Annotated in this window: 60 protein-coding genes (1 of these 60 cut by a window edge); 23 read left to right on the forward strand and 37 right to left on the reverse strand. The window is 46.6% G+C overall.

Annotated elements, in window-relative coordinates; all coding sequences use genetic code 11:
- The first annotated feature begins 84 nt into the window (after positions 1-84).
- Positions 85-633 carry a gamma carbonic anhydrase family protein gene (locus R7Z77_RS12320; protein ID WP_005379096.1) on the forward strand — a complete coding sequence of 183 codons (549 nt, stop codon included), beginning with the start codon at positions 85-87 and terminating at the stop codon, positions 631-633.
- A gap of 7 nt (positions 634-640) precedes the next feature.
- Here the strand turns inward: R7Z77_RS12320 and R7Z77_RS12325 are convergent, their stop codons facing one another.
- The 4 genes from R7Z77_RS12325 to R7Z77_RS12340 all read right to left on the reverse strand — a co-directional run bounded on the left by R7Z77_RS12325 (position 641) and on the right by R7Z77_RS12340 (position 3,365).
- The gene (locus R7Z77_RS12325) at positions 641-904 is read right to left on the reverse strand and encodes a DUF1488 domain-containing protein (protein WP_064354420.1); all 264 of its coding nucleotides are present in this window, start codon (positions 902-904) and stop codon (positions 641-643) included.
- Positions 905-907: 3 nt separating this feature from the next.
- Complete coding sequence (gene aroE, locus R7Z77_RS12330; protein ID WP_033906569.1) at positions 908-1,741, reverse strand: shikimate dehydrogenase; 834 nt, start codon at positions 1,739-1,741, stop codon at positions 908-910.
- 101 nt (positions 1,742-1,842) lie between these two features.
- Positions 1,843-2,760, reverse strand: a complete 918-nt coding sequence (gene hemF / locus R7Z77_RS12335) for an oxygen-dependent coproporphyrinogen oxidase (RefSeq protein WP_054579451.1) — start codon at positions 2,758-2,760, stop codon at positions 1,843-1,845.
- Between the two features lie 47 nt (positions 2,761-2,807).
- Positions 2,808-3,365 carry an L-threonylcarbamoyladenylate synthase gene (locus R7Z77_RS12340; RefSeq protein ID WP_005379084.1) on the reverse strand — a complete coding sequence of 186 codons (558 nt, stop codon included), beginning with the start codon at positions 3,363-3,365 and terminating at the stop codon, positions 2,808-2,810.
- A 199-nt stretch (positions 3,366-3,564) separates the two neighbouring features.
- Here R7Z77_RS12340 and purE point away from each other — a divergent pair, with 199 nt between their 5' ends.
- Complete coding sequence (gene purE / locus R7Z77_RS12345; RefSeq protein WP_064354421.1) at positions 3,565-4,050, forward strand: 5-(carboxyamino)imidazole ribonucleotide mutase; 486 nt, start codon at positions 3,565-3,567, stop codon at positions 4,048-4,050.
- A 4-nt stretch (positions 4,051-4,054) separates the two neighbouring features.
- The gene (locus R7Z77_RS12350; protein ID WP_213967860.1) at positions 4,055-5,188 is read left to right on the forward strand and encodes a 5-(carboxyamino)imidazole ribonucleotide synthase; all 1,134 of its coding nucleotides are present in this window, start codon (positions 4,055-4,057) and stop codon (positions 5,186-5,188) included.
- Positions 5,189-5,251: 63 nt separating this feature from the next.
- Here the strand turns inward: R7Z77_RS12350 and R7Z77_RS12355 are convergent, their stop codons facing one another.
- The 4 genes from R7Z77_RS12355 to R7Z77_RS12370 all read right to left on the reverse strand — a co-directional run bounded on the left by R7Z77_RS12355 (position 5,252) and on the right by R7Z77_RS12370 (position 8,569).
- Complete coding sequence (locus tag R7Z77_RS12355) at positions 5,252-5,821, reverse strand: type I DNA topoisomerase (RefSeq protein ID WP_213967861.1); 570 nt, start codon at positions 5,819-5,821, stop codon at positions 5,252-5,254.
- A gap of 78 nt (positions 5,822-5,899) precedes the next feature.
- Positions 5,900-6,379 (reverse strand): DUF494 family protein, encoded by a 480-nt coding sequence (locus R7Z77_RS12360; RefSeq protein WP_031823674.1) that lies wholly within the window; start codon positions 6,377-6,379, stop codon positions 5,900-5,902.
- Between the two features lie 2 nt (positions 6,380-6,381).
- Complete coding sequence (gene dprA, locus R7Z77_RS12365; RefSeq protein ID WP_149192458.1) at positions 6,382-7,491, reverse strand: DNA-processing protein DprA; 1,110 nt, start codon at positions 7,489-7,491, stop codon at positions 6,382-6,384.
- Complete coding sequence (locus R7Z77_RS12370; RefSeq protein WP_017821578.1) at positions 7,475-8,569, reverse strand: LysM peptidoglycan-binding domain-containing protein; 1,095 nt, start codon at positions 8,567-8,569, stop codon at positions 7,475-7,477. The genes dprA and R7Z77_RS12370 overlap by 17 nt, the downstream gene beginning before the upstream one ends.
- A gap of 138 nt (positions 8,570-8,707) precedes the next feature.
- On the opposite strand from R7Z77_RS12370, the gene def reads away from it, so the two are divergent.
- The 6 genes from def to R7Z77_RS12400 all read left to right on the forward strand — a co-directional run bounded on the left by def (position 8,708) and on the right by R7Z77_RS12400 (position 15,079).
- The gene (gene def, locus R7Z77_RS12375; RefSeq protein WP_064354423.1) at positions 8,708-9,226 is read left to right on the forward strand and encodes a peptide deformylase; all 519 of its coding nucleotides are present in this window, start codon (positions 8,708-8,710) and stop codon (positions 9,224-9,226) included.
- Between the two features lie 33 nt (positions 9,227-9,259).
- A complete protein-coding gene (gene fmt, locus R7Z77_RS12380; protein WP_064354424.1) occupies positions 9,260-10,207 on the forward strand; it encodes a methionyl-tRNA formyltransferase in 948 nt (315 codons plus the stop codon).
- An 82-nt stretch (positions 10,208-10,289) separates the two neighbouring features.
- Positions 10,290-11,573: a 16S rRNA (cytosine(967)-C(5))-methyltransferase RsmB gene (rsmB, locus tag R7Z77_RS12385; RefSeq protein WP_064354425.1), complete on the forward strand. Its 1,284-nt coding sequence runs from the start codon at positions 10,290-10,292 to the stop codon at positions 11,571-11,573.
- Between the two features lie 63 nt (positions 11,574-11,636).
- Positions 11,637-13,013, forward strand: coding sequence for a Trk system potassium transporter TrkA (gene trkA / locus R7Z77_RS12390; RefSeq protein ID WP_005379062.1), 1,377 nt, complete (start codon positions 11,637-11,639; stop codon positions 13,011-13,013).
- Positions 13,014-13,022: 9 nt separating this feature from the next.
- Positions 13,023-14,468: a TrkH family potassium uptake protein gene (locus tag R7Z77_RS12395; protein WP_017821575.1), complete on the forward strand. Its 1,446-nt coding sequence runs from the start codon at positions 13,023-13,025 to the stop codon at positions 14,466-14,468.
- 26 nt (positions 14,469-14,494) lie between these two features.
- Positions 14,495-15,079: a DUF3157 family protein gene (locus R7Z77_RS12400; protein ID WP_213967862.1), complete on the forward strand. Its 585-nt coding sequence runs from the start codon at positions 14,495-14,497 to the stop codon at positions 15,077-15,079.
- 33 nt (positions 15,080-15,112) lie between these two features.
- Here the strand turns inward: R7Z77_RS12400 and trhA are convergent, their stop codons facing one another.
- On the reverse strand, positions 15,113-15,766 hold the full coding sequence (gene trhA, locus R7Z77_RS12405) for a PAQR family membrane homeostasis protein TrhA (protein WP_025768918.1): 654 nt from the start codon (positions 15,764-15,766) through the stop codon (positions 15,113-15,115).
- Between the two features lie 70 nt (positions 15,767-15,836).
- Entirely contained in the window at positions 15,837-16,643 is an 807-nt protein-coding gene (locus R7Z77_RS12410) for a sporulation protein (RefSeq protein WP_025768919.1), read from the reverse strand.
- A 296-nt stretch (positions 16,644-16,939) separates the two neighbouring features.
- Here R7Z77_RS12410 and R7Z77_RS12415 point away from each other — a divergent pair, with 296 nt between their 5' ends.
- The 5 genes from R7Z77_RS12415 to R7Z77_RS12435 all read left to right on the forward strand — a co-directional run bounded on the left by R7Z77_RS12415 (position 16,940) and on the right by R7Z77_RS12435 (position 20,942).
- Positions 16,940-17,107, forward strand: coding sequence for a hypothetical protein (locus R7Z77_RS12415; protein ID WP_005379043.1), 168 nt, complete (start codon positions 16,940-16,942; stop codon positions 17,105-17,107).
- Positions 17,108-17,273: 166 nt separating this feature from the next.
- Complete coding sequence (locus R7Z77_RS12420) at positions 17,274-17,540, forward strand: YihD family protein (RefSeq protein WP_017821571.1); 267 nt, start codon at positions 17,274-17,276, stop codon at positions 17,538-17,540.
- A gap of 308 nt (positions 17,541-17,848) precedes the next feature.
- The gene (ccoG, locus tag R7Z77_RS12425) at positions 17,849-19,270 is read left to right on the forward strand and encodes a cytochrome c oxidase accessory protein CcoG (protein WP_064354426.1); all 1,422 of its coding nucleotides are present in this window, start codon (positions 17,849-17,851) and stop codon (positions 19,268-19,270) included.
- 48 nt (positions 19,271-19,318) lie between these two features.
- On the forward strand, positions 19,319-20,305 hold the full coding sequence (locus R7Z77_RS12430) for a serine/threonine protein kinase (protein ID WP_005379037.1): 987 nt from the start codon (positions 19,319-19,321) through the stop codon (positions 20,303-20,305).
- Positions 20,306-20,339: 34 nt separating this feature from the next.
- The gene (locus R7Z77_RS12435; RefSeq protein WP_005379036.1) at positions 20,340-20,942 is read left to right on the forward strand and encodes a thiol:disulfide interchange protein DsbA/DsbL; all 603 of its coding nucleotides are present in this window, start codon (positions 20,340-20,342) and stop codon (positions 20,940-20,942) included.
- A gap of 46 nt (positions 20,943-20,988) precedes the next feature.
- Here the strand turns inward: R7Z77_RS12435 and R7Z77_RS12440 are convergent, their stop codons facing one another.
- Positions 20,989-21,867: an acyltransferase gene (locus tag R7Z77_RS12440; RefSeq protein ID WP_005379035.1), complete on the reverse strand. Its 879-nt coding sequence runs from the start codon at positions 21,865-21,867 to the stop codon at positions 20,989-20,991.
- Between the two features lie 149 nt (positions 21,868-22,016).
- Here R7Z77_RS12440 and R7Z77_RS12445 point away from each other — a divergent pair, with 149 nt between their 5' ends.
- A complete protein-coding gene (locus tag R7Z77_RS12445; protein ID WP_005379034.1) occupies positions 22,017-22,973 on the forward strand; it encodes a DUF2860 domain-containing protein in 957 nt (318 codons plus the stop codon).
- 55 nt (positions 22,974-23,028) lie between these two features.
- On the opposite strand, the gene R7Z77_RS12450 is transcribed toward R7Z77_RS12445, so the two are convergent.
- On the reverse strand, positions 23,029-24,552 hold the full coding sequence (locus R7Z77_RS12450) for a YifB family Mg chelatase-like AAA ATPase (protein WP_005383862.1): 1,524 nt from the start codon (positions 24,550-24,552) through the stop codon (positions 23,029-23,031).
- A 465-nt stretch (positions 24,553-25,017) separates the two neighbouring features.
- On the opposite strand from R7Z77_RS12450, the gene ilvG reads away from it, so the two are divergent.
- The 5 genes from ilvG to ilvA are packed head-to-tail and all read left to right on the forward strand — an operon-like array spanning position 25,018 to position 31,316.
- Complete coding sequence (ilvG, locus tag R7Z77_RS12455) at positions 25,018-26,664, forward strand: acetolactate synthase 2 catalytic subunit (protein ID WP_053350673.1); 1,647 nt, start codon at positions 25,018-25,020, stop codon at positions 26,662-26,664.
- Positions 26,665-26,675: 11 nt separating this feature from the next.
- Positions 26,676-26,960, forward strand: coding sequence for an acetolactate synthase 2 small subunit (ilvM, locus tag R7Z77_RS12460; protein ID WP_005378958.1), 285 nt, complete (start codon positions 26,676-26,678; stop codon positions 26,958-26,960).
- Positions 26,961-26,972: 12 nt separating this feature from the next.
- A complete protein-coding gene (ilvE, locus tag R7Z77_RS12465; protein WP_005378953.1) occupies positions 26,973-27,911 on the forward strand; it encodes a branched-chain-amino-acid transaminase in 939 nt (312 codons plus the stop codon).
- 13 nt (positions 27,912-27,924) lie between these two features.
- Complete coding sequence (gene ilvD, locus R7Z77_RS12470) at positions 27,925-29,766, forward strand: dihydroxy-acid dehydratase (protein ID WP_005383859.1); 1,842 nt, start codon at positions 27,925-27,927, stop codon at positions 29,764-29,766.
- 2 nt (positions 29,767-29,768) lie between these two features.
- Positions 29,769-31,316: a threonine ammonia-lyase, biosynthetic gene (gene ilvA / locus R7Z77_RS12475; protein WP_017635600.1), complete on the forward strand. Its 1,548-nt coding sequence runs from the start codon at positions 29,769-29,771 to the stop codon at positions 31,314-31,316.
- Positions 31,317-31,370: 54 nt separating this feature from the next.
- Here ilvA and punR read toward each other — a convergent pair whose 3' ends face one another.
- The gene (gene punR / locus R7Z77_RS12480) at positions 31,371-32,273 is read right to left on the reverse strand and encodes a DNA-binding transcriptional activator PunR (RefSeq protein ID WP_017821565.1); all 903 of its coding nucleotides are present in this window, start codon (positions 32,271-32,273) and stop codon (positions 31,371-31,373) included.
- Positions 32,274-32,425: 152 nt separating this feature from the next.
- Between punR and punC the strand changes: the two genes are divergently transcribed.
- A complete protein-coding gene (gene punC, locus R7Z77_RS12485) occupies positions 32,426-33,631 on the forward strand; it encodes a purine nucleoside transporter PunC (RefSeq protein ID WP_005378946.1) in 1,206 nt (401 codons plus the stop codon).
- Between the two features lie 44 nt (positions 33,632-33,675).
- Here the strand turns inward: punC and R7Z77_RS12490 are convergent, their stop codons facing one another.
- On the reverse strand, positions 33,676-34,452 hold the full coding sequence (locus R7Z77_RS12490) for a transporter substrate-binding domain-containing protein (protein ID WP_005378944.1): 777 nt from the start codon (positions 34,450-34,452) through the stop codon (positions 33,676-33,678).
- Positions 34,453-34,567: 115 nt separating this feature from the next.
- Between R7Z77_RS12490 and R7Z77_RS12495 the strand changes: the two genes are divergently transcribed.
- Positions 34,568-35,308, forward strand: a complete 741-nt coding sequence (locus R7Z77_RS12495) for an amino acid ABC transporter permease (protein WP_005383852.1) — start codon at positions 34,568-34,570, stop codon at positions 35,306-35,308.
- An 80-nt stretch (positions 35,309-35,388) separates the two neighbouring features.
- Here the strand turns inward: R7Z77_RS12495 and glmU are convergent, their stop codons facing one another.
- The 23 genes from glmU to R7Z77_RS12610 form a co-directional block, all read right to left on the reverse strand.
- A complete protein-coding gene (glmU, locus tag R7Z77_RS12500) occupies positions 35,389-36,750 on the reverse strand; it encodes a bifunctional UDP-N-acetylglucosamine diphosphorylase/glucosamine-1-phosphate N-acetyltransferase GlmU (RefSeq protein WP_053308107.1) in 1,362 nt (453 codons plus the stop codon).
- A gap of 149 nt (positions 36,751-36,899) precedes the next feature.
- Positions 36,900-37,322, reverse strand: coding sequence for a F0F1 ATP synthase subunit epsilon (locus R7Z77_RS12505; RefSeq protein WP_005378937.1), 423 nt, complete (start codon positions 37,320-37,322; stop codon positions 36,900-36,902).
- Between the two features lie 18 nt (positions 37,323-37,340).
- Entirely contained in the window at positions 37,341-38,744 is a 1,404-nt protein-coding gene (gene atpD / locus R7Z77_RS12510; protein ID WP_005383849.1) for a F0F1 ATP synthase subunit beta, read from the reverse strand.
- 35 nt (positions 38,745-38,779) lie between these two features.
- Positions 38,780-39,646 carry a F0F1 ATP synthase subunit gamma gene (atpG, locus tag R7Z77_RS12515; protein ID WP_005378932.1) on the reverse strand — a complete coding sequence of 289 codons (867 nt, stop codon included), beginning with the start codon at positions 39,644-39,646 and terminating at the stop codon, positions 38,780-38,782.
- A gap of 44 nt (positions 39,647-39,690) precedes the next feature.
- The gene (gene atpA / locus R7Z77_RS12520; protein WP_005378931.1) at positions 39,691-41,232 is read right to left on the reverse strand and encodes a F0F1 ATP synthase subunit alpha; all 1,542 of its coding nucleotides are present in this window, start codon (positions 41,230-41,232) and stop codon (positions 39,691-39,693) included.
- 13 nt (positions 41,233-41,245) lie between these two features.
- Positions 41,246-41,779 (reverse strand): F0F1 ATP synthase subunit delta, encoded by a 534-nt coding sequence (gene atpH, locus R7Z77_RS12525; protein ID WP_017635596.1) that lies wholly within the window; start codon positions 41,777-41,779, stop codon positions 41,246-41,248.
- A gap of 14 nt (positions 41,780-41,793) precedes the next feature.
- On the reverse strand, positions 41,794-42,264 hold the full coding sequence (gene atpF / locus R7Z77_RS12530) for a F0F1 ATP synthase subunit B (protein WP_005378929.1): 471 nt from the start codon (positions 42,262-42,264) through the stop codon (positions 41,794-41,796).
- 74 nt (positions 42,265-42,338) lie between these two features.
- Complete coding sequence (atpE, locus tag R7Z77_RS12535) at positions 42,339-42,593, reverse strand: F0F1 ATP synthase subunit C (RefSeq protein WP_002540812.1); 255 nt, start codon at positions 42,591-42,593, stop codon at positions 42,339-42,341.
- Between the two features lie 57 nt (positions 42,594-42,650).
- Entirely contained in the window at positions 42,651-43,463 is an 813-nt protein-coding gene (atpB, locus tag R7Z77_RS12540) for a F0F1 ATP synthase subunit A (protein ID WP_005378922.1), read from the reverse strand.
- An 8-nt stretch (positions 43,464-43,471) separates the two neighbouring features.
- Positions 43,472-43,861 (reverse strand): F0F1 ATP synthase subunit I, encoded by a 390-nt coding sequence (locus R7Z77_RS12545; RefSeq protein WP_005378921.1) that lies wholly within the window; start codon positions 43,859-43,861, stop codon positions 43,472-43,474.
- Between the two features lie 189 nt (positions 43,862-44,050).
- Complete coding sequence (locus tag R7Z77_RS12550; RefSeq protein WP_017821562.1) at positions 44,051-44,932, reverse strand: ParB/RepB/Spo0J family partition protein; 882 nt, start codon at positions 44,930-44,932, stop codon at positions 44,051-44,053.
- A gap of 24 nt (positions 44,933-44,956) precedes the next feature.
- Positions 44,957-45,730, reverse strand: a complete 774-nt coding sequence (locus R7Z77_RS12555; protein WP_005383838.1) for a ParA family protein — start codon at positions 45,728-45,730, stop codon at positions 44,957-44,959.
- Positions 45,731-45,740: 10 nt separating this feature from the next.
- The gene (rsmG, locus tag R7Z77_RS12560; RefSeq protein WP_005378902.1) at positions 45,741-46,376 is read right to left on the reverse strand and encodes a 16S rRNA (guanine(527)-N(7))-methyltransferase RsmG; all 636 of its coding nucleotides are present in this window, start codon (positions 46,374-46,376) and stop codon (positions 45,741-45,743) included.
- The gene (gene mnmG / locus R7Z77_RS12565) at positions 46,376-48,271 is read right to left on the reverse strand and encodes a tRNA uridine-5-carboxymethylaminomethyl(34) synthesis enzyme MnmG (protein WP_005378901.1); all 1,896 of its coding nucleotides are present in this window, start codon (positions 48,269-48,271) and stop codon (positions 46,376-46,378) included. The genes rsmG and mnmG overlap by 1 nt, the downstream gene beginning before the upstream one ends.
- A gap of 477 nt (positions 48,272-48,748) precedes the next feature.
- The gene (gene mioC / locus R7Z77_RS12570; RefSeq protein WP_005378900.1) at positions 48,749-49,183 is read right to left on the reverse strand and encodes an FMN-binding protein MioC; all 435 of its coding nucleotides are present in this window, start codon (positions 49,181-49,183) and stop codon (positions 48,749-48,751) included.
- 100 nt (positions 49,184-49,283) lie between these two features.
- Positions 49,284-50,645 (reverse strand): tRNA uridine-5-carboxymethylaminomethyl(34) synthesis GTPase MnmE, encoded by a 1,362-nt coding sequence (gene mnmE / locus R7Z77_RS12575; protein ID WP_005383836.1) that lies wholly within the window; start codon positions 50,643-50,645, stop codon positions 49,284-49,286.
- 130 nt (positions 50,646-50,775) lie between these two features.
- Positions 50,776-52,398 (reverse strand): membrane protein insertase YidC, encoded by a 1,623-nt coding sequence (gene yidC, locus R7Z77_RS12580; protein ID WP_005383834.1) that lies wholly within the window; start codon positions 52,396-52,398, stop codon positions 50,776-50,778.
- Positions 52,399-52,400: 2 nt separating this feature from the next.
- Positions 52,401-52,658 carry a membrane protein insertion efficiency factor YidD gene (gene yidD, locus R7Z77_RS12585; RefSeq protein WP_005378822.1) on the reverse strand — a complete coding sequence of 86 codons (258 nt, stop codon included), beginning with the start codon at positions 52,656-52,658 and terminating at the stop codon, positions 52,401-52,403.
- Entirely contained in the window at positions 52,625-52,948 is a 324-nt protein-coding gene (gene rnpA, locus R7Z77_RS12590) for a ribonuclease P protein component (protein ID WP_005394102.1), read from the reverse strand. The genes yidD and rnpA overlap by 34 nt, the downstream gene beginning before the upstream one ends.
- Positions 52,949-52,994: 46 nt before the next feature.
- Entirely contained in the window at positions 52,995-53,129 is a 135-nt protein-coding gene (gene rpmH, locus R7Z77_RS12595; protein WP_005378825.1) for a 50S ribosomal protein L34, read from the reverse strand.
- A gap of 242 nt (positions 53,130-53,371) precedes the next feature.
- Positions 53,372-54,109, reverse strand: a complete 738-nt coding sequence (locus R7Z77_RS12600; protein WP_005378827.1) for an amino acid ABC transporter ATP-binding protein — start codon at positions 54,107-54,109, stop codon at positions 53,372-53,374.
- Complete coding sequence (locus R7Z77_RS12605) at positions 54,106-54,777, reverse strand: amino acid ABC transporter permease (protein WP_005378829.1); 672 nt, start codon at positions 54,775-54,777, stop codon at positions 54,106-54,108. Before R7Z77_RS12605 ends, R7Z77_RS12600 begins: the two co-directional genes overlap by 4 nt.
- A gap of 114 nt (positions 54,778-54,891) precedes the next feature.
- A complete protein-coding gene (locus R7Z77_RS12610; RefSeq protein WP_005378831.1) occupies positions 54,892-55,638 on the reverse strand; it encodes an amino acid ABC transporter substrate-binding protein in 747 nt (248 codons plus the stop codon).
- Positions 55,639-56,050: 412 nt separating this feature from the next.
- Here R7Z77_RS12610 and dnaA point away from each other — a divergent pair, with 412 nt between their 5' ends.
- Positions 56,051-56,725, forward strand: partial view of a chromosomal replication initiator protein DnaA gene (gene dnaA / locus R7Z77_RS12615; protein ID WP_005378835.1) — the beginning only. The gene runs 732 nt beyond the window's last position; only the first 675 of its 1,407 coding nucleotides appear in the window; it begins with the start codon at positions 56,051-56,053; the stop codon falls past the right edge of the window.

Consider the following 56,725-nt stretch of genomic DNA (forward strand, 5'->3'; position numbering starts at 1 on the left):
TGGGTGTTTTTTATTCTAAAAGGCGAGTTTTCACTACTATTCTACCTCCATACACCCTGTAATCGCCCTGAATAAGGAAAAAAGATGAGCTCAATGAGAAGCTACAAAGGTATAAAGCCTGAACTTGGTGAGCGTGTTTACGTTGACCCAACCTCTGTTTTAGTCGGTGATATCCGAATTGGCGATGATTCTAGCATTTGGCCACTGGTAGCAGCGCGAGGTGATGTAAACCACATTCACATTGGTGATCGAACGAATATTCAAGATGGCAGTGTTTTGCATGTCACCCATAAGAACGCCGAAAACCCAAACGGCTACCCATTGATTATTGGTAATGACGTTACGATTGGCCACAAAGTGATGCTGCACGGTTGTGAGATCCACGATCGTGTTTTGGTTGGTATGGGAGCTATTGTTTTAGATGCTGTTGTAATTGAGTCAGAGGTGATGATCGGAGCAGGCAGTTTAGTGCCACCTGGGAAAGTATTAGAAAGTGGCTACTTATATGTTGGAAGCCCAGTAAAACAAGCTCGCCCTCTATCAGAAAAAGAACGAGCTTTCTTGCAAAAGTCTGCCAATAACTATGTGCAGAACAAAAACGACTACTTAAATGAAGTAAAAGACTTGAACTAAAGCCCTGTTAACCGATGATGATATGGCCTTCTTCGTTGAAGGCTTCATCTTCTATTAGCTCTTCAGCCATTTCTTCTAGGTCGAATCGGTAATCAGTAAACACTTTAATTGCCGCTTGCTCAGTTTCAATCAGTGAACCACTGAGCTTTTCTAACTTTTGTTTCGTCACAAAGCACACTATTTGTGCGCCTGATTGTTGCGCCGAAAAGTTTATCGATTGTGATACTTCATCCCATGATTGAATATCTGGGAATAAGATGGATTGATTCATCGCTTATTGACCTTCAAGGTTCTTTCTTAGTTCTCTGAGAATTTGTTTGGCACCAGGACGTAAGCCACGCCAGAGCATAAAGCTTTCCGCAGCCTGCCCAACTAACATTCCAAGACCATCATACGCATGAGCGGCGCCATTATCTTTTGCCCATAAGTTAAAGCTCGTCACCCCTTTGCCATAAATCATGTCATAGCTTGTACTGTTAGCGGCAAAGATGGAGGATGAAATAGTCGGCAGTTCACCACTTAGAGAAGCGGATGTGGAGTTAATGATGACATCATACTCTTCATCAATACTTGCCATCTCTTTGGCGAGGATAGGACCGTGAGAGACAAACAGCTCTGCAAGCTCCTGTGCTTTACTAAAGGTACGGTTGGTAATGGTTAAAGAGGTCGGCTTTTGATCAAGTAGTGGCTTAATAACACCACGAGCGGCACCACCAGCGCCAATAATTAGGATTCGCGCGCCTTCCAATACAACCTGATGCTGAAGCAGATCTTGCACTAAACCTGCACCATCAGTGTTGTCACCGATGATTTCACCATCGTCTAACTTCTTGAGGGTATTTACCGCGCCTGCTAACTGAGCCCGTTCTGTCAATCGACTAGCAAATTGATAAGCATCTTCTTTAAATGGCATAGTGATGTTGCACCCCTTGCCACCTTCAGCAAAAAACACCTTCGCCGCGTCAATAAAACCATCAACAGGTGCACTTTCTGCGGTATACACCAAAGATTGATTAGTTTGACGAGCAAACAAGGTGTGAATGAATGGCGACTTACTGTGTCCGATAGGATTACCAAACACGGCATAGCGATCGATTTGCTGGGTCATTTCCTTACCTTTGTTCCTTACTTAGATATAGAGAAAACAGGGCCACCTGATTACAGATGACCCTATCACTATCTATCTATATAGAAAAGGAGATTCCGTGCTTACCACTCTCGGGCCGTTAGGTATCGCTCGTAAAGTTCAGCTTCTGGCGATCCCGCTTCTGGCTCGTAGCAGTACTCCCAGCGAGCGAGCGGCGGCATTGACATCAGAATCGACTCAGTACGCCCACCACTTTGTAAACCAAATAAGGTGCCACGGTCATACACTAAGTTGAACTCTACGTAACGGCCGCGACGATATAGTTGGAATTCACGCTCACGCTCACCATACTTGATCTCTTTACGACGAGAAACGATCGGCAAGTAAGCCTGGCAATAGCCTTCACCCACTGCTTTGATGTAAGCAAAACACTTATCAAATTCCCACTGGTTTAGATCATCAAAGAACAAACCGCCAACACCGCGAGTTTCATTACGATGTGGTAGGAAGAAGTATTTGTCACACCATGCTTTATGCTCTTGGTAAACATCGTCACCAAATGGCGCACAAAGCAGTTTTGCAGTGTCGTGCCATGATTGGCAATCTTCTTCAAATGGATAGAACGGCGTTAGGTCAAAACCACCACCAAACCACCAAATTGGGTCTTCGCCATCTTTTTCTGCAATAAAGAAGCGGACATTGGCGTGTGAAGTCGGTACGTAAGGGTTTTTAGGGTGAATAACCAAAGAAACACCCATCGCTTCAAAACGACGACCCGCTAGCTCTGGGCGATGCGCTGTCGCAGATGCTGGCATTTCTTTCCCTTCCACATGCGAGAAGTTCACGCCTCCCTGCTCGAAAACAAGGCCATCACGCAAAACACGTGAGCGACCACCGCCACCCAGACGCTCTCCTTTTTCACGTTGCCATGCATCTTCGACAAAGACGGCCTTTCCATCTTCTTGTTCTAACTGCTGACAAATGGAGTCCTGAAGTGACATCAAGAACTGCTTTACGGCGTGCTTATCGATCGCTGACATACGTTATTACCTATTACGTGAAACCTAATGATGGCTGGCTAGCAGGGTTAACCCTGTCTTAATATTTGTGAAGTTTTGGCGTCACGAATCTCGCTGGGTTTATCACGACCGCTGGTCTCGCCACGAAGAATGGCGACCAGCTTATCACCCAACTGTTCTTCGACTTCTTCCGTGGTCATACACGGTGGTAAGCCGGAAAGATTCGCGCTGGTAGAGGTTAACGGCTTTCCGAATGCATTACACATTTTTTGCACCAAAGGATGATCAGTCACACGAACCGCAATTGAATCAAACTGCCCTGAAACCCAGTTGGATACTTTATCGCTCGCTGGCATGATCCAAGTGTATGGGCCTGGCCAAGTGGCATGAACAGTCTGTAATTGTTCTTCAGTCAACTGAGATTCATCAATATAAGGCAAGAGCTGATCGTAACTTGCAGCGATGAGAATCAGCCCTTTTTCTACCGGACGCTGCTTGAGCTCTAATAGCTTTTGAATTGCTTCTGGGTTATCTGGATCACATCCGACACCAAAAACCCCTTCTGTTGGATAGGCAATCACTTCGCCTTGCTTGAGTGCGTTGAGCACTTGTTCAAAGTTATCCACCGATTACTTCCTATTTGTTTGACTGTGTTGTTTTCACTAAGTGTACAAATATTCATTCTCAGACACTAAAGCAATTTTTTTATAAAATGTATCAATAGCGCCAACAACAAGACGCAAACGTTTGCTTGAGATAAAAATCCCCGTATAATGCGCACAAATTTATAGCTCACCTAATTTTTGCAGCTTAAAGGAGTTTGAGATGAAAGTCGGTATCATCATGGGTTCTAAATCCGATTGGCCAACCATGAAACTAGCAGCGGACATGCTAGATCAATTTGGCGTGCCTTACGAAACAAAAGTCGTGTCAGCACACCGAACTCCTCAATTACTGGCTGACTACGCCAGTGGCGCAAAAGAACGCGGCATCAAAGTTATCATCGCAGGCGCAGGTGGTGCAGCCCACCTACCTGGTATGGCGGCGGCGTTTACTAGTTTGCCAGTGCTTGGGGTTCCCGTTCAGTCTCGTGCACTGAAAGGTATGGATTCACTGCTTTCTATTGTACAGATGCCAAAGGGAATTGCGGTTGGTACATTGGCGATTGGCGAAGCGGGCGCAGCAAACGCCGGTATCCTAGCTGCGCAAATCCTAGGCACTCATGATGAAAACATCATGGCGAAGGTAGAAGCATTCCGTAATGAGCAAACGGAAACAGTTCTCGCAAATGCAAACCCTGCAGAGGATTAATCAGATGCATGTACTGGTTCTTGGTGCGGGTCAGTTGGCTCGTATGATGTCTCTGGCTGGTGCGCCACTGAATATTCAAATTTCAGCTTACGATGTCAGCAGCGGTGATGTCGTTCACCCTTTAACTCAACAGGTACTTAGCCATGGCTTGGAAAATGCGATTACGCAAGTTGATGTGATTACTGCCGAGTTCGAGCATATTCCACATGACGTGCTCAAGGTTTGCGAAGCGAGCGGCAAGTTCCTACCAAGTACGCAAGCCATCAAAGCAGGTGGTGATCGCCGTATTGAAAAAGCACTGCTTGATGATGCTGGCGTGCGCAACGCGAAATACTACGTCATTGAAACTCGTGAAGACTTTGAGCGCGCAATTGAACACGTTGGTATGCCAATGGTTCTGAAAAGTGCATTGGGTGGCTACGATGGTAAAGGCCAATGGCGCTTAAAAGAAGCTTCTCAAGTCGACGACATTTGGACTGAGATGGCAGAGTGCATTGCCGCAACACCAACTCAAGCGATTGTTGCTGAGGAATTTGTCCCTTTTAACCGCGAAGTTTCACTGGTTGGTGCTCGCGGTAAAGATGGCAGCGTTGAAGTGTACCCTCTGGCAGAGAACGTCCACACCAATGGTGTATTGAGCCTTTCTACTGCGATTGATGCACCAGAGTTGCAAGAGCAAGCAAAACAGATGTTCACGGCCGTTGCCAACAGCTTGAATTACGTTGGTGTGCTAACGCTGGAGTTCTTCGATGTTGACGGTACTTTGCTAGTCAATGAAATCGCACCACGCGTACACAACTCTGGTCATTGGACTCAACAGGGTGCAGAAACCTGTCAATTTGAGAATCATCTACGCGCCGTGTGCGGCATGCCTTTGGGTAGCACGAAGTTGGTTCGTGAAACCTCGATGATTAATATTCTTGGTGAAGACACACTACCAGAAGCATTGCTAGCGATGGATGGTTGCCACATTCATTGGTACGGCAAAGAAAAACGTGCGGGTCGCAAGATGGGCCACATCAACGTATGTGGTGACTACACTGGCGAACTTAATCGTAAACTTTGTGCATTAGCAGACGTATTGGATGAACAGGCTTTCCCAGCCGTGCACGAGTTTGCGAAACAAGCACAACGCTAAAATCTAGCCCCAAAAACCACAAAGGGTCGCACGATGCGACCCTTTTTAATTCCTTTGATGTATTTACCCTTGTTGAGTGTGCTGGCACTTACGGTTGGCACATTGCAATTTCACACCACTGGCGAGTTTCTTCTCCACCAACAACGTAAAACCACATTCTTCGCATCGCCCCTTGACCGGAGCAAGGTTCACAGCAAATTTGCATTTAGGGTAGTTATCACATGCGTAGAAAGTTTTACCAAAACGCGTCTTACGTTCAACTAAATGACCTTTACCGCATTCAGGGCACGCGTGGTGCTCTTGCGACTGCTTTTCTGGCTCAGGTTGATTAATCGACTCAATATGATGGCACGCCGGATAGTTACTGCAACCAACAAACATGCCATAACGCCCTTGGCGTAATACCAACTCGTTACCACAATCTGGACAAGGAACGCCAAGCTCTTTGACGATGTGTCCATCATTGTTGTGCAGGGCTTTGATGTAATCACAGCTTGGGTAGTGGCTACAGCCAAGAAAGGGACCGTGTTTGCCATGTTTGAGGGTCAACTCGCTGCCACATTTAGGACACGGCTCGTGTTCCAATGAGTGTTCATGGGCAGAGAAAAGGGTGTTGTCGATTTTACTACTCATACTTACCGTTTCGTGAAAAACACACCAAAAGACAAGCTCGCGTTCTTGCTAGCTAAACTCGAACTTGCCTAGATTGGGTTAGTGAAGAATCCCTTGTTCTTTGGTGTACAACAGCTCTTCCATTAGCGTATAAGCGTTTTCATTACCAGGCACATTAAACAGCACCATCAAAATGATCCATTTGAGGTCTTCAAGCTCAAACTCGCTCGTTTCTAGCCCCATCACTCGGTCAATCACCATTTCACGAGTTTCTGTCGTCAATACATTGATTTGCTCAAGGAACAATAAAAAACCTCGGCACTCCAAATCCAAACGCTGTATCTCTTTCGCAGTGTAGATACGAGTCGATGATGACGCGATACAAGCCGAAATCGCAGAAGATGTATCACTTTGCTGCAGCGCTGCGAGCTCTTCTAACCAGACAAGGGCTTTATAGATATCTTTTTGTTGGAAGCCAGCGCGAAGCAATTCTTCTTCCAACTCGTCTTGTTCGACCTGTAACTCTGCATCGCTATGGATGTAGGTTTCGAATAGATACATCAGTATATCCATCATCATAGCTAGCCCCTCCCCTTTCGAATATAGCCACCTGAAACCGCAACGACATGCCCAGAGAGTTCTAACTCTAAGAGCTGCATCATGACTTCTTGGACAGGTATATTGGTCCTGTTTGCAAGAATATCAACCGGTGTAGCTTCACTTCCTACGTTAGCTAACAGCTGAGGAAATGGCAATTCTTCTTCATCATTTAACGTAGAAAATAAATCGGTACTCTGATTAATAGACCAATCAAGCAAGGACTGTATTTCATCTAAGACATCTTTCGTCTTTTCTACGAGGCAAGCGCCATGACGTATCAACTGGTTTCCACCGCAGGCATTGGGGGCATTGATTGACGCTGGCAGCGCAAATACTTCTCGACCTTGCTCAAGCGCGTAACGAGCTGTAATTAACGAGCCGCTCTTTTTCGCCGCCTCGACGACCAGCACACCAAGCGATAATCCACTAATAATACGATTACGACGCGGGAAGTTTTCTGGGCGCGGCTTGGCATTAGGCCGAAACTCAGACACCAAAGCCCCATGTTCAATAACACGTTGCGCTAAACCACGATGACGTGCCGGATAAATATTTTCTAAGCCAGATCCTAGCACCGCAATCGTCTTACCACCCGCTTGCAACGCACCATCATGCGCATGACCATCAATGCCTAAAGCGAGACCACTGGTGACAATAAAATCGTGCTGAACAAACTCTGCAGCAAACTGACGTGCATGCTGTAATCCATCAATACTCGCATTTCGACTGCCAACCATCGCGATTTGTGGCTGAGAAAGACAAGTAGGGTTTCCTTGAACAAAAAGTAGAGGTGGCGGTGCAACGATTTGTTTGAGTTGAGGTGGATAACGCGGGTCAGTCAGTGTCAGGATATGATGGTTTGTAGAAGCCTCAAGCCAGCTTAAACAAGCATCGACTTCTTTATCTGTTGAAGCCCAAGCTTGAATTTGCTTAGTTGTTAACCCAAGTTGTTGTAGCTGTTCAGGAGAGAAGTTTACGATGTTACATGGCGTGTCTCTTGCCAGTAGCTTATTCATTTTGACGCCGCCAATGCCTGGTAAACAACTCAGTTTTAACCAGGCAACGAGATCATCGTTATTTCGTCGATTCATCGATGGTTAATTCGTCCGCCAACGGTGACACCACCGAAATATCTTGGTTAATGGGTTTCGTACTGTTAGTGATCAGTGCCAAGCTAAAGTACTCATAAGGACGAATGACCAGCAACTCACCAACTTTGCTTTGAGGCAAAGTAATTTTCTTATCAAGCACGCCAAACTCTTTCTTGAACTCATCGCCGTCTTTGTAAACTGGGTGCGCGTCTTCTTTTAAATCAAACACACTGCCTTGCTTGAGATTATCTGACGTGCCTTTATCAATCACCACGACTTGGTTAGTTGAACTAAAGCGAATACCTTCGATATTACCTAGCAACTTTGCAGAACTGCCTTGTGGCGACGGCAGCGGATAGAACGTAGTCGTGAAGTCAGTATTCTCAACCGATTGATTTGGCAACGCGATATCGTTACGTAGGATTTCTTGCATTTGCGATGTAAGCTTCAAACCTGAATAATCACTCGAAGCTTCAACGAGCTCGCCTTTGGCAATCAAACGCAGCGCGGTAATCTCTTCGGACACATCGTCACGCGAAAAGGTAGCTACTGGTCGGTAAATAGCCCAACCTGTCGCGGTCTGATTGCCATTGATATACAGCACATCTTCTGCAGTCAGATACTTACTGCCTTTGCTGCTACCCATCACTTTTGCTGCTCTGTTCAACGAATCTTTATCTAGCAACCGATCCGATTTGAGGTAAGGCATCACCAAACCTTCCGCGACCGTTGGTACGGCTTTCTTTTCTGTGATGCGAGCTTTCGGGCTCAGCTTCTTAACCGGTTTTAGGCTCAACACGGGCTGACCGTTAATCCACACCAAAGACAGCTTGTCTCCGGGATAAATTAAATGAGGGTTATCGATTTCTGGGTTTACTTGCCATAAACGAGGCCACAACCACGGGCTATCCAAGTACATGGCCGAAATATCCCATAGCGTATCGCCCTTCACAACTACATATGTTTGTGGCGCATCATCTTTAACAGTCAGTGGGTTCGCATCCACATTTGCTACAGCGTTGAAAGAGAAAAGTAACGGCAACGTAACACTGGCAACGTTGCGGAAAATTCGATTCATGACCCTCGTCCTTGATCTATTAAGCAGGAACCAGAATGGAAATTGGTGCAAGGATGCTGTCATTTAGGCTATAAAATGTCTAGAATTGAGACAACAAGGTTTGTGCTGTTTCGGCACAGTTCAATATTTCGAGTGAATATGTCTGTATTACAAGTATTAACATTCCCGGATGATCGCCTGCGCACAGTCGCAAAGCCTGTTGAAGCGGTGACACCTGAGATTCAAAAAATCGTCGATGACATGATTGAAACCATGTACGACGAAGAAGGTATTGGCCTTGCTGCAACGCAGGTTGATATCCACAAACGTATCGTAGTGATTGATATTTCAGAAACTCGCGATGAGCCGATGGTGCTTATCAACCCTGAGATTCTGGAAAAGCGTGGTGAAGACGGCATCGAAGAAGGCTGTCTATCGGTACCAGGTGCTCGCGCACTTGTGCCTCGCGCTGCTGAAGTTACGGTTAAAGCCCTAGATCGCGACGGCAAAGAATACACATTTGACGCTGACGATCTGCTAGCAATCTGCGTTCAACACGAACTAGACCACCTAATGGGTAAACTGTTCGTTGATTACCTATCGCCACTTAAGCGTAAGCGTATTCAAGACAAGCTAGCGAAAATCAAACGCTTTAACGAGAAACAGCAAAACGCTTAATCTCGATACAATTTAATTAGAAGGAAGCCTACCTTGAGTCAGTCTTTACGTATTGTCTTTGCAGGTACTCCGGATTTCGCCGCCCGTCACTTGGCGGCGTTGTTGTCTTCGGAGCACGAAGTAATTGCGGTATACACTCAACCAGACCGCCCAGCAGGTCGTGGTAAGAAGCTTACTGCCAGCCCAGTGAAAACCATCGCGCTTGAGCACGATATTCCGGTATACCAGCCAGAAAACTTCAAATCAGATGAAGCCAAGCAAGAGCTTGCTGATCTGAACGCCGACATCATGGTGGTTGTGGCTTACGGTCTATTGCTTCCACAAGTCGTGCTAGATACGCCTAAACTGGGCTGTATTAACGTGCACGGTTCGATTCTTCCTCGCTGGCGTGGTGCAGCTCCTATCCAACGCTCAATTTGGGCTGGTGATGCAGAAACAGGTGTAACCATCATGCAGATGGACATTGGCTTGGATACAGGTGACATGCTGAAAATCGCAACATTGCCGATTGAAGCAAGTGACACCAGCGCATCTATGTACGAAAAACTTGCAGGCTTAGGCCCTGATGCTCTGATTGACTGCCTAGCAGACATCGCAACAGGTAAAGCTGAGCCAGTAAAGCAAGATGACGAGCTTGCAAACTACGCGAAGAAGCTAAGCAAAGAAGAAGCACGCATTAATTGGAATGACGACGCGGCACACATTGAGCGTTGCGTTCGCGCATTCAACCCATGGCCAATGAGCCACTTTGAAGCGGCTGAAAACAGCATCAAAGTATGGCAAAGCCGTGTGGCAGAACAAAGCAGTGGCAAGCCAGCGGGCACGATTGTGCAAGCAGATAAAACCGGTATTTATGTTGCGACAGGCAATGGCACACTGGTACTGGAACAACTGCAAGTTCCGGGTAAAAAAGCCATGTCAGTTCAAGATATTTTGAACTCACGTGCATCTTGGTTTGAAGTTGGCACCCAACTGGTTTAAAAAGCCAGACAATAGTGTCAAAGACCAATAATACGAACTTTTAGAGGGCAGAGATGCCCTCCTTTACTTTAAGGTACTCATCATGAATGTTCGCGCTGCGGCTGCCAACGTCTTGTATCTTGTCGTCGACAAGGGCCACTCACTTTCAAGCGCTCTTCCAGCGGCTCAACAAAACGTACGACCACGTGACCACGCTCTTCTACAAGAGATCTGTTACGGCGCTCTACGTTACCTCCCTCGCCTAGAAATGATTGCAAACCAATTGATGGATAAGCCGTTAAAAGGCAAACAACGCGTTTTCCATCACCTTATTTTGGTTGGCATTTATCAACTAAGCTTCATGCGTATTCCTGCGCACGCTGCAGTCGGTGAAACGGTTGAAGGTACTAAAGAGCTGAAAGGCCCTCGTCTGCGCGGTCTTATCAACGCGGTATTGCGTAACTACCAGCGCAACCAAGAAGAGCTAGACCAAATGGCGGTCAGCAACAATTCGGGCAAGTACGGCCACCCAAGCTGGTTACTTAAACTGCTGCAAGAAGCTTACCCAGAGCAGTGGGAAAGCATTGTTGAAACCAACAACCAAAAAGCGCCAATGTGGCTGCGTGTAAACCACCAGCACCATACTCGTGATGAATACCTAACGCTACTCAAAAATGAAAACATTGATAGCACGCCACACACAGAAGCAATGGACGCCATAAAATTGGCCGCACCATGTGACGTGATGAAGCTACCTGGTTTTGAAAAAGGTTGGGTTTCGGTCCAAGATGCGGCGGCGCAGCTCTCGATCAACTATCTAAAACCACAAGACGGCGAACTGATTTTAGATTGCTGTGCAGCGCCAGGTGGCAAGACGGCGCACATTCTAGAGCGCACGTCAGGCAGTGAAGTGGTCGCGATTGACTGCGACGACACACGCTTGAAACGTGTGCATGAAAACCTGAAGCGTCTCAACCTTCAGGCAAAAGTGGTTTGCGGTGATGCGCGTAATCCACAAGAATGGTGGCAAGGCGAGCAATTTGATCGCATTTTGCTGGATGCCCCATGTTCTGCGACTGGCGTGATTCGTCGTCACCCAGACATCAAATGGCTACGTCGTGCAGACGACATCACCGCATTAGCAGAGCTGCAAAGTGAAATTTTTGATGCCATGTGGACGCAACTGAAGCCCGGCGGCACCATGGTTTACGCGACTTGTTCAATCACACCGCAAGAAAACGTGGAGCAAGTAAAAGCGTTTTTAGCACGTACCGCGGATGCGCAACTGCTGGATTCTGATCCCGACCAGCCTGGTCGTCAAATTCTACCAGGCGAAGAAGATATGGATGGTTTCTACTACGCAGTGCTAACTAAAACACACGCGTAACAGCATGCTAAATAGGGCGATTGAAGTGATTTCAATCGCCTTTTTCAGATACGAGAAAAGAGTATGAAGATCATTATTCTTGGTGCAGGTCAGGTTGGCGGCACACTGGCAGAAAACCTAGTGGGTGAAAACAACGACATCACCATCGTCGACAATAATGCCGACCGACTGCGTGAATTGCAGGACAAATACGACCTGCGTGTGGTCAATGGCCATGCGAGCCACCCAGACGTGCTGCATGAAGCTGGCGCGCAAGACGCCGATATGCTCGTCGCAGTAACCAACACTGATGAAACCAACATGGCTGCCTGTCAGGTCGCGTTCACTCTATTCAATACCCCAAACCGCGTTGCACGTATTCGCTCTCCAGAATACTTGGCAGAAAAAGAAGCCCTGTTTAAATCTGGCGCTATTCCTGTTGATCACCTTATCGCACCAGAAGAACTCGTCACGAGCTACATCGAACGTCTGATCCAATACCCAGGCGCGCTGCAAGTGGTGAGCTTTGCTGAACAGAAAGTCAGCCTAGTGGCGGTGAAAGCCTACTATGGTGGCCCGCTGGTGGGTAATGCGCTGTCTGCTTTGCGTGAGCACATGCCGCACATCGATACCCGTGTGGCGGCTATTTTCCGCCAGGGTCGCCCGATTCGCCCACAAGGCACCACGATTATTGAAGCCGACGATGAAGTGTTCTTCGTTGCAGCAAGTAATCATATTCGCTCAGTGATGAGTGAGCTTCAGCGTCTAGAAAAACCGTACCGCCGCATCATGATTGTTGGCGGGGGTAACATCGGCGCAAGCTTGGCTAAACGCCTAGAGCAAACTTACAGCGTGAAGCTGATTGAGCGTAACTACCAGCGTGCAGAAAAGCTCTCTGAGCAACTAGAAAACACCATCGTGTTCTGCGGTGATGCGGCAGACCAAGAGCTTCTCTCGGAAGAGAACATCGACCAAGTCGACGTCTTCATCGCGCTGACCAACGAAGATGAAACCAACATCATGTCTGCAATGTTGGCAAAACGCATGGGCGCTAAAAAAGTGATGGTGCTGATCCAACGTGGCGCTTATGTAGACCTGGTACAAGGCGGCGTAATTGATGTAGCAATCTCACCTCAGCAAGCCACTATTTCAGCCTTGCTAACGCACGTTCGTCGCGCTGATATCGTAAACGTGTCCTCACTTCGCCGCGGCGCTGCGGAAGCGATTGAAGCCGTCGCTCACGGTGATGAAAGTACATCTAAAGTGGTTGGACGTGCGATTGGAGATATAAAACTTCCACCTGGGACCACCATTGGTGCTATCGTTCGTGGCGAAGAAGTTCTTATTGCCCACGACCGTACGGTCATCGAGCAGGATGACCATGTGGTGATGTTCCTGGTCAACAAAAAATACGTATCAGACGTCGAAGCGCTATTCCAGCCGAGTCCATTCTTCCTCTAGGATTTTCCTATGGTCAACTTACGTCCCGTACTGTTTGTTATCGGGCTGGTTTTATCCAAACTGGCCCTGTTTATGTACGTGCCGACTTTGGTCGCTTTCTTTACCGGTACGGGGGGATTCCTCGATTTCGCCCAAGCCGTTGTGATCACGCACCTTGCCGCCTTCATCTGCCTAACGATAGGTCGAACCGCCAAGTTCAAACTCAGCGTACGCGATATGTTCCTCATCACCAGTTTGGTTTGGACCATCGCGAGTGCGTTTGCCGCCTTGCCATTTGTGTTTATCAACCACATCAGCTTCACCGACGCCTACTTCGAAACGATGTCGGGTATCACCACGACGGGCTCAACGGTGCTCAGTGGCCTAGACAACATGGCGCCGAGTATATTGTTGTGGCGCTCTATTTTACAGTGGCTTGGTGGCATTGGTTTTATCGTGATGGCGGTAGCAGTGCTACCTATGCTGAATGTCGGTGGTATGAAGCTATTCCAAACCGAATCATCAGATTGGTCGGATAAAAGTAGTCCAAGAGCGAAAACGGTCGCCAAAAACATCGTAGCGGTTTATTTGATGCTAACAGGCCTATGTATTTTGGGCTACTTGATCACCGGCATGAACCTGTTCGAAGCAATCAACCATGCCTTTACTACGCTATCGACGGGTGGATACTCTACGTCTGATGGATCAATGAACCACTTCTCTAATGGCGCACATTGGGTGGCCACTACCTTTATGTTCTTAGGTGGTTTGCCGTTTTTGCTCTTTATCGCCGCGTTACGTAAACGCCGTATTGATGTGTTGGTTAACGACGCTCAAGTTAGAGGATTTGCGTACCTGTTCGTATTCTCTAGCTTAGTGATTTCAGCTTGGCTAGTGATTCGAGATGGGTACACCATTTTGGATGCCCTGCGAGTGTCGATGTTTAATATTGTCTCTGTCGTCACCACAACTGGCTTTGGCTTAGAAGACTTCACCGCATGGGGCGCATTACCCACTACTCTTTTCGCATTCTTAATGATGGCGGGAGCATGCTCAGGATCAACGTCTGGCGGGATCAAAATCTTCCGCTTCCAAATTGCGATGACGCTGCTAAACAAACAAATGATGAAGTTGATTCACCCTTCAGGGGTGTTTGTACAGCGTTATAACCAGCGACCGGTGAATGATGATATTGTTCGCTCAGTGGTGGCATTTGGCTTGATGTTTTTTATCACCATTATCTTTATCGCGGGTTGTTTAAGTGCTCTTGGCCTCGACCCTGTGACCAGTATTTCTGGCTCAATCACCGCCGTTGCCAATGTTGGCCCTGGTATGGGTAGTGTGATTGGCCCGACAGGCAACTTCGCGCCTCTGCCCGATACTGCCAAATGGCTCTTAAGCTTTGGGATGTTAATGGGCCGCTTGGAAATTCTGACTATTCTTGTACTGTTCTTTCCTGCGTTTTGGCGCCGCTAAGCAGACTCTAATTAAAAGGTATAACAATGAAAACATGGATTACTCTGGCGACCCTACTTGCCGCCTCATCCACATACGCCGCCGAGGTCATCACTTTAGCCGATGGTCGAGAAGTGAAGTTAAACGATGACTTTACCTGGGAATACGTCATGAAAAAACCGGCGCAGCAAGCGACGGAGACACAAACAACAGCAAGCGTAGTTGAAACAATCGTAGCTCCTGCGATTGCGACAATTCCAGTGGTAACGAAAACCGTTGGCACGACCGTGGTGGTAAACGCCAAAAAGCCAACCATGCAGCTATCAGATTCAGGTGTGGATGTATTGATTGGTTCAGCAAGCTATCAAAGCGGTGAGCTTATTTTGCCTACATCAATCACTAACCAAAGCTCTCAATCTGTCATTCAAGTGGAAGTTGAGGTGCAAGTGTTTGATATGTCTGGTCAGCAACTGGCAAAAGAAAACGTGACGGTTTGGCAATCCATCAAGCGCATGGCGGATACCTACCTGCGACCACAGCAAGCGGAACAAGGTAAGAGCATTAAATTGGCTGTACCGCAATCACAGCAATACCAGTTTTCTGCCAAAGTGCTAGAGGTAAAAACTCGCTAATACGTGTTTAATATTCTTTGTTGAGCCTATCGGCTAGATAGGCTCAACAAAGTAATAAATCGCAAAGAAATGGCACACGCAGCCAGCCAAAACAAAGCCGTGCCAAATCGCATGGTTAAAGGGAATGCGCTTCGCAACGTAGAAAATCACGCCCAGTGAATACACAACTCCACCAGCAGCAAGCAGTGTAAGTCCGCCGACGTCCAAGTTGATCGCCAACTGATAAATCACAATCAACGATAACCATCCCATCACTAAATACGTCATCAAAGAAAGCTTTTTAAATCGATAGACGAACGCAACTTTCATGATGATGCCGATCAACGCAATGCTCCAAATAACGATCATCAACCCAAATGCTAGAGGTGTTCTTAAGCTGACTAACAAGAAAGGGGTATAGCTGCCTGCTATCAAAAGGTAAATAGCACAGTGGTCGAAGGTTTTTAGCCAACGTTTCGCTTTGGGATGAGGGATCGCATGATAGAGCGTCGAGGCCAAAAATAGCACGATAATACTCGCACCATAAATCGCCATACTGGTAAGCGTTAAAGTGTCAGCTTGATGGTCTATGGCTTTAACTAACAGCAGTATCAAGCCAACAATACCAAAAATCATCCCTATACCGTGGGTGATGGTATTGGCCAGTTCTTCACGTTGACTGTATTGAGGTTTCTGCAGCTCGGACATCAATGCGCCTATACTAGAGTTTGAAATTTGCTCTAGTATGGCACATTAGGCTTACACGTGTAAGCTTAAATTAAGACTCATGAACGGCAGTAGTTTGATCGAGATAATTGAGTACCAGTTCGCCAACTTGATCTGGCTTAGTCGTGGCAGGAATGGTCAGCTCTCGCTTGAGTTTGCCACTACTCAGTAAGCTCGCGAGCATGCCACCTTGCCCCTTGCGTGTGCGGTCAACTTCAAACCACAACTTGAGCTCTTGCTCACTGCGGTGGGCAACAAATTCTAATTCGCGCCACACGCCGTGGTAAGGTCCGTCGGTTGGCACCAGTTCAAACTCTTGCACAAATGGTAGATCGAATCCTTTCACTTCCTCGCATTCCACCTGGCGAATTCGTAAACCTTGCGCTTCAAATGCAGATAGTACCGCATCCATCAGTGGATCAGGTCGAACGGTGAGGATGTCTTTATCAGTCGGATCCAAAGCTGCGGCAACGTCTAAGCCGGTTTCTAACCATACTTTGGCATCACCAATGGTGATAGGCGTGTTCCAAGGCACATCGAGCTTAACATCGAAGGTACGCTCTTCGCCGGAATGGATGGTAAATGCGTAAGGGAGACTCCACTTAGCAAGCACATGAGTTTGAGGTACTCGGCGCATGCTGTGTCCTTCTCGCGCACCACGGTCATCAGGGGCTTCTGCGATGTAGCGGCAACAGAGTTTTAAATCAATGTTGTCGATCGCTTGTTCAGTCGCACCACCATATACATGGATAGACACATCCACACTTTGACCTGGGTATAGCACGTCTTGGTTTAAGATTGAGTCGACCTTCGCGCTCCCAATCCCAAAACTGGCAAGTGTCTTCTTCAAAAATGACATAGGCACCTCCTTCATCGAGATCTCATACTACTACTGCTGATCGTGGGATCAAACAAAAATTGCCTCGAACATCGCGACAAAATGACAAAATCTAAACAATTCAATTGCTCAACTATCGACCAATTATTACAAGGATGCTAATCTTACACTTGATATGCATGCATATCGGTATTCCTGACTCATTAACTGGATTGGCGAGAGCCAGAAGAGTGATTCTTCAATCTTGTTGGAGCCTAGCTCATAATGATTCAGGCAATTACATCGGCAATGGATATGCCTGACAGTTAGGTAAATTAATGCGCCCAACAACAGTCAGGTTCGCACACACTAATACTAGTGCAATGCGCCGCCGCAGTGGCTTTACTACTGCACCAAAGGCAAAGCAAGTTGCGCCAGCAATGACATTGGTTGAGAAGACAGCAATGATGTCGAGTGTTCCGGCCAAAGTTATCAAAGCAGCTTAATCAAAAGCGCGGCGCCAGCTGCGCTTTTTTCTTTGCACGCAGCTCATAAAACTTCAAAGACTTAGAACAAACCTCGGTGAAAGAGATCGTTTTTCCTATTTGGTCTTAGCAAAGCAATTTGGTACCTTTACTGCTAATTACACCTATAAATTCTGTGGAGAAAGAAATGAAGTGTCATCGCATTGAAGAGCTGCTTGAGCTACTAGAGCCTGAATGGCATAAAGATCAAGAGCTGAACCTCTTGCAGTTCATCGTTAAGCTGGCAAAAGAAGCAGGCTATGAAGGAAAGCTAGAAGATCTGACCGACGATGTACTGATCTACCACCTTAAAATGCGTAATAGCAGCAAAGATGAAATGATCCCTGGACTCAAAAAAGACCAAGAGGACGATTTTAAAACGGCGATCCTACGCGCTCGTGGCATCATCAAATAACCAGCTCAACAGCCAGTATTCTTTAAGCGACTCTCTCTGTGAGTCGCTTTTTTATAACCAAAGTTTTTAGTCCCACAATTGGTTATAACTGTTCAGCCAATTATCAGGTTAACTGTACTGATTTTTGTTGTTAAACATTGACTGCGTTAAAGAAACGGAATTGTTATTGATTGTATAATCGCCGTTCATCAGTATTTACTAAAATAATTATGTTCGGTCATATTTATGACGGAACGAGCAGCAATGTCATCGAGCGACATCAATAGAAATGACGCCGTACATTATAAAAGCCTAAGAAGGATGAGTGCATGAGTCAGGACAAGATCGATATCAAAGATGTGACTCCTAAAACCTATAATCCCAAACCCCATAAAGGAAACGGGGATCGGTTTAACCCAAGTAATCGCATCTATGTACGCGAAAGCAAAGGGACTTACCAGAAACTACGTCGTTACGGTGGTTGGTTCTTACTACTTCTCTTCGCTTTGATACCGTGGATTCCTTACGGTGAACGTCAAGCGATCTTACTTGATATTGGCAACCAGCAGTTCAACTTTTTCGGTACCACCCTGTACCCACAAGATCTTACCCTACTCGCCTTGCTGTTTGTGATCGCGGCGTTTGGGTTGTTCTTTATTACCACCTTCTTAGGTCGGGTTTGGTGTGGCTATCTCTGCCCACAAACCGTCTGGACCTTCATGTATATCTGGTTTGAAGAGAAGCTCGAAGGTAGTGCCAATAAACGCCGTAAACAAGACTCCAATAAGCTGACGGCGAATTTAGCGATGCGTAAAACCGTCAAACATATAGCTTGGTTTGCCATTGCACTCGCCACTGGTTTTACTTTTGTTGGCTACTTCGTACCAATGAAGCAATTGGTTATCGACTTTTTCACCTTTAACGCCAACTTCTGGCCCGTCTTTTGGGTAATGTTCTTTGCCATTTGTACTTATGGTAATGCTGGTTGGATGCGTTCCATCATGTGTATTCACATGTGTCCTTACGCGCGCTTCCAGTCTGCCATGTTTGATAAAGACACCTTCATCGTTGGCTACGATGCAAAACGTGGGGAAAAACGTGGCCCACGTCCGCGTAAAGCCGATCCAAAGCAGCTTGGTTTGGGTGATTGTATTGATTGTGATTTGTGTGTGCAGGTGTGCCCAACAGGTATCGATATTCGTGACGGCTTGCAGTATGAATGTATCAACTGTGGCGCCTGTATTGATGCGTGTGACAACACCATGGATCGCATGGGCTACGAGAAAGGCCTAATTAGTTACACCACCGAGCATCGCTTATCGGGTAAGAGTACCAAAGTCATGCGTCCGAAGCTGCTAGGCTATGGTGCCGTACTACTCGTCATGGTCGGTCTTTTCTTTGCCCAAATTGCAGCGGTAGACCCAGCCGGCATGAGTGTTATTCGCGACCGTAACCAACTGTTCCGCGTTAATAGCTCGGGAGAAGTAGAAAACACCTACACCCTCAAGGTGATCAACAAAACTCAGCAAGTGCAAGAGTACTCGTTGGATGTTGAAGGGCTATCCGATGTAAGCTGGTATGGTAAGCAGACAATTCAGGTCCAGCCAGGTGAGGTATTGAACCTGCCAATGAGTCTTGGTGCCGATCCTGACAAGCTAAACTCTGCGATTACGACAATTCAGTTTATACTCACCGATAAGAGCAACGAATTCACCATTGAAGTGGAAAGCCGATTTATCAAGAAGCTATAACTTCGATGACTAATGGAAAAAGGCTCAGTAATGAGCCTTTTTGTTTATATGTCCCAAAGTATGTTTAACTTTGACGCCCTTACCCCAGACTTTATGTGGTACGCGTTAGAAAGCATCGGCGTTCGCGCAGAATCAGGCTTTCTTCCCCTCAATAGCTACGAAAACCGTGTTTATCAATTTACTGACGAAGAGCGTCGTCGTTATGTCGTCAAGTTTTACCGTCCTGAACGTTGGAGCAATGAACAGATCCAAGAGGAGCACGACTTTACTTTAGAGCTGATTGGCAATGAGATCCCCGTCGCACCACCTGTGCGCATCAACGGTGAAACCCTGCATCACTATCAAGGCTATGCTTTTGCGCTGTTTGATAGCGTGGGTGGTCGCCAATACGAGGTTGACAATTTAGATCAGCTCGAAGGTGTAGGGCGTTTCCTTGGCCGAATCCATAAAGTCGGCAGCCGCCAAGCCTTCCAACATCGCCCTACGATCGGCTTACAAGAATACCTGTATCAACCAAGAGAGATTCTGCAAAACGCCAATATGATTCCAATGCACTTGGAGAACAGCTTCTTCAATGACTTGGATATGCTGATCAAATCAATTGAAAGCCACTGGCAAGAAGGCTTCAATATGATTCGTTTGCATGGCGATTGCCACCCAGGCAATATTTTGTGGCGAGATGGCCCTATGTTTGTTGATTTGGATGACGCTCGTAACGGCCCTGCAGTACAAGACTTATGGATGCTACTGAACGGTGAACGCCAAGACAAACTGATGCAGTTGGATATTGTTTTAGAGGCTTACCAAGAGTTTTGCGATTTTAATCCTGCAGAATTGAAACTAATCGAGCCACTTCGCGGTCTACGAATGGTGCACTATATGGCATGGCTAGCAAAACGTTGGCATGACCCTGCATTTCCTCTCGCTTTTCCATGGTTTAATGAGCCAAAATACTGGGAAGGTCAGGTCCTTGCATTTAAAGAGCAGATCGCCGCTTTAGAAGAAGCACCGCTGTCTTTAATGCCTCAATGGTAAGTCAGGCCAAAAATTCAAAAATGGAGATATTTCGATGAAAAAACTGTTCGCACTGTTTTCTATGCTGATGTTAAGCCTGTCGGCACATGCAGCGCAATTCAAAGAAGGTGAACATTACAAAGTATTGGATCTTGAGGCATCAAAAAAACCTCTTGTGACGGAGTTTTTCTCTTTCTACTGCCCGCACTGTAATAGCTTTGAACCGGTTATCCAGCAACTGAAAAAGCAGTTGCCAGAAGGTACTAAGCTATTAAAAAACCACGTTTCTTTCATGGGTGGCAACATGGGCCCATCAATGAGCAAAGCCTACGCAACGATGGTTGCATTAAAAGTGGAAGACAAAATGGTGCCAGTGATGTTTAACCGCATCCACAATCTAAAGAAGGCGCCACGTAATGATGAAGAACTTCGTCAAATCTTCCTTGATGAAGGTGTAGACGCGAAAAAATTCGATTCTGCATTCAAAGGCTTCGCGGTTGATTCAATGGTTCGCCGTATGGACAAGCAATTTGAAAACAGCGGTCTAACCGGCGTTCCTGCGGTTATCGTTAACAACAAATACCTAGTTCAAGCACAAAGCATCAAAACGATGGATGAGTACTTCTCTCTGGTGAACTACTTGCTGACACTAAAATAAGCACATCGATATCAATCAAAAGGGGAACACGTCGCTCCCCTTTTGTTTATTTGTAAATCTCTTGTAGCAACCGATCTTTTTCTTGCCACACATCCCCCAACCATTGCTGAAATTGTCGCTTATAGGGCTTATCGTTGAAGTAATCACCAAGCACTCTTTCATCAACGGGTAACACATTTACACGCACAACCACCTTGCTCATGCGGCCCATCAATAAATCCTTGAACGGTTTATGCGTATTTTCTGGGTACGCCAACGTAACGTCGATAATGCTCTCGAACTGCTCCCCCATCGCCGCTAACGTGTACGCAATCCCGCCCGACTTTGGTTGCAGCAAATATTGATAGTTTGCTTTACTCTTACGCTGCTTTTCTTCGGTAAATCGGGTTCCTTCGACATAGTTAACCACTGTGGTTGGAGTGTGTTTGAATTTAGCGCACGAGCGACGTGTCGTCTCTAAATCTTGACCTCGCTTATGAGGATTGCGGATCAGATACTCTCGCGAATAGCGACGCATAAATGGCATATCGAGCGCCCAACACGCCATCCCGATGAAAGGCACATACAGCAGTTGTTGCTTGAGGAAAAACTTCGGCATGGGAATACGGTCTTTAAACACGCAGCAAAGCACAACAATATCTGTCCAACTGAGATGATTACTGATCAGCAGATACCACCCGTCTTTTTTAAGCGCTTCACCGCCCTGAACATCCCACTCAACACGGTTAGATACCGCCAGAATGCACGCATTAACGGTAGCCCATAACCACATCACCTTATTGGCACAAGCGGTCGCTATCGCTTTTAGCTTTACGCCAGGAAGCAATATTTTAAATACAGCGATAACACAAATTGCGAGTGAACAAACCGCAGAATTGAGAATCACAAAAGAAGCGTTAAAAAAAAATAACAAATATGCCAACATGATAGTCAAACAACAGTGATAATGTGTGAAGAATAAAACAGCGTGTAATTATACTGCGCCTTTGCCACATTGGAACATGCGTGGGAATGGTCAGATTTGTTACCGCAACCAATATGTGCACCACTCATTCGACAACAAGGAGATAACGAATGAAACCAAGGCTACTTCTCTTGCCTTTGGCCTTTGTCGTCAGTTCTGCTCAGGCTCAACTCGCTGAAACCGCAGGTTTTGGCGGTGAAATTTCGCTGAATGCCGGATTCATATCATCAGAATCCAATTTCAATACAGAAAATAGTAACACCATCGATTCTCTCGATAAGCGTGCCGATAGTGACAGTTCCGTTATCGCTGCACCGCTAGGGAGTGTGACATACACCTTTGGTAGCCGACTCAACCACCAAGTTTACGCCGGTACCACACGCTCAGATGTCGCGGTAGGTACACTCGCTTTTCAGTTGGGCTATCAACACGAGCTACAATCTGGCACCGTGCTCGATGTTTCCTATCTGCCGACGGTACTCAAAGGCGAAACTTGGCGCAACCCTTATCAAGTAGGAACCGCACGTAAAGAGACGGATGTTGACGGCAATGCGTATCGCTTTCAGATCAAAGGGTTAATTGATAAAAACTTCAACCTTGATCTTGCTTATGCTGATAAAGACATCGAGCAGGAGGAAGTGACAGACCGCTCACTTGCTCGCGATGCTAACCTTTACTATGTCAAAGGCGACTATCGCATTCCACTCAACCAAACGTCTATGTTGCAACCCGCTTTCACCTACATCAATCAAGATGCCGACGGTAAAGCGGAGTCATTTGATTCGTACGGATTTGACATTAGCTGGTTTAAATTTATCAACCGCCATCGATTGGCCCTCACAGCGGGTTATGCATGGAAAGACTATCAAGCCGCTAGCCAAACTTTTGCTAAAACACGAAATGACGACACCATCAGCCTATTTGCGGCCTACGAATATCAAAACGTATTTGACTGGCAAGACTGGTCGTTCATTTCTTTAGCCGGCTATAGCCAAACTGACTCGAATATCACGTTTTATGAGGAGAAAGAGTACCTATTGTCGCTTGGTCTCAACTACACCTTCTAACGTCCTTCATCGCAACAAGGTGCTTACAAAACTTGTTGCGATGACACTTTGCTGTCTATACCGCTTGCGCCGTAAGCTGTTTCAGCAAACGGTCCATCGCTCGATACCCAAGCGCCTCGGCCAAGTGCGTTCGTTCAATTTGCTCCGCCCCATCCAGATCGGCGATTGTTCGCGCCACTTTGATAATACGATGATATGCACGAATCGAGAGCCCTAAACGATGCAAAGCGGTTTCAAGAAACTCAGCATCACTCTTATGCAAGGGACAAAACGCCTCAATTTCTCGACTACCTAGCAGTGCATTGACCTTACCACTGCGGTTTAGCATATTGTTACGCGCATGGCTCACACGCGCTTTTACGATAGCAGTCGGCTCACCGCGATCACCACCTTCTGCTAATGTCCCTTTGGGCAAAGCTGGGATTTCTAAAGACATATCAAAGCGATCTAACAGTGGTCCAGATAATCGACCAAGGTAGCGCAAAATAGCTTGTGGATTGGTGCGCGCTTGATTGCCTTCGTAATATCCTGTCGGGCTTGGGTTCAAGGCTCCGACTAATTGGAAACGAGCCGGAAAGCGTGTTTTACCTTGCGCTCGAGAGATAATGATCTCTCCAGATTCGAGCGGTTCGCGTAACGAGTCCAGAACTTTACGATCAAATTCGGGCATTTCATCGAGAAACAATAACCCGTTGTGGGCTAAAGAGATCTCCCCTGGTCTGGGTACCGAACCACCGCCGACTAATGCCGCCATTGAACTTGAATGATGCGGAGAACGAAACGGACGCGACTTCCAGTTATGCTCATTAATTTCACTCTGAGTCAACGATGCCACCGAAGCGGTTTCCATTGCTTCTTCGTCACTCATTTCCGGTAATAAGTCACACAAACGCGAAGCCAACATCGTTTTTCCAGTACCTGGCGGGCCAAGGAAAAGTAAGTTGTGGTTTCCAGCGGCAGCAATCTCCAGTGCTCGCTTACCTTGTTGTTGGCCAATAATATCTTGTAAGTCTCGACCATGTTTTTCGATCGTTTTTCGCTTAGGCGTTTGAAAAAGATTCAGTCGATGTTGACCACAAAGCTCGGCACATACTTCCAGTAATGATTGGGCCGATTTATGTTGTTCCTTCCCCACCAGCGCCGCCTGATCGCCATTCACATGTGGGACGACCAAATGACGTTGAATCTTACTGGCTTCCAGCGCAGCAGGCAGCACACCTTTTACAGGTCTCAGACCACCAGATAACGCTAACTCACCAACAAATTCGTAGTTTTTGAGCTTATCTGTCGCGATTTGCTCCGAAGCGGCCAAAATTCCCAATGCAATAGGAAGATCAAAACGCCCTCCCTCCTTGGGTAGATCTGCCGGAGCCAAGTTCACGGTGATCCGCTTAGCAGGAAATTGAAAGTTAGAATTAATGATCGCACTGCGTACGCGATCTTTGGACTCTTTTACCGTTGTCTCTGGCAAGCCTACTAAGGTAAACCCTGGCATGCCGTTGCTGATATGAACTTCTACACTAACCGATGGCGCTTGCACCCCGACGCTTGCTCGACTATGAATGATTGCCAGCCCCATACGTTCCTCAATTTTTTTGAACACTCTGTAAACAAATGTTTTATCTAGTTGGTTATGTTATATACCGCGTCCCAATTGAGAGTTAATGTGAAAAAAGAATGACTTTTTGCTTGTCATGCAGCGGAATTGTGTGATACCACTAATGACGCAAACAATTTCGTAGAACATTACACAACATTTTTTAACGAAAAAAGAACGACAGACAGATGAACCTTTTCGCTCATATCAACGCACTGCTAGCCCTGATTATCGTGGTCATTATTGGCACCGCGCGGGGTATTGTGGGCGAAAGGTAACCACAAATTACAAAAAACCCCCGCACTGAAAAGTCCGGGGGTTTTTTTACAACTACAAGTTGTCATCTGTCTAACCCTCGGACAGTTTAACGGGAAGAATGGGAGTGCACATGAAGTGCAATAAATATGGCAATCGCTACGAGCCACAACGTAGCAAAGGAGGTTTACGATGACTGGTGCACAACTTGTCGTAGCCGCTTTAAGACAGCAAGGCATCGAAACCGTTTTTGGCTACCCCGGCGGGGCCATCATGCCAATCTATGATGCTTTGTATGACGGTGGGGTGGAACACATCCTATGCCGTCACGAGCAAGGGGCCGCTATGGCAGCTATCGGGATGGCTCGTTCCACTCAAGACGTTGCTGTGTGCATGGCAACTTCTGGCCCAGGAGCCACTAACCTTGTTACCGGCCTTGCCGACGCTTTCCTTGACTCCGTACCTCTAGTTGCCATCACAGGCCAGGTTGCTAGCTCTCATATCGGTACCGATGCATTCCAAGAAATGGATGTGATCGGAATGTCCCTAGCCTGTACTAAGCACAGCTATCTCGTGACCGAAATTGAAGATCTAGCTCCGACACTTGCCGAAGCCTTTGAGGTCGCAAAAACCGGTCGTCCGGGTCCTGTCATTGTCGATATCGCCAAAGACGTTCAACTCGCTCAAGCACCTACAGACCTTCTTCCTCCATACATAGCACCAGCAATCGAAGATGTCAGCGCTGAAGATATCAAACGTGCGCAAGATGTGCTGGCAGCATCTACTCGCCCAGTGTTGTATGTTGGTGGTGGCGTGCAACTTGCGAAAGCAACCGATGCAGTACGCGAATTTCTTCGCTTAAACCCAATGCCTGCAGTTAGCACATTAAAAGGCCTCGGTACCATTGAACGCCATGATCCTCACTATCTTGGTATGTTGGGTATGCATGGCACCAAAGCCGCTAACCTAGTGGTTCAAGAAGCCGATCTATTGATTGTGGTTGGCGCGCGTTTTGATGACCGTGTGACGGGTAAGCTCGACACGTTTGCACCAAATGCGAAAGTGATTCACATCGACATTGATGCTGCGGAGATTCATAAACTGCGCCACGCCAACGCACCATTACGTGGCGACATCAACACCATTCTTCCTCAGCTAGAGCTGACTCAAGATATCTCACCGTGGGTTCATCACAGTGAAAGTCTGCGCAGCGGCTTTAAGTGGCGTTACGACCACCCGGGCGAATTAATCTACGCACCGCTATTGCTTAAACAACTGTCTGACATGATGCCAGATAGCTCAATTGTCTCGACCGACGTCGGTCAGCACCAGATGTGGACAGCGCAACATATCCAGCCACGCGAACCACAAAATTTCATCACTTCTGCTGGCCTTGGCACCATGGGCTTTGGCTTGCCAGCAGCGATGGGCGCTGCAGTCGCACGTCCTGATGATCAGTCTATCCTTATTACAGGTGACGGTTCATTTATGATGAACGTTCAGGAATTGGGCACGCTGAAGCGTCGTCAGATTCCAGTGAAGATTGTCCTTCTTAATAACCAACGTCTTGGCATGGTTCGCCAATGGCAGTCATTGTTCTTTGACGGTCGCCACAGTGAAACCATTCTTGATGACAACCCAGATTTCGTGATGTTAGCAAAAGCGTTCGATATCCCGGGCAAAACCATCACCAAGAAAGAAGAAGTCGAACCTGCTCTCAAAGAGATGCTAGCGAGTGAAACTTCTTACATGCTTCACGTTTTGATTGATGAAGAAGAAAACGTGTGGCCATTGGTGCCACCTGGCGCATCAAACAGTGATATGTTGGAAAATACATAGGAGACAATCGCATGGACAGATATTTACTCGACATCAAAGCCGATGACAAACCGGTACTGTTGGAGCGCGTTCTACGTGTGATTCGTCACCGAGGCTTCGTGATCAAACAAGTCGCTGCTACGCAAAACCACGAAAGCAAAGTAGCCAGCGTCGAGATCATCGTCGACAGCGATCGACCAATCTCGTTTTTGATCAATCAAATAGAGAAGTTGTGGGACGTTCGTAAGGTTGAGGTGCTAAAAATCCGCAACGATGAACTGCCAAATCACAACTTACAACAACACGTAAGTGCATAAGGAAGGCAACAAATGGCAACGAAAACTGCAGATTTCATTTGGTTTAATGGTGAGATGGTTCCATGGGCAGAGGCGAACGTTCACGTTCTGACTCACGCAATGCACTATGGTACATCCGTGTTTGAAGGCGTGCGCTGTTACAACACACCAAAAGGCCCAATTGTCTTCCGTCACCGTGAGCATGCACAACGTCTAAAAGATTCTGCCAAGATTTACCGCTTTCCGATCCCTTTCTCTGTAGAAGAAATCATGGAAGCGACCCGCGAAACACTGCGCCAAAACAAACTCGACAGCGCTTACATTCGTCCATTGGGTTTTGTCGGTAATGTTGGCTTAGGCGTATGTCCACCAGTTGGCACTGAGATGGATCTAATCATTGCAGCATTTCCTTGGGGCTCTTACTTAGGCGAAGAAGCGCTAGAAAAAGGTGTCGATGCGATGATTTCAAGCTGGAACCGCGCTGCGCCAAACACCATCCCAACTGCAGCTAAAGCAGGCGGTAACTACCTATCTTCACTACTGGTTGGTGGTGAAGCGCGTCGTCACGGTTACGACGAAGGTATTGCGCTAAGCGTAGATGGTTACCTATCGGAAGGGGCTGGTGAAAACATCTTCGTTATCAAAGATGGCGTAATCACCACACCACCAGCAACTAGCGCGATTCTACCGGGCATCACTCGCGACTCGATCATGACAATTGCACGCGATAAAGGCTACGAAGTCCGTGAAGCGAACATTGCTCGTGAAGCCCTTTACCTTGCCGATGAAGTCTTCATGACAGGTACTGCGGCTGAGATTGTACCAGTGGCAACCATCGACAAGATTGAAGTGGGCACTGGTAAGCGCGGCCCTATCACTAAAGAACTACAAGCAGCCTACTTTGGCCTATTTGACGGCACCACGGAAGATAAGTGGGGCTGGTTAGACTATGTGTACCCAGAACAGAAGTAAGAAGGATTAGGAAATGCCAAAATATAGATCAGCTACCACCACACATGGTCGTAACATGGCGGGTGCACGAGCACTGTGGCGTGCAACGGGTGTGAAAGAAGAAGACTTCGGTAAACCAATCATCGCCGTTGTAAACTCGTTTACTCAATTTGTTCCGGGTCACGTACACCTGAAAGACATGGGTCAGCTTGTAGCACGCGAAATCGAAAAAGCTGGCGGTATTGCGAAAGAATTCAACACCATCGCGGTTGATGATGGTATCGCAATGGGTCACGGCGGCATGCTGTACTCACTGCCTTCACGCGAACTGATCGCAGACTCTGTGGAGTACATGGTCAACGCGCACTGTGCCGATGCCATGGTATGTATCTCTAACTGTGACAAAATCACTCCGGGAATGTTGATGGCATCTATGCGTCTCAACATCCCTGTTATCTTTGTTTCTGGTGGTCCAATGGAAGCGGGTAAAACCAAGCTTTCTGATCAGATCATCAAACTAGACCTTGTAGATGCGATGATCCAAGGCGCGGATCCAAAAGTGTCTGATGAGCAAAGTGAGCAGATCGAACGTAGCGCATGTCCAACGTGTGGATCGTGTTCAGGCATGTTCACCGCAAACTCGATGAACTGTCTAACAGAAGCCCTGGGTCTTTCTCAACCGGGCAACGGTTCTATGCTGGCAACGCACGCTGACCGTGAACAACTGTTCCTTAATGCAGGTCGTCGTATCGTTGAACTGACTCGTCGTTACTACGAGCAAGATGACGAATCAGCACTGCCGCGCAACATCGCTACGTTTGATGCGTTCGAAAATGCGATGGCACTGGATATTGCAATGGGTGGCTCAACCAACACCATTTTGCACCTGTTGGCTGCAGCGCAAGAAGGTGAAGTGGATTTCGATATGGAAGATATCGATCGCCTATCACGCCAAGTACCACACCTATGTAAAGTGGCACCATCTACCCAGAAATATCACATGGAAGACGTACACCGCGCTGGTGGCGTCATGGCAATTCTTGGTGAGTTAGATCGTGCAGGTCTTCTACACAATGATGCGCGCACCGTGCTTGGCCTTTCGATGAAAGAGCAGCTGGCGAAATACGACATCATCCAAACTGAAGACGAAGAAGTACTTAAGTTCTACCGCGCAGGTCCTGCGGGAATTCGTACTACTCAAGCGTTCTCACAAGATTGCCGCTGGGATCGCCTTGATGACGACCGTGCGGAAGGCTGTATTCGTACTATCGATCATGCCTTTAGCCAAGAAGGTGGCCTAGCCGTTCTATCAGGCAACATCGCATTAGATGGTTGTATCGTTAAGACTGCTGGTGTGGATGAGAGCATTCATAAATTCACTGGCCCAGCCGTAGTTTTCGAAAGCCAAGAAGACGCCGTAGAAGGCATCTTAGGCGGCAAAGTAAAAGCTGGCGACGTGGTTGTTATCCGTTACGAAGGCCCTAAAGGTGGTCCGGGCATGCAAGAAATGCTTTACCCAACCACTTATCTAAAATCGATGGGCCTTGGCAAAGAGTGTGCACTTCTGACTGACGGCCGTTTCTCTGGCGGCACATCAGGTCTTTCTATCGGCCACGCCTCTCCTGAAGCAGCAAACGGCGGTGCAATTGGCCTGGTAAAAGAAGGCGATATGATCGCAATTGATATTCCAAACCGTTCAATTTCACTCCAAGTGTCTGAACAAGAACTTGCTGAGCGCCGTGCAAAACAAGACGAACTAGGCTGGAAACCAGTTGACCGCCAACGTGAAGTTTCCTTTGCACTCAAAGCGTACGCGAGTATGGCAACCAGTGCTGACAAGGGTGCAGTACGAGACAAGTCGAAGCTAGAGGGCTAGCAATGATGGAAGCTCAACCCGAAAAACAAGTGAACCAAACTGGCGCAGATTATCTGCGCCAAATCCTTCGCGCACCTGTTTATGAAGTAGCAACAGTGACGCCACTGCAAGAAATGCCTCGTTTATCTGCACGTATCGGGAATAACGTGCAGATCAAGCGTGAAGATCGCCAACCCGTACACTCGTTCAAATTGCGCGGTGCATACAACATGGTGGCGAGTTTATCTGAAGCACAAAAAGCCGCTGGTGTCATTGCAGCATCGGCAGGTAACCACGCTCAAGGCATGGCGCTCTCTGGTACTAAGCTAGGCATCAAAACCACCATCGTGATGCCTAAAACCACACCAGACATCAAAGTCGATGCGGTACGTGGCTTCGGTGGCAATGTAGTGCTGCACGGCAGCAACTTTGATGAGGCAAAAGCGGAAGCGGAACGCCTTTCTGATCTGCATGGGTACACATTTGTCCCTCCTTTCGATCACCCACTGGTGATTGCAGGTCAAGGCACCATCGGCATGGAAATGCTGCAGCAAAATGGTCACCTTGATTACATTTTCGTCCCTGTCGGTGGTGGCGGTTTGGCTGCCGGTGTTGCGGTACTTGTGAAGCAGCTCATGCCAGAAATCAAAGTGATTGCAGTTGAGCCAGAAGATTCGTCATGCCTCAAAGCGGCATTGGATGCAGGTGAACCAGTAGTACTAGACCAAGTCAGCATGTTTGCCGATGGCGTCGCTGTAAAACGCATTGGCGAAGAGACTTTCCGTCTATGCCAAAAGTACATTGATGGCCATATTGCCGTCTCTAGCGATGAAATCTGCGCAGCAGTAAAAGACATCTTTGAAGACACCCGTGCGATTGCAGAGCCTTCTGGCGCGCTTGCTCTGGCGGGTTTGAAGAAGTTTGCTGAGCAAAACAAACTGCAAGGTAAGAATTTAGGTACTGTGCTGTCTGGTGCCAACACTAACTTCCATGGCTTACGTTATGTTTCTGAGCGTTGCGAGCTTGGTGAGAAACGTGAAGGTTTGCTTGCCGTCACCATTCCTGAGCGTCAAGGTGCCTTCTTTGAGTTCTGTAACCTCATTGGCGGCCGCGCCGTAACGGAATTTAACTACCGCTACAACGATGACGCATTGGCAAATATCTTTGTCGGTGTGCGTTTGCAAGGCGGTCAGGAAGAGCTAGAACATATCATTCACGACTTACGTGATGGTGGCTACCCAGTGGTTGATTTGTCTGATGATGAAATGGCGAAGCTGCACGTGCGCTACATGATTGGTGGTAAGCCGTCTAAGCCGCTTAAAGAGCGCCTCTACAGCTTTGAATTCCCAGAGTATCCTGGGGCGCTACTTAAGTTCTTAAGCACACTCGGCACACACTGGAATATCAGTTTGTTCAACTACCGTAACCACGGCGCTGACTACGGACGTGTTTTATGTGGTTTCGAGTTAGATGAAAGCGATTTAGCTCAGTTTTCTGCACATTTACGTGAACTTGGCTATCAATGCAAAGACGAGACAGACAACCCATCGTATAAGTTTTTCTTGTCATAAAACGCCACATTTCAAACATATCAATGAAAACACCTCGCTAACGCGAGGTGTTTTTTATGACTGTAACCAATCTTTATGTAGCTGATTAGGCGACCCAAGATAGTCCACCATCCACTGGATCAATTTATGATTATCATCTTTGCGCCATACTAAGCAGCAGTGACTGAGCGGTTTATCATCCGGCATGACCTTCTCCACCAGCACACCATCATTGATTAAGGGTGTTGCAATATGACGTGGCATGTAACCCACGCCCACCCCATTTTTTAAACATTCAATCGCACTATACCAATTGGGCAATAATAATCGGCGCTGTTGCGGATAATGGCCAGTATGGCGTTTTGGCAGCACGTTCGAAGTATCATCAAGACAGATCGCCGGAAATTGACTCACAAACTCTTCAGTAAGCACTTGTTGTCGAACGCAAGGATGAGCGGGTGACATTACAAATGCCCAATCTAATACGCCCATATCTTTGACTTCAAAATCTCCCCCAACGGGAACCGCAGATGTCGCGCCAACGACAATGTCGGCTCGACCTTGTGCTATGGCTTCCCAAGAACCATTGAAGACCTCCATATTGATCTGCAATTCAGCAAATTCAAACTCGCGATAGAAATCTTCCACCAAAGGTTTGAGTTTTTCTAACTTCACCACGTTATCTAAGGTCAGCTTTAACGTGCTTTTCCATCCTTGAGCCGCTCGCCGCGTTTGTGCTTTCACCTCTTCCATTTGACGCAGCAAAGAGCGCGCCTCGGCCATAAAAAGTTCACCCGCTGGAGTTAGCTCGACTTTCCTTGGTAAACGTCGAAACAGCACCACATCTAAATCTTGCTCGACCTGCCTTACTCCATAGCTGATGGCTGAGGGGACTTTATGCAATACCTCAGCCGCAGCGGTGAAACTGCCTAAACGGGCAACCGTATCCAGCATTTCCAAAGACGCTTTAGAGAACATGATTTAACCTTTCAAAAAATTTGATTGATAACCAACAATTTTAGCGTTTTATTTTCTCAAAATCGAAAAATAGAATAATAAGGTAAATAAATCAGGGTTGGCGCCAACTGATGTTGATTAAAAAATGATTAAATAATTTGACTGGTTGAATCATGAAAATCTCAAAACTACAGCTCATTTATCTGGCAGCATTATCGATGCTTGGCTTCGTTGCTACCGATATGTATCTGCCAGCATTCAAAGCGATGGAAATCGACTTTGCAACAGGCCCTGAGCAAATTGCGCTCTCTTTAACGGTATTCCTCGTTGGTATGGCGATTGGCCAGCTAATGTGGGGATTGGCATCCGATAAATTTGGCCATCGTAATACACTCGCAGCCGGGTTGGTGCTATTTACTATCGCGTCATTCGGTTTGGCTTTCTGTGATCAAGTATGGCAACTACTCACACTGCGCTTTATCCAAGCTATCGGTGTGTGTGCACCAGCCGTGATCTGGCAGGCTATGGTCATTAAACGCTACTCAAGCAGTAGCCAACAAATTTTTGCGACAATCATGCCACTCGTCGCGCTATCACCAGCACTAGCACCTCAATTAGGGGTTGTGTTGGCAGATAACTTCGGCTGGCACAGTATCTTTATTACGCTAACACTGGTTGGTGTCTTTTTGGTCTTTGCGACCATGGCCCAAAAAGACGAGAAAGCAGAAATCAAACAAACCAGTATGTCTGCCGACATCAAAGCGCTGCTGAGTTCTAAAAAATACCTTGGCAACGTGTTTATGTTTGCGACGGCTTCGGCTGCATTCTTTGCTTACCTAACTGGGATGCCAGAAATCATGGCGCAACTGGGCTACGAAGCAAAAGATATTGGTTTGAGCTTTATCCCACAAACCATCGCGTTTATGGCTGGTGGCTACTTAGGTAAAGTAGGCGTTCGAAAATTTGGTGATGAAAAGGTTCTGCGCCAACTGATTGGCCTATTTAGTGTCGCGGCATTAATGATTTTCATTGCTTCACAGTGGGAGCTGTCATCGATTTGGCCTATTCTTGCGCCATTCTGTTTGATTGCCGTTGCTAACGGCGCGCTGTACCCAATCGTGGTAAACCGTGCACTGGCCAGCGCACAACAGAGCCCTGCAACAGCAGCAGGTCTGCAAAACAGCCTGCAAATCTGTGTAAGTAGCTTCTCAAGTGCATTGGTAGCCGCAATGGCAAGCCAAGCTCAGATGGTTACTGGCATCGCAATCATCATCTGTATGGGTGGGCTGTGGATGGGATACATTCTGTCGAATCGCGAATTATCCAAGCACTTTACGACTCCTGACAACGCCCGAGTCGTGAGTGAAGACGAACTTTAATTGTTCAGATAATAAAAAGAGCCGCGCAATGCGGCTCTTTCTGTTTATAAGCTTTTCAACCCCCACTTCTTGGCAGTCTGCTTAAAAAAGCCTTGAGTCTTTTTCAACTCTACCCAGTGATTGATATAATTAATCCATACTTGATCGTCTTGCGGCAACAACATAGCAATTGGGGTTGGTTTACGCGGTGCGGTCACTGGCACTATCGCCAACTGTTTAAACTTATCCACCAACGTCGCTGCTTCCACATTGGACGTCACCGATACATCGGCCCTGCGAGCTAGTAGTTCTTGGAAGTCGCGCGCTGGCGCTTCAATAACAATATGCTGAGCAGACGGGAAGAACTCTTTCACCATTTTTTCTTGTACCGTACCTAACGTCGCCGCGACTTTTACTTCTGGTTTATTAAAATCCGCCCAATCAGAGAATTTGGCGAGATCTTTCTTTTGCACCACAGGTACAAAGGCAAGGTAGAAATATGGCTGGCTGTATCCAGCTACTTTCGCGCGCGACATGTTCAGAGATGCGCTGCCAGTAATATCGTATTTGTTGGCGGTAATGCCATTAACTAGCGTCTTCCAATCCGTGGGAACATACTCCACTTTTACACCGAGATCTTTAGCAAGTTCTGTTGTTACATCGATATCGAAGCCACGATAACTGTTTGTCGCGGGGTCTTTCATCGTCATCGGATTCCAATCTCCCGTCGTTCCAACTCGGAGTACGCCATTGTCTAAAATAGATTGAAGACGGCTTTCAGCGTGAGCGACTTGAGTCGCAGCAAGCAAACACATTCCTAGCACTAGTAAAATCTTTCTCATTTTTATTCCCTTAAAAATAATGACCTTATACGGTTTAATAATTAACCTTTATTAGAGCTCTACTGATAACATAGCAGTAACAAAGGAAGTTTTTTAGTTAATTCAGGGAGTAAATGTGACGTTTCGAACTCTATGGCTGTTTTCACTGCTATTACTCACTGGTTGTTCAGATTATCAATGGGGCTGGTATGTACTTGACCCTTCGACGGATCAAGGGCTCACCAATCTAAAGTTTTTAATCGCTGGGTTTAATGACACCATTCAGGTATCACTCCTCAGTATGTTATTTGCGATGAGCTTGGGCCTGATCGTTGCGTTACCCGCTCTGTCGGACTCTGCCTCTCTGAAGTGGATAAACCGTATTTATGTCGAGGTGATCCGTTCAGTGCCAGTTTTAGTCTTACTACTTTGGGTGTATTACGGCATGCCTACACTATTGGATGTCTCACTCAATCACTTTTGGGCGGGTGTTATTGCACTGACTATCGCTGAGAGTGCGTTTATGGCGGAAGTGTTTCGCGGTGGGATACAAGCTATCAGCCGTGGCCAACATGAAGCGGCTGAATCTTTGGGCTTAAGCTATTGGCAAAAGATGCGCCTGGTAATTCTTCCCCAAGCATTTCGGCAAATTCTCCCACCACTGGGCAATCAATTTGTCTACATTCTCAAGATGAGTTCTTTAGTCAGCGTGATTGGTTTAAGCGATCTCACTCGCCGTGCTAATGAGCTGGTGGTGAATGAGTACTTACCCTTAGAGATTTATACCTTCCTCGTTTTGGAGTACTTGTTGCTCATCCTATTTGTATCTCAAGCCGTTCGTTGGCTCGAAAAACGTATTGCCATTCCTAGCTACTAGCGATGAAGCCTTAGCTAGAAACAACAAAGCCGCTCTTGTTGAGCGGCTTTGACAATATAGAGACAGAGTGTAGGTAATGCTTATTTCTGTTTTACAGGACGCTGCCAGCCAGTAATTTTGCGCTCTTTGACGCGAGTAATTACTAACTCACCTTCTTCAACATCTTTTGTTAGTGTCGTGCCTGCACCGATGGTTGCGCCATCAGCGATAGTGACAGGCGCCACCAGCTGGCTATCAGAACCAACAAAAACATCATTACCGATGATGGTTTTAAACTTGTTCGCACCATCGTAGTTACAAGTGATAGTACCTGCGCCGATGTTAGTACGTTGACCGATCTCTGCATCACCTAAGTAAGTTAGGTGGTTCGCTTTTGAACCTTCTCCGATGCGCGTATTTTTCACTTCAACGAAGTTACCCACATGGGAATCGTTACGCATTTCAGCACCAGGACGAAGGCGAGTAAATGGACCAACCGTACATTCTTCACCAACCGTTGCACCTTCAATCACACTGTAAGGGCGAACGATGGTGTTGTCGTCGATTTCACAATCTTTCAGTACACAACCCGCACCGATAACCACGTTATCACCCAGTGAAACTTTACCTTCGACGATAACGTTCACGTCGATTTCACAGTCCATACCGCACTGTAACTCACCACGCAAATCAAAGCGTGCTGGATCGCGTAGCATGACACCTTGCTCTAGTAGCTTCTGAGCTTGCATTGACTGGAAAGCACGCTCTAGACGAGCAAGCTGTGCGCGGTCATTGACCCCTTCCACCTCAATGGCATTGACTGGGTGTACTGCCTCAACGGCACGACCTTCATCGTGTGCAGCTGCAATAACGTCAGTTAGGTAGTATTCGCCTTGTGCGTTGTTGTTGTTTAAGCCAGACAACCAACGCTTAAGATCCCCACCAGTCGCAACCATCACGCCAGTGTTGATCTCTTTAATTTGTTTTTGTTCTTCTGTTGCATCTTTTTGCTCAACGATCGCCACAACAGGACCATTCTTACGGATAATACGACCGTAGCCTGTCGGGTTATCTAGAATCACTGTTAGTAGTGCAATACCGCCTGTTGGCTGTGCATCTAATAGGTTTTCAATCGTTTCAGCTGAAATCAGTGGAACATCACCGTAAAGCACCAGTACTTTTTCATCGTCTTCAAACTTCGGAGACGCTTGATCAACCGCATGACCTGTCCCTAACTGCTCCGCTTGAAGCACCCAATTTACAGGCTCTTCTGCAAGAGTGGTTTGCATTTGATCACCACCGTGGCCAAAGACCAAGTGGATATTTTGTGCACCTAGACCTGTACATGTATCAATCACATGTTTTGCCATTGGCTTACCTGCCAAAGTGTGTAGCACCTTAGGCATGTTCGAATGCATACGGGTACCTTTACCCGCTGCAAGAATCACAGCACTGAATTTCATTGATAACCTATTGACGTTTTATGTTAATTGGCCGTTATTTTAAACAGCTCTTTTAAAATAGTTAATGGAGTAAGGTAAATTTCCAACTAAAATTAATCAAAAAGGCGACCAATTGGCCGCCTTTTTTCATGCAACGTTGCTAATTGAGCTTAGCGACGCTTTTTTGTCAGCTCGATAACTCGTAGCTGAGCAATGGCTTTAGCCAGTTCACTGGCCGCTTGTGCGAAGTCCATGTCACCATGCTGATTCTGGATTTGCTCCTCAGCGCGGCGTTTGGCTTCTTCTGCCTTCGCTGCGTCTAGCTCTTCACCACGGATAGCTGTATCAGCTAGTACAGTCGCTGTACCAGGCTGAATCTCTACCATACCACCAGAAACATAAATAATTTCTTCGTGGCCGTGCTGTTTCACAATACGCACCATACCAGGCTTGATAGCGGTCAGCAGCGGTGTGTGACCATGGAAAATACCAAGTTCACCTTCGCTACCGGTCACCTGAAACGTTTCAACACGACCAGAGAAGATTTTCTTCTCAGCGCTTACTACGTCTAGGTGAAAGGTTATTGCTGCCATATCGCCTCCTAGTTAGCCTTATAGCTTCTTCGCATTCTCAATAGCATCGTCGATGCTACCGCAGTACATAAATGCCTGCTCAGGAATGTCGTCGTATTCACCAGCTAGTAGACCTTTAAAGCCACGTAGAGTCTCTTTTAGAGGTACGTAAATACCAGGGTCACCTGTAAATACTTCTGCTACGTGGTAAGGCTGAGTTAGGAAACGCTCAATCTTACGTGCACGAGATACAACTTGCTTATCTTCTTCAGATAGCTCGTCCATACCTAGGATAGCAATGATATCTTTCAGCTCTTTGTAGCGCTGAAGAGTCTGCTGAACACCACGAGCAACTTCGTAGTGATCTTGACCAACGACTAGTGGATCAAGCATACGAGATGTTGAATCTAGCGGGTCGATCGCAGGGTATAGACCCATTGCAGCGATGTTACGGTTAAGTACAACCGTTGCATCCAAGTGCGCGAACGTTGTTGCTGGAGACGGGTCAGTCAAGTCATCCGCTGGTACGTATACCGCCTGTACAGACGTGATAGAACCTGATTTCGTTGACGTGATACGCTCCTGAAGTACACCCATCTCTTCTGCAAGAGTTGGCTGGTAACCTACCGCAGAAGGCATACGACCTAGTAGTGCTGATACCTCTGTACCTGCAAGTGTGTAACGGTAGATGTTATCAATGAACAGTAGTACGTCACGACCTTCGTCACGGAAACGCTCTGCCATTGTTAGACCAGTCAGTGCAACACGTAGACGGTTACCTGGTGGCTCGTTCATCTGACCGTAAACCATCGCTACTTTTGATTCTTCAGGCTTCTCAACGTTTACAACGCCCGCTTCCTGCATCTCGTAGTAGAAATCGTTACCTTCACGAGTACGCTCACCAACACCAGCAAATACTGATAGACCTGAGTGCTGTAGTGCGATGTTGTTGATAAGTTCCATCATGTTAACGGTCTTACCTACACCTGCACCACCGAATAGACCGATTTTACCACCCTTAGCGAATGGACAAATTAGGTCGATTACTTTAACGCCCGTTTCTAGAAGTGCAATTTCGTTTGATTGCTCTTCGTAGCTTGGTGCACTACGGTGGATAGAGTAAACCTCTTCCGCACCCACTTCACCACGCTCGTCAATCGCGTCACCTAGGACGTTCATGATACGACCTAGAGTTTTAGTACCTACTGGTACTGAAATTGGAGCGCCAGTGTTAACCACTTCAACTCCACGACGTAAACCATCAGAGCTACCCATTACGATACAACGAACTACGCCACCGCCTAGCTGTTGTTGAACTTCAAGAACTAGACGCTCTTTTGAGTCCGTTACGTTTAGAGCGTCATATACACTAGGTACATTGCTCTGTGGGAACTCTACGTCGACTACCGCACCGATGATCTGTACGATCTTACCTGTAGCCATCGTTAATCCTCTAAACTATTTCGTTTTACCTAAGCTTAAACCGCAGCTGCACCACCAACGATTTCTGATAGTTCTTGTGTAATCGCAGCCTGACGGGCTTTGTTGTACACAAGTTCCAAATCGTCAATCAAACTGGTTGCGTTATCCGTTGCAGCCTTCATCGCAATCATTCGAGCCGCTTGCTCACAAGCAAGGTTCTCAACCACACCTTGGTATACCTGAGACTCTACGTAACGCACTAATAGCGTATCCAGTAGAGGTTTTGGTTCAGGCTCATAGATGTAGTCCCATGAATGCTCACGCTGCATCTCTTCGCTGTCCGATTTAGGCAAAGGTAGCAATTGATCGATCGTTGGTTGCTGAACCATAGTATTAACAAACTTGTTGAATACTACATATAGACGGTCCAGTTCACCTTCATCGTATTTCTTCAGCATTACGCCAACAGAGCCGATTAGGTCTTGTAGGCTTGGATTATCTCCAAGACCAGAAACCTGTGCCGCAACTTTTGCGCCACCATGTTTAAAGAAAGCTGTTGCTTTTGAGCCAACAACGGCTAGCTCAATCTCAGCACCTTTCTCTCTCCATGCTTGCATGTCTGTAACGGCTTTTTTGAACACGTTAATGTTCAAACCACCACACAGACCACGGTCTGTCGAAACGATGATGTAACCAACACGTTTAGCTTCACGCTCTTCTAGGTACGGATGACGGTACTCTAGGTTTGCGTTAGCCACATGACCGATCACTTTACGCATTGTTTCAGCGTATGGACGAGAAGCTTCCATTGCATCTTGAGAACGACGCATTTTTGAAGCTGCTACCATTTCCATCGCTTTCGTAATTTTCTGAGTGCTTTTAACACTACCGATTTTATTACGTATCTCTTTTGCGCCGGCCATCGTTACTCTCCGTTAGTTGGTGGCAGAAACTGCCACCGACCTAATTACCAAGTTTGGGTTGCTTTGAAGTCGTCAGTCAGTTTCTTCAACTGAGCTTCGATTTCATCGTTGTAAGCGCCAGACTTGTCGATCTCAGCTGCTAGTTCAGCGTATTGACCGCGAGCGTACGATAGTAGAGCCGCCTCGAAATCTAGAACTTTGTTAAGTTCTACATCATCAAGGTAACCGCGCTCTGCCGCGAAGATAGTTAGAGCTTGGTCAAATACAGACATTGGAGCGTACTGCTTCTGCTTCATTAGTTCTGTAACTTTTTGACCATGGTCTAGCTGTTTCTTCGTTGCGTCATCAAGGTCAGAAGAGAACTGAGCAAATGCCGCTAGTTCACGGTATGCAGCTAGTGCTGTACGGATACCACCTGATAGTTTCTTGATGATTTTCGTCTGAGCTGAACCACCTACACGAGATACTGAGATACCAGGGTCAACAGCAGGACGAACACCAGCGTTGAATAGCTCAGTTTGTAGGAAGATCTGACCATCGGTAATCGAGATTACGTTAGTCGGTACGAATGCTGAAACGTCACCTGCTTGAGTTTCGATGATAGGAAGAGCAGTCAAAGAACCAGTCTTACCTTTCACTTCACCGTTAGTGAAACGCTCTACGTACTCTTCGTTTACACGAGCTGCACGCTCTAGTAGACGCGAGTGTAAGTAGAATACGTCACCTGGGAATGCCTCACGGCCTGGTGGACGTTTAAGTAGTAGAGAGATCTGACGGTAAGCTACCGCTTGCTTAGATAGATCATCGTAAACAATCAGTGCGTCTTCACCGCGATCGCGGAAGTATTCACCCATCGCACAACCTGCGTAAGGCGCTAGGTATTGAAGCGCTGCAGATTCAGAAGCTGATGCAACTACAACGATAGTATTTTGTAGTGCGCCGTGCTCTTCTAGTTTGCGAACAACGTTAGCGATAGTCGATGCTTTCTGACCGATTGCTACGTAGATAGAGAAAATACCAGAGTCTTTCTGGTTGATGATCGCGTCGATCGCCAGTGCTGTTTTACCAATCTGACGGTCACCGATGATAAGCTCACGCTGACCACGACCGATTGGGATCATTGAGTCAACTGACTTATAACCAGTTTGCACAGGTTGGTCTACCGATTTACGGTCGATTACACCTGGTGCGATCACTTCTACAGGCGAAGTCATTTTCGCTTCGATTGGACCTTTACCATCGATAGGCTCACCCAGCGTATTTACTACGCGGCCTAGTAGTTCTGGACCAACTGGCACTTCAAGAATGCGGCCAGTACCTGTAACTTTCATGCCTTCCTTAAGGTCAGCATATGGGCCCATTACAACCGCACCAACCGAGTCACGCTCAAGGTTAAGTGCCAGTGCATAACGGCCACCCGGTAATTCAATCATTTCACCTTGCATCACGTCCGCTAGGCCGTGGATGCGGATGATACCATCGCTTACCGATACGATAGTACCCTCGTTGCGAGCTTCACTAACAACTTCGAAAGATTCGATACGTTGTTTGATCAGATCGCTAATTTCCGTGGAATTAAGTTGCATGCTCCAATCCCCATTAAGACTGCAATGCATCGCTCAGGCGGTTCAAACGACCACGCGCTGAGTCATCGATGACTAGGTCTCCGGCTCGAATAATAACCCCACCAAGTAGGGTCTCATCTACACTGCAATTCAGCTTCACTTTGCGTTCAAGACGCTTTTCAAGTTTGCTGCCAATGTTTGCAAGTTGTTCATCAGAAAGCTCTGTTGCTGAAATTACTTCAACATCAATTTCTTTCTCATGTTCTTTTTTCAGAGTAAAAAACTCCGTGCAAACATCAGGAAGGGCCGCTAAACGACCATTCTCAGCCATTACCTTCAAAAGGTTTTGACCGTGCGCATCAACTTGTTCGCCGCAAACTGCAACAAAAATTTCTGCCATTTTGTCAGCAGAAACCGAACCCGTTAGTAGTTCGTTCATTTGTTCGTTTTTGGCCACTTCAGCAGCAAAAGATAACATTTGGCCCCATTGGTCCAACTGGTCTTTCTCTAAAGCAAAGTCGAAGGCTGCTTTAGCATAGGGGCGTGCGATAGTAGTCAAATCAGACATATGCGCCCCCAGACTTAAAGTTTTGCAGTAATGTTGTCGAGAATATCTTTTTGCGCATCTTTATCGATAGAACGCTCAAGGATTTTCTCAGCACCAGCTACAGCCAGAGTAGCAACTTGTTTGCGCAGCTCATCGCGTGCACGATTGCGTTCAGCTTCAAGTTCTGCTTCTGCTTGCGCTAGGATTTTCTGGCGTTCTGCCTGAGCTTCCTCGCGAGCTTCATCAAGAATTTGAGACTTACGTTTGTTCGCTTGTTCGATGATCTCAGTTGCTGTGCGCTTCGCTTCTTTCAATTGATCAGAAGCGTTGGCTTGTGCTAGATCCAAGTCTTTCGCAGCACGTTCTGCTGCTTGAAGACCATCAGCAATTTTCTTCTGACGCTCTTCGATCGCTTGCATCAATGGTGGCCATACATACTTCATGCAGAACCACACAAATAGTGCGAACGAGATTGCTTGACCTAGCAGAGTTGCGTTTATGTTCACAACAGCTACCCCTCTATTTGGACTTAGTGTTAATCAGTGACAAGCGATAATCGCCCGTCCCGAGTTAAAGGTGATTAACCTAGTTGACCAACGAATGGGTTTGCGAAAGTGAATAGTAGCGCGATTACGATACCGATCATTGGAACCGCATCAAGTAGACCCGCGATGATGAACATCTTAACTTGTAGCATAGGAGCCATTTCTGGTTGACGTGCAGCACCTTCTAGGAATTTACCACCTAGCAGTGCGAAACCAATCGCTGTACCAAGAGAAGCAAGACCGACGATAATACCTACGGCGATTGCAGAAAAGCTCAGTAAAGTTTCCATTACTATCTCCAATTTATAGTTGTTGGCTTAGTGCCCAAATAAAAAGCTTTAAAAAAATTAATGATCAGGATCTTCGTGTGCCATTGACAGGTAAACAATTGTCAACATCATGAATACGAAGGCTTGAATCGTAATAACCAAGATATGGAAGATTGCCCACGGTAGTGAACCCATCCATTGTAAGTACCATGGTAGCATTGCCGCACAAAGAATGAATACAACCTCACCCGCGAACATGTTACCGAATAGACGCATACCAAGTGATAGAGGTTTCGCTAATAGCGATACCACTTCAATTAGTAGGTTAAACGGAATCATCAGTGGGTGATTGAATGGATGTAGTGCAAGTTCTTTTGCGAATCCACCTAGACCTTTTACTTTGATGCTGTAGTAAATCATCAATGCAAAAACGCCTAGAGCCATAGCCATGGTGATATTCACATCAGCAGACGGTACAACCTTAAGGTAAGGAATACCTAGCCAATGCTCTGCTGGGTATGGTAAGAAGTCGATAGGAACTAAGTCCATCACGTTCATCAAAAATACCCAACAAAAGATAGTCAGTGCTAAAGGCGCGATCAGTGGGTTGCGTCCATGGAACGTGTCTTTGACGTTATCGGCGACAAATTCAACGATCATTTCTACAGCACACTGAAGCTTACCCGGTACACCCGCTGTTGTTCTCTTTGCTACTTTGTAAAAAATTCCGAGGAAGATTAAACCAGTAAACCAAGAAAAAAACAGGCTATCGATATGTACGTTCCAGAAACTTGTCTCCGACCCTACTAAACCCAACTTGTATAGCGATAGGTTAGAAAGGTGGTGGGCAATGTAACCGGACGATGTTAGCGCTTCACCTGGCGCAGCCATAACTCATCCTATTTTTTGTTGTTAATGAATAGCACTGGTGCACAGATATTAATACCTAGTACCAGCAAATAGGTTAGTTTGAGGGGAACAAGTTCCACCTGCATATACATGTAGGCAACATAGAACAGTGCAACCGTGATGAGAATTTTCAGTACTTCACCCGTATAGAAGGAAGCAGCGATGCGCTTGGCAGCGCGAGCTCCACTAAACATGAAAGCACACAGCGCGAATACTGCATTGGCAACAACAAAAATGCCTCCGCCAATCAGCGCTGAAAATCCCCAGTCAGGATTTATGGCTACCGCCATTCCTGCTGCCACAAAAATAACCGCGCCAGACTGGATCATTAACAATTGCCTTGCGAGCTCTCGTCCTGGTCTAGCTAACGCAGCTACCATGTATTCGTACCTCTAGTAATATCCACTTCGCACTTAACTCTCTGTGCTGGGAAATTGGCGAAAATTATACGTTCAGTTCAACGTAAAGCAATTCGATTGCATCAAAAACTTACAGTTTTGTTTACAAAACGACAACTTTCGCACAAAATTCGATTAATTAGATTAATTGACCTAAATCAATTATCTCATCTAGGCCTCAAGCTTGGCAATTAGTTGGTCCAATTTGTGAGGCTCATCAAGACTTATCGTCAATTTCGCTTTTCCGTTTGCAGAACGGGTAAGAGAAACTTTTGCATCAAGCAGCTGACTCAATTTATGCGACATTTGCTCGGCTTCGGTATCCTCTTGTTGCCCTTTTTGCTCATTTTGTGGGGCTAAGCACTTTTTTACTAACTGTTCGGTTTGGCGAACAGTCATTTGCTTCTTAGCCACTTGTTGAGCTACTTCGACTTGCTGTTCGCCTTCTAACGCTAACAGAGCTCGAGCATGACCCATTTCCAATTTTTTATCTGCAACCAGACCTTTTACATCAACTTCCAACTGATTCAGACGTAATAGGTTACTCACCGTCGTTCTTGATTTACCAATCACATCGGCCACTTGCTGATGTGTCAGCGTGAATTCATCTTGTAGACGTTCAAGCGCTTGGGCTTCCTCAATCACATTCAAGTCTTCACGTTGAATGTTTTCAATCAACGCCATGGCGATGGCGGCACGATCTTCAACTTTTTTCACCAAACACGGTACGCGTTTTAACCCCGCCTGCCTTGCAGCACGCCAGCGGCGCTCACCTGCGATGATCTCAAACTGACCACTTTCGACCTGGCGAACCACGATTGGTTGAATAATGCCTTGTGATTGAATCGAAGCCGCTAGTTCTTCTAGCGCTTCAGGCGCCATATCTTTACGCGGTTGGTATACGCCCGGTTGCAATTGACCAATCGCTAAATCGGTTAACTCACCGTCTGCCGATAATTCTTGGCTATGCGATGCAATATGCTGTTTTTCACGAGCAAACGAACTGGTCGACAATAACGCATCCAGTCCTTTTCCGAGACCACGCTTAGACATGGGATTGAATTCCTTAGGTTAGAGTTAAACTGGGATTTCTTCGCGGCGGAGCATTTCGCCCGCTAGAGCAAGATACGCTTTGGCACCTGCGGAGTACTTATCGTAGTACATTGCTGGCTTACCGTGACTTGGCGCTTCAGCCAAACGAACATTACGCGGAATGACAGTACGGTAAACTTTATTCCCAAAGTGTTTTTTAAGTTGATCGGATACTTCATTCGATAAGCGGTTGCGTGGGTCGTACATGGTACGCAATAAACCTTCGATTTTTAGGTTTTCATTCACAACAGCCGCTAACTTGCTGATTGTATCCATAAGAGCAGTTAAACCTTCTAACGCAAAGTATTCACATTGCATCGGCACCAGCACAGAGTCAGCTGCCGCCATCGCATTGATTGTAAGAAGGTTTAGAGAAGGAGGACAATCAATAAAGATGAAATCATAGTTATCGCGAACTGACGACAATGCATTTTTTAGACGCACTTCACGAGCGAAAACTTCCATCAATTTGATTTCTGCCGCGGTTACGTCTCCGTTCGCCGCGATCAAATCATACTTCCCTGTTGTTTGGGTACAAACGACTTGATCGAACGGTGTATCTTCGACCAAAAGATCGTATGCGGTGGCATCGACCATATACTTATCCACGCCACTGGCCATCGTAGCATTGCCTTGCGGGTCGAGATCGATCACCAAAACCTTGCGCTTTGTTGCCGCCATCGAAGCCGCTAAGTTAATGCACGTTGTTGTTTTGCCGACCCCACCTTTCTGGTTGGCGATTGCTACAATTTTACCCACGATTACCTCGCTAATTTTCCTTGCGCGATAAGATTACTAGATGACGATCACCTTCCAACTCAGGAACAGCCAAAGATATGATCTCTGTCACACTGCACCATTCAGGAAGCTGATCCATTTCATCTTTAGGGTGCTGTCCTTTCAGCGCTAGAAACACCCCGTGCTCTTGTTTCGGCAAATGGTGGCACCATTCCACCATGTCTGTCATTGAAGCAAAAGCTCGACTCAAAACGCCATCAAATTTTTCTTCAGGTTGGAATTCTTCGACGCGACTTTGAATTGGTGTCACGTTTTTCAGCCCTAATGTGTGCACGACTTGCTTGATAAAACGAATGCGTTTGCCAAGACTGTCGAGCAAAAAGAAGGTTTTCTCAGGGTTCATTATTGCCAAAGGGATGCCCGGTAACCCCGGACCAGTACCAACATCAATGAAGCGCTCACCGGGCAGGTGTGCGCTTACAACGATACTATCAAGAATATGTTTCACTAACATATCAAGCGGATCACGTACCGATGTTAAATTGTACGCTTTGTTCCATTTGTCGAGCAGTTCGACATAACCAACTAACTGCTCTCGTTGCTGTTCTGACACTTCCAAATCGGTTTTCGCGATCAGTGAATCCAGCTTTGTTCGCAATGCGCTCATTATTCTTCCTCACCTTTCTTCAGCAAACCATGCTTTTTCAAGTGAACAAGTAGAATAGAAATTGCAGCAGGCGTAATACCAGAAATGCGTGATGCAATACCGATGCTCTCTGGTTTGGCCTCGCTCAGTTTAGCAACGACTTCGTTTGATAAACCTTTTACATCGCGGTAATCCAAATCAGCAGGTAACTTGGTATTTTCGTGACGCAGTGATTTTTCGATCTCTTCCTGCTGACGCTTGATGTAACCATCGTATTTCACTTGAATTTCAACTTGCTCAGCCGCTTGCTGATCTTCAAGTGCAGGAGCAAACGCTTCAAGTTGCGTCAGTTGCGAATAAGTGATCTCTGGACGACGCAGAAGATCCTCACCACTCGCTTCACGGGCCATTGGGGTTTTCAGCAGCTTGTTCAGCTCATCAACACCCTCTGACTTCGGATTCATCCACGTTGCTTTCAAACGCTGACGCTCCGTTTCCATATTGTTGATTTTCTCGTTAAAGCGAGCCCAACGAACATCATCAATCAAGCCTAGCTCGCGCGCTTTTTCCGTTAAACGTAAATCGGCGTTATCTTCACGAAGTAGCAGGCGGTATTCCGCACGAGAAGTGAACATGCGGTACGGCTCTTTGGTACCCATGGTCGATAAGTCATCAATCAACACGCCCATGTAAGCTTGGTCACGACGTGGGCTCCAGCCTTCTTTGTCTTGGCTAAACAAGCTTGCATTTAGACCGGCCATCAAGCCTTGCGCTGCGGCTTCTTCGTAGCCAGTCGTGCCATTAATCTGGCCAGCAAAGAACAAACCATGGATGAACTTCGTCTCGTACGTTTGCTTCAAATCACGTGGATCGAAGAAATCATATTCAATCGCATAACCTGGGCGAACGATGTGTGCATTTTCAAACCCTTTCATTGAGCGCACGATTTGTACTTGCACATCAAATGGCAAGCTGGTCGAGATACCATTAGGGTATAACTCGTGCGTGGTTAGGCCTTCTGGCTCAATGAAGATTTGGTGGCTGTTTTTGTCAGCGAAACGCATCACTTTGTCTTCAATAGACGGACAGTAACGCGGACCAATACCTTCAATCACACCTGCGTACATTGGACTGCGATCCAAGTTACTACGGATCACATCGTGAGTTTGTTCATTGGTGTGGGTGATGAAACATGGAATCTGACGCGGATGCTGTTCACGTTTGCCCATGAACGAGAATACAGGCGTTGGGTTATCACCGTGCTGAGCTTCTAGCACTGAAAAATCAACAGTACGAGCATCAATGCGCGGTGGAGTACCTGTTTTTAAACGATCCACACGGAACGGCAGTTCACGCAGTCGATCCGCTAATGCGATCGATGGTGGATCCCCGGCACGACCACCAGACGAGCTTTCCATACCTATGTGGATCTTACCACCAAGGAAGGTACCCACGGTTAGCACAACGGCTTTCGCATGGAAGCGAAGTCCCATTTGAGTTACCACACCAACTGCGCGATCTTGTTCAACAATCAGATCATCAACTGATTGCTGGAACAACGTTAAGTTAGGCGCATTTTCTAATGCATTACGAACGTACGCTTTGTACAGAGCGCGATCGGCTTGAGCTCGAGTTGCTCGTACTGCAGGACCTTTGGAGGCATTTAGTGTACGAAACTGAATACCTGCATGGTCGATGGCTTCAGCCATCAAACCGCCCATAGCATCTACTTCTTTTACTAAGTGACCTTTACCAATACCACCGATCGCCGGATTACAAGACATCTGGCCTAATGTATCGATGTTATGGGTAAGGAGAAGCGTTTTTTGTCCTGTGCGTGCAGATGCGAGCGCGGCTTCCGTTCCTGCGTGTCCGCCACCGACAACAATGACGTCAAAGTTTTCGTGATAAAGCATGAACTGACCTCAGGTATTCAAAGGGATTTAATGGACAGATAAAGGAGCCGTATTTTACCTGCTTTATGCCAGAGAGAAAAACGTTTTCTCGTTTTATCCGTTTTAAGCTTCAAGATAAATATATATAAGATCTATATATATGATCTTTTATTAGATCTACTATTAGGATCGACCGTTTCTGTGGATAACCTAAAAATGATCAACAAGATCATGGATCTTCTTTGGATCATATCTTGTGATCATGATTGGATCAGATCGAGGATTACCTGGGATCAAAAGTGGTGGTTATACACAGGGGGTAAAATTGATCAAAGTTGTTATTGGGATAACTAAAGGAAAATCACTGGATCTTATTGTAGTTATCCACAGTCTGTTTGGTTGGTTTTTGAGCGGTTAAACAAAATAATTTGGTGGGAGTTATTCAAATGGGAGAAAACAGAGCCGAATTTCGACTCTGTTGAAGGGAAAGTCGTGAGTTTAAAAACGTTCGATATTCTCTTTTAACCACATCTCTGCGGCGTCTTCTGGTACATCATGGCTCAGTACATCGATTTTAAAGCAATCTGCGAGAGGGGTTGCACCAATATCCTCTAATAAATCATAAGCGTGTTGACCAGCGGCACAGAACGTATCGTAGCTAGAGTCACCAATCGCAATCACCGCAAATTTTACATCAGTCATTTTTGGCGGTGTATTTTGTAATGCTGCGATAAAAGGTTGGATATTATCAGGATACTCACCAGCTCCATGTGTAGAGGTGATCACCAACCACGTACCTTGATTTTCGATATCACTGAGGGAAGGCTGGTTGTGGATCGTTGTTTCAAATCCATTCTCGTTGAGTAGATCACTCAGGTGATCCCCTACGTATTCTGCGCCACCTAACGTGCTGCCTGTAATAATGTGGATCATACTTCTTCCTTATTGAATGCGACGGCTAAAGCTCATGGATGGCTTGCCGTACAAAAAGAAACGCGGTGTGAGTTAAGCTCAGCACCGCGCGTTCGATTATTTACTTCCCGATACAGAATGAAGAGAAGATTCGTCCCAGTAAGTCGTCAGAACTGAACTCACCGGTAATCTCATTGAGATGTTGTTGGGTGATGCGTAGCTCTTCAGCCAATATTTCACCTGCCATATAGCCTTCAAGCTGCTCCTGGCCTATTTGAAGGTGCTGTGCGGCACGTTCTAATGCATCGAGATGACGACGACGAGCCATAAACCCACCTTCACTGTTGCCAGAGAAGCCCATACACTCCTTGAGATGATCGCGCAGAGCTTCAACCCCTGCACCAGTCTTCGCTGACAAACGGATAAGAGTAGGGTTATTGACGTGGCAGATCCCCATATCTTCACCCGTTTGATCCGCTTTATTACGGATCACAGTTATGCCAATGTTGTCTGGTAGGCGATCCACAAAATCTGGCCAGATATCTTTCGGATCGGTGGCATCGGTTGTCGTGCCATCCACCATGAACAACACGCGGTCTGCTTGGGCTATTTCATCCCACGCGCGTTCGATACCGATTTTCTCTACTTCATCGGAAGCATCACGCAAACCTGCAGTATCGATGATGTGCAGAGGCATGCCATCAATATGGATATGCTCACGCAGTACATCACGCGTAGTTCCTGCGATGTCGGTTACGATTGCAGACTCTTTACCCGATAGCGCGTTCAGCAGGCTTGATTTGCCCGCATTTGGACGACCCGCAATCACGACTTTCATCCCTTCACGCATAATAGCGCCTTGGTTAGCTTCTTTGCGCACCGCATCTAGGTTGTCGATGATGGCTTGTAGGTCACCAGCCACTTTACCGTCGGCCAAAAAGTCGATCTCTTCTTCAGGGAAGTCGATGGCTGCTTCAACATAGATACGCAAATGAATCAGCGACTCAACTAAGGTATTAATGCGGCCTGAAAATGCGCCCTGTAAGGATTGCAGCGCCGATTTTGCTGCTTCTTCAGAACTGGCATCAATGAGGTCTGCAATCGCTTCGGCTTGAGCTAAGTCGAGTTTATCGTTCAGAAATGCGCGTTCAGAGAACTCACCAGGGCGAGCAGCTCGAATACCATCTATACCTAGAATGCGTTTTATCAGCATATCCATCACGACAGGGCCGCCATGGCCTTGCAGCTCAAGTACGTCTTCACCTGTAAATGAGTGTGGGTTAGGGAAGTACAGTGCGATGCCCTGATCAAGCACAGTGCCATCTTCTGACTTAAACGGCAGGTACTCTGCGTAGCGGGGCTTTAGTGTTTTGCCAGTGACTTCTAACGCCACTTGGTTGGCTTTAGGGCCAGAAACTCGAATAATACCGACACCGCCACGACCAGGCGCGGTCGCTTGAGCGACAATCGTATCTGTAGTCATAATTTTGCCTTTTGAGCTGGGCTATAGGGAAGATACCTAGGGAGCCATCACAATTAATTAGCTGAATTGTAATCAGCCAAAAACAAAAAGGCGACCTTTTGGCCGCCTTTCTCAATCATTTCCTAAAAGGTTACTTGCTGTGTAAGCCTTTTTTCTCTAATCCTTTGTAGATCAGAGTTTGCTGGATAAGCGTTACGATGTTCGACACCAACCAGTACAGAACGAGACCTGATGGGAAGAACAAGAAGAAGAAGGTAAACATAACCGGCATAAAGGTCATGATCTTCTGCTGCATTGGATCCGTTACTGTTGTCGGGCTCATCTTCTGGATTAGGAACATTGACGCACCCATCAGTAGAGGCAGGATGTAGTAAGGGTCCTGCGCTGAAAGGTCATGAATCCAACCGAAGAATGGAGAGTGACGTAGCTCAACCGATTCCATTAGTGCCCAGTAAAGCGCGATGAAGATAGGCATCTGTAGGATAAGAGGTAAACAGCCACCTAGTGGGTTCACTTTCTCTTTCTTGTACAGTTCCATCATTTCTTGGCTCATGCGCTGACGGTCATCACCGATACGCTCACGCATTGCTTGCAGCTTAGGCTGTAGCATGCGCATTTTCGCCATAGACGTGTATTGCGCTTTTGTTAGTGGGTACATTGCACCACGAACGATGAAGGTCAGACAGATGATTGCCACACCCCAGTTGCCAACAAAGCTCTGGATGAATGAAAGCAACATATGAAGAGGCTTCGCAATGAACCATAACCAGCCGTAGTCCACTACTAGGTCTAGGTTAGGTGCCACTTCTGCCATTTCATCTTGCAGTTTTGGACCAACCCAAAGTGTTGCTTCAAACTTAGCCTGATCGCCTGTTGCGATAGTTTTGTTCGGCATACGAACGCCGATGTCGCCGAGGTTGCCAATTACACGAGTGTATAGGTTAGTACCTGGTTCGTTACGTGGGATCCAAGCTGCGGCAAAGTAGTGCTGAATCATTGCGGCCCAACCTTGGCCATCGGCTAGGTTAAGAGACAGGTTGCGATCCTGCATATCATCAAAGCTGTACTTCTTGTAACGCGTATCTTCTGTTGAGTATGCGCCACCACGGTAAGTAGGCATTGTGATGCTACCACCATCGTCCATTAGGTTTTGACGTAGGTGAGCGTACATACCAAATGTTGCGTTGTTGCCTGAGTTGTTCACTACATCGTATTCAACATTAAGCGCGTAGCTGCCGCGTTTAAAGATGTAAGTTTTGGTGTATTCGATGCCGTTTGCAGTGAATGTCATCGGAACGCGAAGTTCATCTTGACCGTCAGCCATTGTGAAGCTGTCTGCACTTACGTTGTAGTGAGGGCGATTTGTGCTGCTCAAGTCGATACCTTGAGGACCCACTAGACCGCTTTGAGCGATAAATTGGTGACCTTGAGCGTCTTTAAGCAGAACAAAGGAATCTGATGAATCTAACTCAGCAGAGTATTCGTTAAGGTTGGCATGTACCACATCGCCACCAACGGTGTCGATCGACAGAGTTAAAACATCAGTCGTTACTGTGATAGTTTTTGCAGAAGCTTGCTGTTGACCAGGAACTGGGTCAAGTTCATCAGCAAAAGATGGTGCAGGTAGAGTGCTGCTTGATTGAGCCTGTTCAACTGCTTGAGGTTCTGGATTCTTTGCAACTTGCCATTGTTGAAACAGCAAAAAAGAAACCAGGGCCAAACCGATGAGCAGGATATTACGTTGAGAATCCATCGTTAGTTATCTCTGTCTTGTTTTTGGACTGGTGGAACGGGGTCATACCCCCCTTCATTCAAAGGGTGGCATTTTAATAGACGTTTGCCTGATAACCAACATCCTTTTACAAAACCGTGAGCTCTCAAAGCTTCTAGCGCGTAAGTGGAACAGGTTGGTGTGAACCGGCAACGAGGACCAATCAAAGGGCTGATAAACCAGCGATACAGATAAACGAGCCCAATGGCTATCCACGTGAAGGGCGAGACAGGCGTTGCCATAGCTTATCAAACAACTTAAAAATTTCCTCATTGCTTAAATCTTGCGCGCTTTTCTTCGCAATCACAACAAAATCTTTGTTTGGAAGCTGATGTTGATTGTTACGAAAGCTTTCACGAGCCAAACGCTTAAATCGGTTACGACCGACAGCCGTTTTGATTTGCTTTTTGGGAACCGCTAAACCTAATCGTGGGTGAGAAAGTTTGTTATTGCGAGCAATGATGGTGAAATGAGGCGAGCCAGCTCGATGAGCTTGCTGGAAGACGTTTTGATAATGCTCGGGAGTTAACAAACGTAACTCCCGATTAAACGCGTACGTGTTCAAAATAAACTAGCGATTATTTTGATAGGCGCGCACGGCCTTTTGCACGACGTGCGTTGATAACTTTACGACCGTTCTTAGTTGCCATGCGAGCACGGAAGCCGTGAGTACGCTTGCGCTTTAGAACTGTAGGTTGAAAAGTGCGTTTCATGATAATTACCTTTACTGATCAGTAGTTTTAGGTTCTTGTTAAACCCGGCGTGGGTATTTGCTTTCTTATATAAAGAAGCTCTTTATATAGAGAAGGACAACCGACGCCTCTCAACAAAGAGGCGGAATTGTAATCACACTCACATAATGTGTCAATGACTCAATGAGTACGAAATTCCGGCCGGGCGATTATACGTAGTGTGAGTAAAATCTCAAGGATCAATCGATCCTGATGCTTGATCGTTACTCTATTCCTACTTGGTTAAGGAATTTTTTCAAACGAGGATCTTGTGGATTATCGAAGATATCCTGTGGAGAACCTTGCTCAACGATATTGCCTTCCGCCATGAAGATCACTCTATCAGCGACTTCTTTAGCAAATTGCATCTCGTGTGTTACCACCAGCATGGTTTGATGCTGATTAGCTAACTTCTTCATTAATGAGAGAACTTCACCGACCCATTCCGGATCCAGCGCAGAAGTTGGTTCGTCAAACAACAGCAGTTCTGGTTGCAGCGCCATCGCTCGGCCGATACCCACACGTTGTTGTTGGCCGCCAGACAATGCCGCTGGATAACTATCGCCTTTATCCCCAAGACCGATGTCATCCAGAATTTGTTGCGCTCGTTTGAGAGCATCGGCTTTTTTCCAGCCTCGAACGGTCACTAGACCTTCGGCAATGTTCTGGCGCGCATTCATGTGGGCAAACAGGGCATAGTTTTGGAACACAAAGCCAGTTCGACGACGCAGCGCTAATACTTCGGCTTTAGTGTGTTTTTGAGTATCAACGGAGATGTCATCTATCGTGATACGACCTTCATCTGCTTGTTCTAGAAAGTTCACCGTACGCAGCAAGGTTGATTTACCCGTGCCACTTGAGCCGATAATCACGATGATCTCACCTTGCTTAATATCGAGGTCGATGCCTTTCAGCACTTCAGTCTCACCAAAACGTTTGTGAATATTTTCTAACTTAATCATCGTACGTACGCCTTATTCAGTTTTGCTTCTGCCCAGATTTGTACGCGAGTCAGAATCACCACCACTCCCCAGTAAATAAGAGCAACCGCAAGGAAAGCTTCAAAGAAACGGAAACTTGATGAGGCTTCCATCTGTGCTTTCGCCATGATTTCGGCCACACCAAGCGTGAAAGCGAGAGACGTTGACTTGATCATATCGATGAAATAGTTCATCAATGAAGGCAGTGCGACACGCGTTGCTTGAGGTAAAATCACTCGGCGCATTGCTTGGGATGTCGTCATACCGACCGATAAGCTCGCTTCCATTTGGCTGCGATCAATGCCAATAATGGCGGCACGAATACTTTCCGCCATATAAGCGGCAAAGTGCAGCGTTAAACCGATCACCGCTGCTGAAAAGGCGTCGATACCGACCATCAATGGAAAAATTTGCGGTAAGCCGTAATAAAGCAGGAAAAGCTGAACCAACAGTGGGGTGCCACGGAAGAAGCTGATGTACAGTTGGCTTAATTGATCCAGAACTGGCAGTTTAAATACGCGAATATTGGCTAAAATGACGGATAAAATCAGCGAAAACACCAATCCCCATGTCGCCATTTCCATGGTTGTGCCAAGATATTTCAGCAATATCGGCAGCAGTTCCAACATGTAATTAAAGTCAAATCCCATACGGCTTACCTAAAGGCTAGAGAAAAGAAAAGGTGGAAAACAAGTTCCACCTTTACGTAAGTTTATTTTAGTCCGAGAGTGATACCACTTTGCGGCCTAAAGTACAAAGAGTTCTTATTTCGTGATGTCAGCGCCAAACCACTTCACGGAAATTTTCTCTACTGTACCATCTGCGCGCATCTCAGCCAGTGCTTTGTTTACTTCTTCTTGCAGCTTACGACCTTTCTCGTTGTCAACGAAAGGCCATGCGTTTTGAATGGTCTCAAACGGTTCGCCTGCCAATTCCAGAGGAAGGCCAGTTTTCTTAATCAGCTCTAACGCAGAAAGACGATCCATTACAAACGCGTCTGCACGACCGAGCGCCACGTCATGTTCGATACCTGTGTCGTACGTTTTAATGTTGATCTTGCCGTCTTTGTCGTATTGACGCAGCAGTTGCTCAAAGTTAGAGCCTAGGTTCACCGCAACGGTTTTGCCCGCAAGATCGTCAACACCTTTGATGCTGTCGTTGCCTTTACGCACGGTAATTTGTGCGCCATCTACAACGTAAGGGTCAGCAAATAGGTATTTAGCTTTACGCTCATCAGTCATGGTGATTTGGTTGGAGATCGTATCGATACGACCAGTTTCTAAAAGACCAAATAAACCAGAGAAGTTGGCTGTTACGTATTCGATTTTGTAATCGTTACGTTTACCGATTTCATCCCACATGTCGACTTCAAAGCCTTGTAGCTTGTCTTGCTTTACAAAAGTAAACGGGAAGTAGCGACCTGACATACCAACTTTGACTTCAGTAGCGGCTTGTACGGTTGCTGCCGACAGTGCAATGGCTGCAACGGCAACCTTAATCCAGTTTTTCATAATACATCTCCATAATTTTATGGTTGGAAATACTACTGTTAGTTAGCTCAATTAAATAAATAACCAAGAGCAATAACCTAGACCTGTGAGTTATTAGATAATAGAAGAAGAATGTTAAATGTGACGAAAATGCGAACTGAACCTAGCGAAATGATCGACAAAATCAGCATTGGGAATAAAATAATACACAGACTTATCACCAATCGCTCGATCTTGTGAGTTTTGCCCAATTGTGGATCGTTGTGTGGGCAAATTTGGGGCAAGGTGTGTTGATCTCATCAAGTTTGCAGAAATAATTGTGAATAACTTGGATCTTATTCACTGGATCGTCGATCAATCGCTGGCGATCTTGGTTATCAACAGGTAAAATTGCCAGTCTTTTCCGATAATTCAATTACTCAGTGGGGGCACCGTGTCATCTTCGCTTTGGCTGCAATGTTTGCAGCAGCTTCAAGAAGAGCTACCAGCTACAGAATTCAGCATGTGGGTTCGTCCGCTACAAGCGGAGCTCAATGACAATACTCTCACTCTATTCGCGCCAAACCGCTTTGTGTTGGACTGGGTGCGTGATAAGTATCTGAACAATATTACTCGCTTACTGCAGGAATACTGCGGTGGCGATATTCCTAACTTACGTTTTGAAGTGGGGAGCCGACCTGTCTCTGCACCAAAACCAGCGCCGACACGTACGCCTGCAGATGTGGCTGCCGAGTCATCTGCACCTGCGCAATTACAGGCGCGTAAGCCAGTACACAAAACCTGGGATGACGACGCTCAAGCGATTGCGGCTATCAATCACCGCTCAAACATGAACCCAAAACACAAGTTCGATAACTTTGTTGAAGGTAAGTCGAACCAACTGGGTTTGGCTGCGGCGCGTCAGGTATCGGATAACCCAGGTGCAGCTTACAACCCACTATTCCTATACGGCGGCACGGGTTTGGGTAAAACCCACTTATTGCATGCGGTGGGTAACGCGATTGTGGATAACAACCCGAACGCAAAAGTGGTCTACATGCACTCAGAACGTTTTGTGCAAGACATGGTGAAAGCGCTGCAAAACAATGCGATTGAAGAATTCAAACGC

This window comes from Vibrio sp. 1401, from assembly GCF_033340295.1.

What these genes read in the sequence shown, in the direction of transcription:
- R7Z77_RS12320 (WP_005379096.1), top strand. Translation starts at nt 85, where the DNA reads ATGAGCTCAATGAGAAGCTACAAAGGTATAAAGCCTGAACTTGGTGAG.
- R7Z77_RS12325 (WP_064354420.1), bottom strand. Translation starts at nt 904, where the DNA reads ATGAATCAATCCATCTTATTCCCAGATATTCAATCATGGGATGAAGTA.
- aroE (WP_033906569.1), bottom strand. Translation starts at nt 1,741, where the DNA reads ATGACCCAGCAAATCGATCGCTATGCCGTGTTTGGTAATCCTATCGGA.
- hemF (WP_054579451.1), bottom strand. Translation starts at nt 2,760, where the DNA reads ATGTCAGCGATCGATAAGCACGCCGTAAAGCAGTTCTTGATGTCACTT.
- purE (WP_064354421.1), top strand. Translation starts at nt 3,565, where the DNA reads ATGAAAGTCGGTATCATCATGGGTTCTAAATCCGATTGGCCAACCATG.
- R7Z77_RS12350 (WP_213967860.1), top strand. Translation starts at nt 4,055, where the DNA reads ATGCATGTACTGGTTCTTGGTGCGGGTCAGTTGGCTCGTATGATGTCT.
- R7Z77_RS12355 (WP_213967861.1), bottom strand. Translation starts at nt 5,821, where the DNA reads ATGAGTAGTAAAATCGACAACACCCTTTTCTCTGCCCATGAACACTCA.
- R7Z77_RS12360 (WP_031823674.1), bottom strand. Translation starts at nt 6,379, where the DNA reads ATGATGATGGATATACTGATGTATCTATTCGAAACCTACATCCATAGC.
- dprA (WP_149192458.1), bottom strand. Translation starts at nt 7,491, where the DNA reads ATGAATCGACGAAATAACGATGATCTCGTTGCCTGGTTAAAACTGAGT.
- R7Z77_RS12370 (WP_017821578.1), bottom strand. Translation starts at nt 8,569, where the DNA reads ATGAATCGAATTTTCCGCAACGTTGCCAGTGTTACGTTGCCGTTACTT.
- def (WP_064354423.1), top strand. Translation starts at nt 8,708, where the DNA reads ATGTCTGTATTACAAGTATTAACATTCCCGGATGATCGCCTGCGCACA.
- rsmB (WP_064354425.1), top strand. Translation starts at nt 10,290, where the DNA reads ATGAATGTTCGCGCTGCGGCTGCCAACGTCTTGTATCTTGTCGTCGAC.
- trkA (WP_005379062.1), top strand. Translation starts at nt 11,637, where the DNA reads ATGAAGATCATTATTCTTGGTGCAGGTCAGGTTGGCGGCACACTGGCA.
- R7Z77_RS12395 (WP_017821575.1), top strand. Translation starts at nt 13,023, where the DNA reads ATGGTCAACTTACGTCCCGTACTGTTTGTTATCGGGCTGGTTTTATCC.
- R7Z77_RS12400 (WP_213967862.1), top strand. Translation starts at nt 14,495, where the DNA reads ATGAAAACATGGATTACTCTGGCGACCCTACTTGCCGCCTCATCCACA.
- trhA (WP_025768918.1), bottom strand. Translation starts at nt 15,766, where the DNA reads ATGTCCGAGCTGCAGAAACCTCAATACAGTCAACGTGAAGAACTGGCC.
- R7Z77_RS12410 (WP_025768919.1), bottom strand. Translation starts at nt 16,643, where the DNA reads ATGTCATTTTTGAAGAAGACACTTGCCAGTTTTGGGATTGGGAGCGCG.
- R7Z77_RS12415 (WP_005379043.1), top strand. Translation starts at nt 16,940, where the DNA reads ATGCGCCCAACAACAGTCAGGTTCGCACACACTAATACTAGTGCAATG.
- R7Z77_RS12420 (WP_017821571.1), top strand. Translation starts at nt 17,274, where the DNA reads ATGAAGTGTCATCGCATTGAAGAGCTGCTTGAGCTACTAGAGCCTGAA.
- ccoG (WP_064354426.1), top strand. Translation starts at nt 17,849, where the DNA reads ATGAGTCAGGACAAGATCGATATCAAAGATGTGACTCCTAAAACCTAT.
- R7Z77_RS12430 (WP_005379037.1), top strand. Translation starts at nt 19,319, where the DNA reads ATGTCCCAAAGTATGTTTAACTTTGACGCCCTTACCCCAGACTTTATG.
- R7Z77_RS12435 (WP_005379036.1), top strand. Translation starts at nt 20,340, where the DNA reads ATGAAAAAACTGTTCGCACTGTTTTCTATGCTGATGTTAAGCCTGTCG.
- R7Z77_RS12440 (WP_005379035.1), bottom strand. Translation starts at nt 21,867, where the DNA reads ATGTTGGCATATTTGTTATTTTTTTTTAACGCTTCTTTTGTGATTCTC.
- R7Z77_RS12445 (WP_005379034.1), top strand. Translation starts at nt 22,017, where the DNA reads ATGAAACCAAGGCTACTTCTCTTGCCTTTGGCCTTTGTCGTCAGTTCT.
- R7Z77_RS12450 (WP_005383862.1), bottom strand. Translation starts at nt 24,552, where the DNA reads ATGGGGCTGGCAATCATTCATAGTCGAGCAAGCGTCGGGGTGCAAGCG.
- ilvG (WP_053350673.1), top strand. Translation starts at nt 25,018, where the DNA reads ATGACTGGTGCACAACTTGTCGTAGCCGCTTTAAGACAGCAAGGCATC.
- ilvM (WP_005378958.1), top strand. Translation starts at nt 26,676, where the DNA reads ATGGACAGATATTTACTCGACATCAAAGCCGATGACAAACCGGTACTG.
- ilvE (WP_005378953.1), top strand. Translation starts at nt 26,973, where the DNA reads ATGGCAACGAAAACTGCAGATTTCATTTGGTTTAATGGTGAGATGGTT.
- ilvD (WP_005383859.1), top strand. Translation starts at nt 27,925, where the DNA reads ATGCCAAAATATAGATCAGCTACCACCACACATGGTCGTAACATGGCG.
- ilvA (WP_017635600.1), top strand. Translation starts at nt 29,769, where the DNA reads ATGATGGAAGCTCAACCCGAAAAACAAGTGAACCAAACTGGCGCAGAT.
- punR (WP_017821565.1), bottom strand. Translation starts at nt 32,273, where the DNA reads ATGTTCTCTAAAGCGTCTTTGGAAATGCTGGATACGGTTGCCCGTTTA.
- punC (WP_005378946.1), top strand. Translation starts at nt 32,426, where the DNA reads ATGAAAATCTCAAAACTACAGCTCATTTATCTGGCAGCATTATCGATG.
- R7Z77_RS12490 (WP_005378944.1), bottom strand. Translation starts at nt 34,452, where the DNA reads ATGAGAAAGATTTTACTAGTGCTAGGAATGTGTTTGCTTGCTGCGACT.
- glmU (WP_053308107.1), bottom strand. Translation starts at nt 36,750, where the DNA reads ATGAAATTCAGTGCTGTGATTCTTGCAGCGGGTAAAGGTACCCGTATG.
- R7Z77_RS12505 (WP_005378937.1), bottom strand. Translation starts at nt 37,322, where the DNA reads ATGGCAGCAATAACCTTTCACCTAGACGTAGTAAGCGCTGAGAAGAAA.
- atpD (WP_005383849.1), bottom strand. Translation starts at nt 38,744, where the DNA reads ATGGCTACAGGTAAGATCGTACAGATCATCGGTGCGGTAGTCGACGTA.
- atpG (WP_005378932.1), bottom strand. Translation starts at nt 39,646, where the DNA reads ATGGCCGGCGCAAAAGAGATACGTAATAAAATCGGTAGTGTTAAAAGC.
- atpA (WP_005378931.1), bottom strand. Translation starts at nt 41,232, where the DNA reads ATGCAACTTAATTCCACGGAAATTAGCGATCTGATCAAACAACGTATC.
- atpH (WP_017635596.1), bottom strand. Translation starts at nt 41,779, where the DNA reads ATGTCTGATTTGACTACTATCGCACGCCCCTATGCTAAAGCAGCCTTC.
- atpE (WP_002540812.1), bottom strand. Translation starts at nt 42,593, where the DNA reads ATGGAAACTTTACTGAGCTTTTCTGCAATCGCCGTAGGTATTATCGTC.
- atpB (WP_005378922.1), bottom strand. Translation starts at nt 43,463, where the DNA reads ATGGCTGCGCCAGGTGAAGCGCTAACATCGTCCGGTTACATTGCCCAC.
- R7Z77_RS12545 (WP_005378921.1), bottom strand. Translation starts at nt 43,861, where the DNA reads ATGGTAGCTGCGTTAGCTAGACCAGGACGAGAGCTCGCAAGGCAATTG.
- R7Z77_RS12550 (WP_017821562.1), bottom strand. Translation starts at nt 44,932, where the DNA reads ATGTCTAAGCGTGGTCTCGGAAAAGGACTGGATGCGTTATTGTCGACC.
- rsmG (WP_005378902.1), bottom strand. Translation starts at nt 46,376, where the DNA reads ATGAGCGCATTGCGAACAAAGCTGGATTCACTGATCGCGAAAACCGAT.
- mnmG (WP_005378901.1), bottom strand. Translation starts at nt 48,271, where the DNA reads ATGCTTTATCACGAAAACTTTGACGTCATTGTTGTCGGTGGCGGACAC.
- mioC (WP_005378900.1), bottom strand. Translation starts at nt 49,183, where the DNA reads ATGATCCACATTATTACAGGCAGCACGTTAGGTGGCGCAGAATACGTA.
- mnmE (WP_005383836.1), bottom strand. Translation starts at nt 50,645, where the DNA reads ATGACTACAGATACGATTGTCGCTCAAGCGACCGCGCCTGGTCGTGGC.
- yidC (WP_005383834.1), bottom strand. Translation starts at nt 52,398, where the DNA reads ATGGATTCTCAACGTAATATCCTGCTCATCGGTTTGGCCCTGGTTTCT.
- yidD (WP_005378822.1), bottom strand. Translation starts at nt 52,658, where the DNA reads ATGGCAACGCCTGTCTCGCCCTTCACGTGGATAGCCATTGGGCTCGTT.
- rpmH (WP_005378825.1), bottom strand. Translation starts at nt 53,129, where the DNA reads ATGAAACGCACTTTTCAACCTACAGTTCTAAAGCGCAAGCGTACTCAC.
- R7Z77_RS12600 (WP_005378827.1), bottom strand. Translation starts at nt 54,109, where the DNA reads ATGATTAAGTTAGAAAATATTCACAAACGTTTTGGTGAGACTGAAGTG.
- R7Z77_RS12605 (WP_005378829.1), bottom strand. Translation starts at nt 54,777, where the DNA reads ATGGGATTTGACTTTAATTACATGTTGGAACTGCTGCCGATATTGCTG.
- R7Z77_RS12610 (WP_005378831.1), bottom strand. Translation starts at nt 55,638, where the DNA reads ATGAAAAACTGGATTAAGGTTGCCGTTGCAGCCATTGCACTGTCGGCA.